Annotated in this window: 55 protein-coding genes (1 of these 55 cut by a window edge); 27 read left to right on the top strand and 28 right to left on the bottom strand. The window is 60.9% G+C overall.

What is annotated here, in order from left to right; translation table 11 throughout:
* The 5 genes from BM317_RS02175 to cysB all read left to right on the top strand — a co-directional run.
* The coding region (locus BM317_RS02175; RefSeq protein WP_139236002.1) for a transposase at window positions 1–303 on the top strand (303 nt) is incomplete at its 5' end.
* A gap of 30 nt (window positions 304–333) precedes the next feature.
* Window positions 334–1,287: a putative 2-dehydropantoate 2-reductase gene (locus BM317_RS02170; protein WP_092472928.1), complete on the top strand. Its 954-nt coding sequence runs from the start codon at window positions 334–336 to the stop codon at window positions 1,285–1,287.
* Window positions 1,288–1,308: 21 nt separating this feature from the next.
* A complete protein-coding gene (locus BM317_RS02165; RefSeq protein WP_092176952.1) occupies window positions 1,309–2,214 on the top strand; it encodes a 5'-nucleotidase in 906 nt (301 codons plus the stop codon).
* A 96-nt stretch (window positions 2,215–2,310) separates the two neighbouring features.
* A complete protein-coding gene (locus BM317_RS02160; RefSeq protein WP_060738547.1) occupies window positions 2,311–2,811 on the top strand; it encodes a universal stress protein in 501 nt (166 codons plus the stop codon).
* Between the two features lie 111 nt (window positions 2,812–2,922).
* Entirely contained in the window at window positions 2,923–3,897 is a 975-nt protein-coding gene (gene cysB / locus BM317_RS02155; protein ID WP_092176949.1) for an HTH-type transcriptional regulator CysB, read from the top strand.
* A gap of 12 nt (window positions 3,898–3,909) precedes the next feature.
* Here cysB and BM317_RS02150 read toward each other — a convergent pair whose 3' ends face one another.
* Window positions 3,910–4,392, bottom strand: a complete 483-nt coding sequence (locus BM317_RS02150; protein WP_092176946.1) for a GreA/GreB family elongation factor — start codon at window positions 4,390–4,392, stop codon at window positions 3,910–3,912.
* Between the two features lies 1 nt (window position 4,393).
* Window positions 4,394–4,780, bottom strand: coding sequence for a hypothetical protein (locus BM317_RS02145; RefSeq protein WP_092176943.1), 387 nt, complete (start codon window positions 4,778–4,780; stop codon window positions 4,394–4,396).
* A 121-nt stretch (window positions 4,781–4,901) separates the two neighbouring features.
* Here BM317_RS02145 and earP point away from each other — a divergent pair, with 121 nt between their 5' ends.
* Window positions 4,902–6,035 (top strand): elongation factor P maturation arginine rhamnosyltransferase EarP, encoded by a 1,134-nt coding sequence (gene earP, locus BM317_RS02140; RefSeq protein WP_092176940.1) that lies wholly within the window; start codon window positions 4,902–4,904, stop codon window positions 6,033–6,035.
* 48 nt (window positions 6,036–6,083) lie between these two features.
* Window positions 6,084–6,653: an elongation factor P gene (locus tag BM317_RS02135; RefSeq protein WP_003199385.1), complete on the top strand. Its 570-nt coding sequence runs from the start codon at window positions 6,084–6,086 to the stop codon at window positions 6,651–6,653.
* Between the two features lie 95 nt (window positions 6,654–6,748).
* On the opposite strand, the gene BM317_RS02130 is transcribed toward BM317_RS02135, so the two are convergent.
* The 3 genes from BM317_RS02130 to BM317_RS02120 all read right to left on the bottom strand — a co-directional run bounded on the left by BM317_RS02130 (window position 6,749) and on the right by BM317_RS02120 (window position 9,031).
* Window positions 6,749–7,762, bottom strand: a complete 1,014-nt coding sequence (locus tag BM317_RS02130; protein WP_092166855.1) for an alpha/beta hydrolase — start codon at window positions 7,760–7,762, stop codon at window positions 6,749–6,751.
* A gap of 35 nt (window positions 7,763–7,797) precedes the next feature.
* Window positions 7,798–8,217 carry an organic hydroperoxide resistance protein gene (locus BM317_RS02125; protein ID WP_092166853.1) on the bottom strand — a complete coding sequence of 140 codons (420 nt, stop codon included), beginning with the start codon at window positions 8,215–8,217 and terminating at the stop codon, window positions 7,798–7,800.
* 352 nt (window positions 8,218–8,569) lie between these two features.
* Window positions 8,570–9,031: a MarR family winged helix-turn-helix transcriptional regulator gene (locus BM317_RS02120; protein ID WP_092166850.1), complete on the bottom strand. Its 462-nt coding sequence runs from the start codon at window positions 9,029–9,031 to the stop codon at window positions 8,570–8,572.
* 146 nt (window positions 9,032–9,177) lie between these two features.
* On the opposite strand from BM317_RS02120, the gene BM317_RS02115 reads away from it, so the two are divergent.
* A complete protein-coding gene (locus BM317_RS02115) occupies window positions 9,178–9,927 on the top strand; it encodes a sulfite exporter TauE/SafE family protein (RefSeq protein WP_092472926.1) in 750 nt (249 codons plus the stop codon).
* Here the strand turns inward: BM317_RS02115 and BM317_RS02110 are convergent.
* Entirely contained in the window at window positions 9,917–10,771 is an 855-nt protein-coding gene (locus tag BM317_RS02110; protein ID WP_027912697.1) for a LysR substrate-binding domain-containing protein, read from the bottom strand. The genes BM317_RS02115 and BM317_RS02110 overlap by 11 nt on opposite strands.
* A gap of 97 nt (window positions 10,772–10,868) precedes the next feature.
* Here BM317_RS02110 and BM317_RS02105 point away from each other — a divergent pair, with 97 nt between their 5' ends.
* Complete coding sequence (locus BM317_RS02105) at window positions 10,869–11,087, top strand: DUF1127 domain-containing protein (protein ID WP_053120494.1); 219 nt, start codon at window positions 10,869–10,871, stop codon at window positions 11,085–11,087.
* A gap of 64 nt (window positions 11,088–11,151) precedes the next feature.
* Window positions 11,152–12,381 carry a winged helix-turn-helix domain-containing protein gene (locus tag BM317_RS02100; RefSeq protein ID WP_092472924.1) on the top strand — a complete coding sequence of 410 codons (1,230 nt, stop codon included), beginning with the start codon at window positions 11,152–11,154 and terminating at the stop codon, window positions 12,379–12,381.
* 127 nt (window positions 12,382–12,508) lie between these two features.
* On the opposite strand, the gene BM317_RS02095 is transcribed toward BM317_RS02100, so the two are convergent.
* Window positions 12,509–13,855, bottom strand: coding sequence for a class II 3-deoxy-7-phosphoheptulonate synthase (locus tag BM317_RS02095; RefSeq protein WP_092472922.1), 1,347 nt, complete (start codon window positions 13,853–13,855; stop codon window positions 12,509–12,511).
* Between the two features lie 142 nt (window positions 13,856–13,997).
* Here BM317_RS02095 and BM317_RS02090 point away from each other — a divergent pair, with 142 nt between their 5' ends.
* Window positions 13,998–14,753, top strand: a complete 756-nt coding sequence (locus BM317_RS02090; protein WP_092472920.1) for a spermidine synthase — start codon at window positions 13,998–14,000, stop codon at window positions 14,751–14,753.
* 498 nt (window positions 14,754–15,251) lie between these two features.
* A complete protein-coding gene (locus BM317_RS02080) occupies window positions 15,252–16,925 on the top strand; it encodes a DEAD/DEAH box helicase (protein WP_072408331.1) in 1,674 nt (557 codons plus the stop codon).
* A gap of 214 nt (window positions 16,926–17,139) precedes the next feature.
* Here the strand turns inward: BM317_RS02080 and BM317_RS02075 are convergent, their stop codons facing one another.
* The gene (locus BM317_RS02075) at window positions 17,140–17,907 is read right to left on the bottom strand and encodes a DODA-type extradiol aromatic ring-opening family dioxygenase (protein ID WP_092472918.1); all 768 of its coding nucleotides are present in this window, start codon (window positions 17,905–17,907) and stop codon (window positions 17,140–17,142) included.
* 103 nt (window positions 17,908–18,010) lie between these two features.
* Here BM317_RS02075 and BM317_RS02070 point away from each other — a divergent pair, with 103 nt between their 5' ends.
* Window positions 18,011–18,664: a thiopurine S-methyltransferase gene (locus tag BM317_RS02070; RefSeq protein WP_092472916.1), complete on the top strand. Its 654-nt coding sequence runs from the start codon at window positions 18,011–18,013 to the stop codon at window positions 18,662–18,664.
* Window positions 18,665–18,859: 195 nt separating this feature from the next.
* On the opposite strand, the gene htpX is transcribed toward BM317_RS02070, so the two are convergent.
* Together htpX and BM317_RS02060 are read right to left on the bottom strand one after the other, a co-directional pair.
* Complete coding sequence (gene htpX / locus BM317_RS02065) at window positions 18,860–19,747, bottom strand: protease HtpX (protein ID WP_003183732.1); 888 nt, start codon at window positions 19,745–19,747, stop codon at window positions 18,860–18,862.
* 302 nt (window positions 19,748–20,049) lie between these two features.
* On the bottom strand, window positions 20,050–21,261 hold the full coding sequence (locus BM317_RS02060) for a pyridoxal phosphate-dependent aminotransferase (RefSeq protein WP_018603142.1): 1,212 nt from the start codon (window positions 21,259–21,261) through the stop codon (window positions 20,050–20,052).
* A 221-nt stretch (window positions 21,262–21,482) separates the two neighbouring features.
* Between BM317_RS02060 and msrB the strand changes: the two genes are divergently transcribed.
* The 3 genes from msrB to BM317_RS02045 all read left to right on the top strand — a co-directional run bounded on the left by msrB (window position 21,483) and on the right by BM317_RS02045 (window position 23,082).
* Window positions 21,483–21,878 carry a peptide-methionine (R)-S-oxide reductase MsrB gene (msrB, locus tag BM317_RS02055; protein ID WP_060738535.1) on the top strand — a complete coding sequence of 132 codons (396 nt, stop codon included), beginning with the start codon at window positions 21,483–21,485 and terminating at the stop codon, window positions 21,876–21,878.
* Window positions 21,879–22,138: 260 nt separating this feature from the next.
* A complete protein-coding gene (locus BM317_RS02050; protein WP_092166831.1) occupies window positions 22,139–22,624 on the top strand; it encodes a glutathione peroxidase in 486 nt (161 codons plus the stop codon).
* Entirely contained in the window at window positions 22,621–23,082 is a 462-nt protein-coding gene (locus tag BM317_RS02045) for a MarR family winged helix-turn-helix transcriptional regulator (protein WP_092166828.1), read from the top strand. Before BM317_RS02050 ends, BM317_RS02045 begins: the two co-directional genes overlap by 4 nt.
* On the opposite strand, the gene BM317_RS02040 is transcribed toward BM317_RS02045, so the two are convergent.
* On the bottom strand, window positions 23,066–25,387 hold the full coding sequence (locus BM317_RS02040; protein ID WP_092472914.1) for a hybrid sensor histidine kinase/response regulator: 2,322 nt from the start codon (window positions 25,385–25,387) through the stop codon (window positions 23,066–23,068). The genes BM317_RS02045 and BM317_RS02040 overlap by 17 nt on opposite strands.
* A 163-nt stretch (window positions 25,388–25,550) precedes the next feature.
* Here BM317_RS02040 and BM317_RS02035 point away from each other — a divergent pair, with 163 nt between their 5' ends.
* A complete protein-coding gene (locus BM317_RS02035) occupies window positions 25,551–26,441 on the top strand; it encodes an ATP-binding protein (protein WP_058543216.1) in 891 nt (296 codons plus the stop codon).
* A complete protein-coding gene (locus BM317_RS02030; protein ID WP_092472912.1) occupies window positions 26,438–26,920 on the top strand; it encodes a GAF domain-containing protein in 483 nt (160 codons plus the stop codon). Before BM317_RS02035 ends, BM317_RS02030 begins: the two co-directional genes overlap by 4 nt.
* 125 nt (window positions 26,921–27,045) lie before the next feature.
* Here the strand turns inward: BM317_RS02030 and BM317_RS02025 are convergent, their stop codons facing one another.
* The 7 genes from BM317_RS02025 to BM317_RS01995 form a co-directional block, all read right to left on the bottom strand.
* Window positions 27,046–29,994, bottom strand: a complete 2,949-nt coding sequence (locus tag BM317_RS02025) for an HD domain-containing phosphohydrolase (RefSeq protein ID WP_092472910.1) — start codon at window positions 29,992–29,994, stop codon at window positions 27,046–27,048.
* A gap of 117 nt (window positions 29,995–30,111) precedes the next feature.
* Window positions 30,112–33,732, bottom strand: coding sequence for a transporter substrate-binding domain-containing protein (locus BM317_RS02020; protein ID WP_092472908.1), 3,621 nt, complete (start codon window positions 33,730–33,732; stop codon window positions 30,112–30,114).
* A 9-nt stretch (window positions 33,733–33,741) separates the two neighbouring features.
* Complete coding sequence (locus tag BM317_RS02015) at window positions 33,742–34,368, bottom strand: response regulator transcription factor (RefSeq protein WP_014337291.1); 627 nt, start codon at window positions 34,366–34,368, stop codon at window positions 33,742–33,744.
* A gap of 448 nt (window positions 34,369–34,816) precedes the next feature.
* A complete protein-coding gene (locus BM317_RS02010; protein WP_053183171.1) occupies window positions 34,817–36,145 on the bottom strand; it encodes a deoxyguanosinetriphosphate triphosphohydrolase in 1,329 nt (442 codons plus the stop codon).
* 126 nt (window positions 36,146–36,271) lie between these two features.
* Window positions 36,272–36,607, bottom strand: coding sequence for a hypothetical protein (locus tag BM317_RS02005; protein WP_060738528.1), 336 nt, complete (start codon window positions 36,605–36,607; stop codon window positions 36,272–36,274).
* Window positions 36,604–36,993, bottom strand: a complete 390-nt coding sequence (locus BM317_RS02000; RefSeq protein WP_060738527.1) for a phage holin family protein — start codon at window positions 36,991–36,993, stop codon at window positions 36,604–36,606. The genes BM317_RS02005 and BM317_RS02000 overlap by 4 nt, the downstream gene beginning before the upstream one ends.
* A gap of 2 nt (window positions 36,994–36,995) precedes the next feature.
* Window positions 36,996–37,310, bottom strand: coding sequence for an ElaB/YgaM/YqjD family protein (locus BM317_RS01995; RefSeq protein ID WP_092166820.1), 315 nt, complete (start codon window positions 37,308–37,310; stop codon window positions 36,996–36,998).
* Between the two features lie 338 nt (window positions 37,311–37,648).
* On the opposite strand from BM317_RS01995, the gene BM317_RS01990 reads away from it, so the two are divergent.
* Window positions 37,649–38,857, top strand: a complete 1,209-nt coding sequence (locus BM317_RS01990) for an ammonium transporter (protein ID WP_092166819.1) — start codon at window positions 37,649–37,651, stop codon at window positions 38,855–38,857.
* Between the two features lie 15 nt (window positions 38,858–38,872).
* Here BM317_RS01990 and BM317_RS01985 read toward each other — a convergent pair whose 3' ends face one another.
* A complete protein-coding gene (locus BM317_RS01985) occupies window positions 38,873–40,585 on the bottom strand; it encodes a cation:proton antiporter (protein WP_092166818.1) in 1,713 nt (570 codons plus the stop codon).
* Window positions 40,586–40,774: 189 nt separating this feature from the next.
* Between BM317_RS01985 and BM317_RS01980 the strand changes: the two genes are divergently transcribed.
* From BM317_RS01980 to BM317_RS01970, 3 genes are all read left to right on the top strand, one after another.
* Window positions 40,775–41,014, top strand: a complete 240-nt coding sequence (locus BM317_RS01980) for a glutaredoxin family protein (protein ID WP_092166817.1) — start codon at window positions 40,775–40,777, stop codon at window positions 41,012–41,014.
* 93 nt (window positions 41,015–41,107) lie between these two features.
* Complete coding sequence (locus tag BM317_RS01975) at window positions 41,108–41,428, top strand: hypothetical protein (protein WP_003199451.1); 321 nt, start codon at window positions 41,108–41,110, stop codon at window positions 41,426–41,428.
* A 72-nt stretch (window positions 41,429–41,500) separates the two neighbouring features.
* Window positions 41,501–42,391 (top strand): pseudouridine synthase, encoded by an 891-nt coding sequence (locus BM317_RS01970; RefSeq protein WP_092166816.1) that lies wholly within the window; start codon window positions 41,501–41,503, stop codon window positions 42,389–42,391.
* 76 nt (window positions 42,392–42,467) lie between these two features.
* Here BM317_RS01970 and BM317_RS01965 read toward each other — a convergent pair whose 3' ends face one another.
* Together BM317_RS01965 and mobA are read right to left on the bottom strand one after the other, a co-directional pair.
* The gene (locus tag BM317_RS01965) at window positions 42,468–42,689 is read right to left on the bottom strand and encodes a YgdI/YgdR family lipoprotein (protein ID WP_003199454.1); all 222 of its coding nucleotides are present in this window, start codon (window positions 42,687–42,689) and stop codon (window positions 42,468–42,470) included.
* A gap of 75 nt (window positions 42,690–42,764) precedes the next feature.
* Window positions 42,765–43,367, bottom strand: a complete 603-nt coding sequence (gene mobA, locus BM317_RS01960) for a molybdenum cofactor guanylyltransferase MobA (RefSeq protein ID WP_092166815.1) — start codon at window positions 43,365–43,367, stop codon at window positions 42,765–42,767.
* 78 nt (window positions 43,368–43,445) lie between these two features.
* On the opposite strand from mobA, the gene moaB reads away from it, so the two are divergent.
* Window positions 43,446–43,985, top strand: a complete 540-nt coding sequence (gene moaB, locus BM317_RS01955; RefSeq protein ID WP_092166813.1) for a molybdenum cofactor biosynthesis protein B — start codon at window positions 43,446–43,448, stop codon at window positions 43,983–43,985.
* Window positions 43,986–44,007: 22 nt separating this feature from the next.
* Complete coding sequence (gene glp / locus BM317_RS01950) at window positions 44,008–45,195, top strand: molybdopterin molybdotransferase MoeA (RefSeq protein WP_170866241.1); 1,188 nt, start codon at window positions 44,008–44,010, stop codon at window positions 45,193–45,195.
* 59 nt (window positions 45,196–45,254) lie between these two features.
* On the opposite strand, the gene BM317_RS30955 is transcribed toward glp, so the two are convergent.
* Window positions 45,255–45,563 (bottom strand): hypothetical protein, encoded by a 309-nt coding sequence (locus BM317_RS30955; protein WP_256326538.1) that lies wholly within the window; start codon window positions 45,561–45,563, stop codon window positions 45,255–45,257.
* A 316-nt stretch (window positions 45,564–45,879) separates the two neighbouring features.
* Here BM317_RS30955 and yegS point away from each other — a divergent pair, with 316 nt between their 5' ends.
* A complete protein-coding gene (gene yegS / locus BM317_RS01940) occupies window positions 45,880–46,797 on the top strand; it encodes a lipid kinase YegS (protein ID WP_092472904.1) in 918 nt (305 codons plus the stop codon).
* Here the strand turns inward: yegS and BM317_RS01935 are convergent.
* From BM317_RS01935 to BM317_RS01925, 3 genes are all read right to left on the bottom strand, one after another.
* On the bottom strand, window positions 46,781–47,440 hold the full coding sequence (locus BM317_RS01935; protein WP_092166804.1) for a response regulator: 660 nt from the start codon (window positions 47,438–47,440) through the stop codon (window positions 46,781–46,783). The two genes, yegS and BM317_RS01935, sit on opposite strands and share 17 nt — an antisense overlap.
* On the bottom strand, window positions 47,437–48,330 hold the full coding sequence (locus BM317_RS01930; protein WP_092166803.1) for a sensor histidine kinase: 894 nt from the start codon (window positions 48,328–48,330) through the stop codon (window positions 47,437–47,439). Before BM317_RS01930 ends, BM317_RS01935 begins: the two co-directional genes overlap by 4 nt.
* 220 nt (window positions 48,331–48,550) lie before the next feature.
* Window positions 48,551–49,021, bottom strand: a complete 471-nt coding sequence (locus BM317_RS01925) for a hypothetical protein (RefSeq protein WP_060738514.1) — start codon at window positions 49,019–49,021, stop codon at window positions 48,551–48,553.
* Window positions 49,022–49,501: 480 nt separating this feature from the next.
* On the opposite strand from BM317_RS01925, the gene BM317_RS01920 reads away from it, so the two are divergent.
* The gene (locus tag BM317_RS01920; RefSeq protein ID WP_053120553.1) at window positions 49,502–50,425 is read left to right on the top strand and encodes a chemotaxis protein CheV; all 924 of its coding nucleotides are present in this window, start codon (window positions 49,502–49,504) and stop codon (window positions 50,423–50,425) included.
* 70 nt (window positions 50,426–50,495) lie between these two features.
* On the top strand, window positions 50,496–51,305 hold the full coding sequence (locus tag BM317_RS01915; protein ID WP_092472902.1) for an MOSC domain-containing protein: 810 nt from the start codon (window positions 50,496–50,498) through the stop codon (window positions 51,303–51,305).
* A gap of 76 nt (window positions 51,306–51,381) precedes the next feature.
* Here the strand turns inward: BM317_RS01915 and BM317_RS01910 are convergent, their stop codons facing one another.
* From BM317_RS01910 to BM317_RS01900, 3 genes are all read right to left on the bottom strand, one after another.
* Window positions 51,382–51,666 (bottom strand): pyrimidine/purine nucleoside phosphorylase, encoded by a 285-nt coding sequence (locus tag BM317_RS01910; protein ID WP_003183665.1) that lies wholly within the window; start codon window positions 51,664–51,666, stop codon window positions 51,382–51,384.
* 93 nt (window positions 51,667–51,759) lie between these two features.
* The gene (locus tag BM317_RS01905; RefSeq protein WP_092166801.1) at window positions 51,760–52,302 is read right to left on the bottom strand and encodes a 3'-5' exonuclease; all 543 of its coding nucleotides are present in this window, start codon (window positions 52,300–52,302) and stop codon (window positions 51,760–51,762) included.
* Window positions 52,303–52,364: 62 nt separating this feature from the next.
* Window positions 52,365–52,547 carry the final stretch of an acetyl/propionyl/methylcrotonyl-CoA carboxylase subunit alpha gene (locus BM317_RS01900; protein WP_092472900.1) on the bottom strand. The gene runs 1,788 nt beyond the window's last position, so 183 of the gene's 1,971 nt are visible here — the last part of the coding sequence; its start codon lies off the right edge, out of view; it ends in the stop codon at window positions 52,365–52,367.

Raw genomic sequence — 52,547 nt, 5'->3', positions numbered from 1 at the left:
TACTTGATGAAGGCTGAACTCAAAACACTCTGGACCCCGAGTACTGCCTGGGGTTGGCGATCGACCTGGAAGCAATGGCTGCGCCATGCGCATGAAAGCGAAATACCAGCTCTGATCCAGTTCGCCAAACGGCTAAAGGGTTACTGGCGGGGCATCGTGAGCCGGGTTCGCTGGCCGATGCACACCGGTCAGTTGGAAGGAATAAACAATCGAATAAAGGTCATCAAGCGGATGGCGTACGGTTACCGGGATAGCGAATTCTTTTTCATGAAGATCAAGAGCGTCTTTCCCGGTAATCCGTGAAGAACCTTTTTTACCAGGGGAGTTGCAACGATGCAGGCAGGGGTTAAACCGCGGATCGGGATGATCGGCACCGGGGCGATTGGCGGGTTTTATGGCGTGATGCTGGCGCGCGCCGGTTTTGACGTGCACTTTCTACTGCGCAGCGAATTTGCTGCCGTGGCCGAAGCCGGTTTGCGAATCGACAGCGCGGTCCATGGCACGCTGGCCCTCGACCCCGTCCAGGCCTATCGCTCGGCAGCCGATATGCCGCCCTGTGACTGGCTGCTGGTCGGCGCCAAGACCACCAGCAATGCCGATCTGGCTCCGGCCATTGCCCAGGCTGCCGCTGACGGGGCAAAAGTCCTGTTGCTGCAGAACGGCCTGGACGTCGAGGACGATCTTCGACCGTTGTTGCCCGATTCGCTGCATCTGCTGGGTGGCCTGTGCCTGATCTGCGTGCATCGCCTCAGCCCTGGTGTCATCGCCCACCAGGCACTTGGCGCGGTCAACGTCGGTTATCACAGCGGTCCCTGTGCCGATCAGGCGCAACGCATGGCAATCGTCGAAGAGGCGGCGACGTTGTTCCGCAGCGCCGGTATCGAGGCCCAGGCCATGCCTGGCTTGCAACAGGCCCGCTGGCAGAAGCTGGTATGGAATGTGCCGTACAACGGTCTTTCGGTCTTGTTGGACGCCAGCACCACGCCGTTGATGGCCAACGATCATAGCCGCGAATTGATCCAGGCGCTGATGGCGGAGGTGGTCCGTGGTGCGCAAGCCTGCGGGCATCACATCGCGCCGGGTTATGCCGAGTATCTGTTCATGATGACCGAGAAGATGCCCGATTACTGGCCGAGCATGTACCACGATTATTCCCACAAGCGAGCGCTGGAACTGGACGCGATCTACGGCCGGCCATTGGCGGCGGCGAAAGCGGCAGGGTGTGAGCTGCCGAAAATCGAAGCCTTGTATCAGGCGTTGGTGTTCATGGATCGCTGTAACCGCTGAGCGGGGCGAAAGGGGAGTGGCATGGCAAACAACATCGACGACAAACTGGTGCTGGCGATTTCGTCGCGGGCGTTGTTCGACCTGAGGGAAAGCCACAAGGTGTACCTGTCCAGTGGCGTCGAGGCCTATCGGCAATACCAGATCGAGCATGAAGACGAAGTCCTGGCACCCGGCGACGCGTTCGCCCTCGTGCAGAAACTGCTGGACCTCAACGAACACCTGGGGCGTGCCCGGGTCGAGGTGATCCTGGTGTCGCGCAACAGTGCCGACACCGGCCTTCGGGTGTTCAACTCGATCCATCATTATGGGCTGGCGATTTCGCGCGCGGCCTTCGTTGGCGGCCGCAGTCCTTACCCGTACCTCAAGGCATTCGGTTGCGACCTGTTCTTGTCCACCCATGCTGAGGACGTGCGCAGCGCCCTGGACGCCGGATTTGCCGCGGCGACCATCCTGTCGGGTGGGGCCAGTCGCGCCGCCAGCGGAGAATTGCGCATTGCCTTCGACGGCGATGCCGTGCTGTTTTCCGATGAGTCGGAGCGTGTCTATCAGGCCGGTGGTCTGGAGGCTTTCCAGGCCAGCGAACGACAGGCTGCTCGCGAGCCGCTGCGAGGCGGGCCGTTCAAGGGCTTCCTGGCGGCGCTCAACGCGCTGCAACGCGAGTTCCCCGAGGACGCCTGCCCCATCCGCACGGCCCTGGTGACCGCCCGTTCGGCACCGGCCCATGAGCGGGTCATCCGGACTTTGCGTGAGTGGGATATCCGTTTGGACGAGTCGCTGTTTCTCGGCGGCCTGACCAAATCGGCCTTCCTGGAGGCCTTTGCCGCCGATGTGTTTTTCGATGACCAGACCGGTCACTGCGAATTGGCCCGGGAGGTGGTCGCCACTGGTCACGTGCCCCATGGCATCAGTAACGAAATAAAGCCCTGACTGCCTCTGAGTCGGGACGTCAGGCCGCACGTCGCAGTCCCCAAGGCGCTGCTAAGCTGAATCAATCTCCGCCATTCTGGCACGTGAGGAGGTCACATGATTCGTTCGATGCTGTACGCCACAGACCTGGGCCTTTATGCCCCTTATGTGATGCAGCATGCCTTGGCGCTGGCACGGACGTTTGAGGCCGAGTTGTATGTGGTGCATGCGGTGGAACCGATGGGGCTGTTCGCCGAATCGGTGTTGCAAAGCTATCTCGATGAGCAGGCGCTGAACGAATTCCATCGCCAAGGTCTGAATACGGTGATGGCCAACATCGAACAGCGGGTGCTCGACAGTTTCCGTGAGGAATTGGGGGAAGGGCAACAGGACTTGAAACTGATCAGGTCGGTCAGGGTGTACCAGGGCGATCCTTCCCAGGTCATTCTGGAGCAGGCTGCGAAACTCTCCGTTGATTTGCTGATCGTAGGCAGTCATTGCCAAGGGGCGAACGGTGAAACCCCCTTGGGCAGGACCGCTGCCCGGGTATTGCAGTTATCCCGGGTACCGGTCTACCTGGTACCGCTGGTCCAGCGTCGACGTCAGGGCGAGGCTTGAGGCTAAATGATGGCGTTTTTATAAAAAGTTCTAGATTTATTGTCGAAACCTTCCATATAGTTATATACCGTCGCTGATGCCCGTGGCGTCCAACTGCTTTGAGGGATACATATGAAGCTTCAACAACTGCGCTACATCTGGGAAGTGGCGCACCACGACCTCAACGTTTCCGCTACTGCCCAAAGCCTCTACACGTCGCAACCCGGCATCAGCAAGCAGATCCGCCTGTTGGAGGACGAACTGGGCGTCGAAGTCTTCGCCCGCAGCGGCAAGCACCTGACCCGCGTGACCCCGGCCGGTGAGCGCATCATCACCACGGCTGGCGAGATCCTGCGCAAGGTCGAAAGCATCAAGCAGATCGCCCAGGAATTCTCCAACGAGAAAAAAGGCACCTTGTCGATCGCCACCACCCACACCCAGGCCCGCTATGCGCTGCCGCCGGTGATCAGCAACTTCATCAAGCAATACCCCGACGTGGCGCTGCACATGCACCAGGGGTCGCCGATGCAGATCGCCGAGATGGCTGCCGACGGCACGGTGGATTTCGCCATTGCCACCGAGGCCCTGGAGCTGTTCGGGGACCTGGTGATGATGCCGTGCTACCGCTGGAATCGCTGCGTGGTCGTGCCCCACGGCCATCCGTTGACCAAGCTGCCGAAGCTGACTCTCGAAGCCCTGGCCGAATACCCGATCGTCACCTATGTATTCGGTTTCACCGGTCGTTCCAAGCTCGACGAAGCCTTCAGCCATCGTGGCCTGACGCCAAAAGTGGTGTTCACCGCCGCCGACGCCGACGTGATCAAGACTTACGTCCGCCTGGGCCTGGGCGTGGGCATCGTCGCGAAGATGGCCGTCGATACCAAGCTCGACAGTGACCTGGTGGTGCTGGATGCCAGCGAATTGTTCGAATCCAGCGTGACCAAGATCGGTTTCCGTCGTGGCACTTTCCTGCGGGGTTTCATGTGCGATTTCATCGAGAAATTCGCGCCGCACCTGACTCGGGAAGTGATGGCCAAGGCTATCCAGTGCCACAACAAGCAGGAACTCGAAGAGTTGTTCGACGGCGTAGAACTGCCGGTGCACTAAAAAAATACCTGCCTAGATCGCCTCGGTGACAGTGAACTGTTGCCGGGCGCCTGCGACCACGATCTCCACCTCATCCCCCTCGAACTTGCCCAGCAGGCCTCGGCCCAGCGGTGAGCGGGGGGTGATGACGGTGATCGGTTGGCCTACCAGCGAGACCTTCAAGCCTGCCGCATCCGGCCCGAGGAAGAGCCATTGCTGGCGGCCGTGCTCATCTTCCAGTCCGATCAATGTGCCGACCTGAATGCCGCGCTGCTCGTCATAAGGCCTCAATGTCAGGTTTTGACAAAGGGTGAGCGCCTGGCGGATTTCTTCCACGCGCCGGGCTTGTCCGGCGGCGAGGTAGGACGCCTCGAGGCCCAGGGTGTCGTATTTGTTCTCGGCGATGTTTTCTTCGTGGGTCGCGGTTTCGTAAGCGGTTTGCGCGGCGCGCTCGGCGATATCGAGATCAATCTCGAGCTTGTCGAGAATCAACTGGTGGACGGTCTGTTTGTTCATGTCATTCGCAGAATTGCAGCACGTTGGCGCGGCTTTTTTCACTGGGCGCATTCTGGTCCTGTTGCAGCCAGAACTGGCACTTGGGGTTGGACAGGTTGCGAGGATTGCTGCGGGCCTGATCAAGCGCCTGACGCTGCTCGTTCCTTTGCAGGTTCTGCTGATACTGCTCGAACATCGGTGTGGGCGGCTCGGGGGGCGGTTGCACCGTCGGTGGTTGCGCCAGTTGATGGACGGCGGCGGCCACCGGGGCCAGTTGTTCGTTGAACAGGAATCTGGACAGTAGCCAGCCTGTCAACACGATGGCCAGGAACCCCAGCCACAGGCCCAGGGCAATGCTGAAGGTCAATTGCAAAGCCGTAAGGCGCGAGGGTGTCGAGTGATCGGGCATGGCTGCTTCCTGGCAGGGTCATGGGCAGGCGCTGATTGTCGCATGAAGATTAATCGCCGTCGGCTCTTCTGCGCGATCGGTTTATTCGGGACAATCAGGCCTTTGTCACAGGGAGTCGGGAATGGCTGTGCGCTGGGATATTTTCTGCACCGTCGTCGATAATTATGGCGACATCGGTGTCACTTGGCGCCTGGCTCGGCAATTGGTGGCCGAGCACCAATGCGCGGTGCGGCTGTGGGTCGACGACCTGCGTGCCTTCGAACGGCTGTGCCCGCAAATCGATATCACCCTGCCCGAGCAATGGCAGCAGGGCGTGCAAGTGTGCCACTGGCCTGCTGAGTGGCAGTCCACCGAGGCCGCCGAGGTGGTGATCGCCGCGTTTGCCTGCCAGTTGCCGAGTGCCTACATGGAAGCGATGGCCGAACGCCAGACGACGCCCTTGTGGATGAACCTCGATTATTTGAGCGCCGAAGACTGGGTGATCGGTTGCCATGGCTTACCGTCAGTCAAATACAAACACGTGCAGAAATATTTCTTTTTCCCGGGCTTTCGGGAGGGAACGGGTGGCTTGCTGCGTGAGGCCGGTCTGCTGGAGCGCCGTCGGCAATTCCAGCAGGATGCCGAAGCGCAACGCAGCTTCCTGCAAGGATTGGGCGTCGAGCGGGCGCCGCAAGCCTGGCTGATCTCGCTGTTCGCCTACGAGAACGCCGGGCTGGCGAGCTGGTTTGACGCGATGGCAGCCGATACCCAGGCATTTCATGTGCTGGTTCCCGAAGGGCGAGTGTTGGGCGACGTCGAGCGTTGGCTCGGTGTCGAGGGCCTGAAGGTCGGTGCGCTGCATCGACGCGGGGCGCTGACGGTGCAGGTGCTGCCGTTCATTCGCCAGGACCAGTACGACCAGTTGCTGTGGTGCTGCGATTTCAACGCCGTGCGTGGCGAAGACTCCTTCGTCCGCGCGCAATGGGCCGGTCGGCCTTTGCTCTGGCACATCTACCAGCAGGAAGAAGACGTCCACCTGGAAAAGCTCGAGGCATTTCTCAGGCTCTACAATCAGGGGCTTTCACCGGCCGCGCAAAAAGCGACCAGTGGTCTCTGGCGGGCCTGGAATGCCGGCCAGGACATGGCTGAGCATTGGAAAAGCAGCCGCGAACACCAGCGGGAACTGGCCGAACATGCCCAGGCGTGGTGTCTGGAACAGGCTTCGCGACCCGATCTTGCCGCAGCGCTGGTGAAGTTTTATGTAAATTGGATATGATACGCGGCCTAGATTTTTGTAAATCCCATCCAAATTCGGATATTCGCAATGAAAACTGGTAAAGAACTGAAACCCGGGACCGTGATCCGTCTCGAAAACGATCCTTGGCTGGTTCAGAAAGCTGAGTTCACCAAGTCGGGTCGTAACAGCGCGATCATGAAGACCAAGCTGAAGAACCTGCTGACCGGTTACAAGACCGAGATCGTCTACAGCGCCGACGACAAACTGGACGACGTGATCCTCGACCGCAAAGAAGCGACCCTGTCCTTCATCAGCGGCGACACCTACACGTTCATGGACACCACTGACTACACCATGTACGAGCTGAACGCCGAAGACATCGAAAGCGTTCTGCCATTCATCGAAGAAGGCATGACCGACGTCTGCGAAGCCGTATTCTTCGAAGAGCGCCTGGTTTCCGTAGAACTGCCGACCACCATCGTGCGTCAGGTTGACTACACCGAAGGTTCCGCTCGCGGTGACACTTCCGGCAAGGTCATGAAGCCTGCCAAACTGAAGAACGGTACCGAACTGTCGGTCGCTGACTTCATCGAAATCGGCGACATGATCGAGATCGATACCCGCGAAGGCGGTTCCTACAAAGGTCGCGCCAAGTAAGCGAAGCCTTCTGTATGAAAAAGCCCGACCATTGAGTCGGGCTTTTTTATTTCAGGACTGAATACCAGATCCCGTGGCTTCTCCTGGTTCCATCATCACTTCAGGTGCTGCTTGAGCTCTTCGGACACCTGCAACATCGCTGAACGCACCGCTGGCACCTGGCTGACCACGTTGAGCAAGCCATAGTCGTGGATCATGCCGTTGTAGCGCACGGCCGTGACGGGCACACCGGCCGCGTCCAGTTTGCGGGCATAGGCTTCGCCTTCATCGCGCAAGACATCGGCCTCGGCGGTCTGCACCAGCGCTGGCGGCAGGCCCTTGAGTTGCGCGGTGCTGGCCCGTAGCGGCGAGGCATAGATCTCGCCGCGTTGCCCGGCATCGGTGGTGTAGTTGTCCCAGAACCACTTCATCATGTTTTTACTGAGGAAGTGCCCTTCGGCGAACTGGTTGTAGGACGCCGTCTCGAAGCTGGCATCGGTCACCGGCCACAGCAATGCCTGGAAACGGATCGCCGGCGTGCCTTTGTCCTTCGCCATCAAGGCCACGACCGCCGCCATGTTGCCGCCGACGCTGTTGCCCACCACGGCCAGGCGCTTGCCATCGACGTTGATTTGCTTGCCGTGCTCGGCCACCCATTTCGTCGCGGCGTAAGCCTGGTTGATCGCCACCGGGTAATGCGCCTCGGGTGAAGGCGTGTAGTTGACGAACACCGCGACGGCACCGGACCCCGCCACCAGATCCCGGACCAGTCGCTCGTGGGTCGGGAAGTCGCCCAGTACCCAGCCACCGCCATGGAAGAACATGAACACCGGCAACTCACCCTTGACCCCGGCGGGGCGAACGATGGTCAGGCTGATCGGCTGGCCATCGACCTGGATGGTTTTCTCGCTGACGTCGGCCTTGGGCAAGGTCAACTTTACCCCCGCCTGGGCACCCACCAGGACGGCGCGGGCGTCCTTGGGCGACAGCTGCTCCAGTGGCTTGCCGGTGCCGGCATTGAGCACGTCGAGAAACGCTTGGGTGTTGTGTTCGACGATGCCGTCGGCGAAGGCACTGCTGACGCTGAGGGCGAGAAGGGTGCCGGTCAGGGCTTTGCTGAATGTGTTCATGTGCATCTCCTTGAGTTCGGGTCCAGGGTTGGTGGTCAGACGGTCACGTGCAGGCGCACATCCACGTTGCCGCGGGTGGCGTTGGAGTACGGGCAGACGTGGTGAGCCGCGTCCACCAGGCTTTGCGCGTCGGCCTGGTCCAGCCCTGGCAGGCTGATGTGCAGGTCGATGTCGAGGCCAAAACCGCCGGGGATCTGGCCGATGCCGACGTGGGCGGTAATCGAGGCGTCGTCCGGGATCTTGCGTTTGTTCTGGCTGGCCACGAATTTCAGGGCGCCGATGAAGCAGGCCGAGTAGCCGGCGGCGAACAATTGCTCAGGGTTGGTCGCCGCACCGCCCGCACCGCCGAGTTCCTTGGGCGTAGCGAGTTTGACGTCGAGGACGTTGTCACTGGAAATCGCACGACCGTCACGGCCGCCAGTGGAAGTTGCGATTGCGGTGTAGAGCGTTTGCATGATGGGAGCCTCGTTTCTGGGTTGTCTTGTCTGCGCTAAATGTTTGCGCGCTAAGTAGGTGTGAAGAGAATGTATAGTGCTAATATTTTGTGCGCAAGATAAATTTTTGAGAAGGGTATGAAAATTCAAGCTGAAATGGCTTGTAACCCTTGAGTTAGAGGGGTTTGTTGGTGTTAAAAATTTTTTAGCTGGTAGGCAGGGAGCCCGCTATCGCGAGCAAGCTCGCTCCCACAGAGGGGAGCGCCGCAACTTCAATGTGGGAGCGAGCTTGCTCGCGAAAGCGGTGGTTCAGTTGGCGGGGGGATCGGATGTACCGGCGTCTTCGCGAGCAAGCCCGCTCCCACAGGGGGAGTCAGAGGCTGTCTTGCAAATGCCCGCGTAGCGCTTGCAGGTCATGTTGCAGCTTCTTCAACTGTTCCAGGGTCTGGCCGCTGGCGGCGAGGATGCATTGGGGGATGTCGAGGGCTTTTTCCCGCAGGGCACGGCCCTGTTCGGTGAGTTCGACAATGACCACCCGTTCGTCCTCCCGGCTGCGGGTGCGGCTCAATAGGCCTTCGGCCTCCAGGCGCTTGAGCAAGGGGGTCAGCGAGCCGGGGTCGGTAAGCAGGCGTGTGCTGATTTCACCGACGGTCAGTCCGTCCTGTTCCCACAGCACCATCATCGCCAGGTATTGCGGATAGGTCAGGCCCAGGGCCTGTAGCAGCGGCTTATAGACCTTGGTCATCAGCAGCGATGTGGAGTGCAGGGCGAAACAGACCTGGTTGTCGAGCAACAGGGCTTCGCAGGCTTCGGGGGTGTCGCGCAGGGTGTTCATGGCAAAACCTTCAATCAATGATGCTTACGAATCTAGCGGGCGAATCTTTAATGCGCCAGATAATTCTGACATTTCGGATGGATGTTACGTTTCCCCGCTGGCGCCGACTGCGTAGGATATGCGCCTGAGGAAAAGGGGAGTCTTCTGTGTTCGAATTTGCACTGTTCTTGGTGTTTGGTGCCGTGTTGGGCACCTTGGGGGGATTGTTCGGGATCGGTGGCGGCCTGATTGCCATTCCGGTGCTGGGCGTCTGGTTCGGCCTCGACCAGCAACTGGCCCAAGGGACGGCGCTGGTCATGGTGGTGCCCAATGTCATGCTTGCGCTGTGGCGTTACCACCAGCGCAATCGCATCGAATTGCGTCATGTCCTGCCGTTGGCTTCCATGGGGTTCTGCTTTGCCTGGCTTGGCTCGATCTGGGCCGTGGGGATCGATGCCGATAGCATGCGGATCGGCTTCGTGGCGTTCCTGATCGCGCTGACGCTCTACAACCTGGTTCGCATGTTCGCCGCCACCGCACCTGCTTCGGCGCAAATGCGTTATGGCTGGCCATGGCTCGGCGTGCTGGGCGCTGCATCCGGCACCATGGGCGGTCTGTTCGGTGTCGGCGGGGCCGTTGTCGCCACCCCGATCCTGACCAGCATTTTTGGCACCAGCCAGGTGGTTGCCCAAGGCTTGTCCCTGGCGCTGGCCTTGCCCAGTACCGGCGTGACCCTCGCCACGTATGCGTTTCACCACGAAGTGGACTGGAGCATCGGCCTGCCGCTGGCTATCGGTGGCCTGCTGAGTATCAGTTGGGGGGTGAAAGTCGCCCACGCCTTGCCGGAGCGGCTGTTGCGCGGGCTGTTCTGCGGTTTCCTGGTGCTGTGCGCGGTGTTGCTCGCCTTTAAAGTTTGAAACCTTCGACGATGTGTTCGGCCAGGCACTCGGTGATCGGCGACGGGTTATGCAGGTTGCGGATCAGCATGATGCTGGCCTCGGGCAGTTCCGGCAGGTCTTCGGCCTCGCCCAGTACGCGCATGTCCGGGGTCAGCAGGCTTTCCAGTTGCGCCGTGATTGCCAGGCCGGCGCCCACCACCGCCATGAGCGCCGACAGGCTCGAGCTGTTGTACGCCACGCGATAATCACGGCCCATGGCATCCAGCGCATTGCAGGCCCATTGCCGGCAGAAACAATCGCTGTTGAACATTGCCAGCGGCAGCGGTGTTTGTTCATGGACGTTGAAGCAGGCGGCTTCGGCCCAGACAAAACGCTCCTTGCGCAGCAACTGGCCGATTTCGTCCCCCGGTTTACGGGTGACGATGGACAGGTCCAGGTCCTGGCGCAGCAGCAACTGCTTGGACGACTCGCAGTGCACTTCGATTTCGATCAGGGGATAGAACTGGGCGAAGCGTTGCAGGATGCCCGGCAGGAAGCGCATCACGTAATCGTCCGGCGTGCCGATGCGCACCGTGCCGACCATGTGCGGTTCGCGCAGGGTGTTGAACACCTCGCTGTGCAGCTTGAGGATCCGCCGGGCGTAACCCAGCAGCACCTGGCCTTCGGCGGTGAGCTTGACCTGACGCCCGTCGCGCTCGAACAGCCGTCGCTGCAAGACGTCTTCTTCCAGCCGTTTCATCTGCATGCTGACGGCAGACTGGGTGCGATTGACCAATTCCCCGGCGCGAGTGAAACCGCCCTGGTCGGCGATGGCGACAAAGGTACGCAGCACTTCCGTATCGATGCTCGGGTAACTCGACAATTGATCAATCTCCGAGATGTATTGCATAAGAAACATTCGTTGGATTGATCTTAGCGTTAGCGCGAGACTTGAGCCATCCCCAACGGAGGACATCACGATGAAAGGTCAAAAAGGTTATCTACTGATAGACAAACTCTCCCACGGCTTTTCCATCAGCGCCTTGCTGCACAAGTTTAGCCGCTGGTACGAATTGCACCACGAACGCGAACTGCTGGCCGGAATGAGCGACGAGGCGCTCAAGGACATCGGCGTGAGTCGTGCCGATGTGGAGCAGGAAGTGGTTCGGCCATTCTGGGATGACCCAATGCACAAATGAGCCATCCTTTCCTACACAAACCCCTTATTGGTGAGGTAGGTTGCGAGCAGACAAGGAGATCTCCATGCCCGCGACTGTGTCCTTTACCCTCAAACAGGCCCGGCGTCTGGCGTTGGCCGCCCAAGGATTCGATGGGCGGTCGTCGCCAGCTCCGGTGCAACCCTCGCGCCTCAACCGTCTGATCGAACGCCTCGGCGTCCTGCAGATCGACTCCGTCAATGCGCTGGTGCGCTCGCATTATCTCCCGTTGTTCTCCCGCCTCGGTCACTACCCTCGCGATTTGCTCGATCAAGCCGCCTGGAGCCAGGGCCGACGTCGTACGCTGTTCGAATATTGGGGCCATGAAGCGTCGCTGCTACCGATGTCCATGTATCCACTGATGCGCTGGCGCATGGATCGGGCGTCCCGTGGCGAGGGCATCTACCAGCAATTGGCGCGTTTCGGTCATGAACGCCAGGATGTCATCCGTCGCGTCCTGGCGTCGGTCCAGGAGCAGGGCGCCCTGGGCGCCGGCAGCTTATCCACGCGCCAGGAGAAGGCCGGGCCGTGGTGGGACTGGAGCGCAGAGAAACATGCACTGGAATGGCTATTCGCGGCGGGCGAAGTCACCGTGGCGGGGCGGCGTGGGTTCGAGCGGCTCTACGACTTGCCGGAGCGGGTGTTCCCGGCCTCGGTCCTGCAACAGCCCCAGCCGGACGAGGCCCAGGCCCAGCGCGCCTTGTTGCTGCATGCCGCCGAGGCCTTGGGCGTCGCTACCGAGAAGGACCTGCGCGACTACTTTCGTCTGGGGCCGGCCGACAGCCGCGGGCGACTGGCCGAGTTGGAAGAGGCCGGCGAACTGTTGCGCTGTGAGGTGCAAGGCTGGAAGCAACCAGCCTGGTGCCCACCCGCGGCGAAAATCCCTCGCAAAGTCGCGGCCAGTGCCTTGTTGTCGCCGTTCGATTCGCTGGTCTGGGAGCGTGGCCGTACCGAGCGACTGTTCGATTTCCGCTATCGGCTGGAGATCTACACCCCTGTCCACAAGCGGATGTACGGCTATTACGTGTTGCCGTTCTTGCACAATGAACGTATCGCGGCTCGGGTGGACCTGCGGGCGGAGCGAGCCCTGGGCCGGTTGGCGGTGCATGCGGTGCACGAGGAAGAGCCGGGGCTGGACGAGGAGGGCGTGCAGGCCTTGGCGGTTAACCTGCGGCGCATGGCCGATTGGCTGGGGTTGGAGCAGGTCCAGCTTAACTGCCAGCGGGTGGGTGGGGTGCGGTTGGCGGTGGCGTTGGCTCAGTTCGGTGGTGACTGAGCAGGCCCTATCGCGAGCAAGCTCGCTCCCACATTGGATCTGTTGTGAACACCAAACCTGTGGTCACCCGGGACCCCTTGTGGGAGCGAGCTTGCTCGCGATAGCCGTCTAACCGGCGAAGAAGAACCTACCGCCGAACCTGCTTCAACGTCTCCGCAATCAGGAACGCCAGCTCCAGCGACTGATCGGCGTTCATACGCGGGTCGCAATGGGTGTGGTAGCGGTCTGACAGCCCGTCCTCGGTAATCGGTCGCGCGCCGCCGATGCATTCGGTGACGTTTTGCCCGGTCATTTCGATGTGAATCCCGCCGGCATAGGTGCCTTCGGCTTCGTGGGCCTGGAAGAACTGCTTCACTTCGCCGAGGATCTGCGCGAAGTCCCGGGTCTTGTAGCCGCTGCTGGCCTTGATGGTGTTGCCGTGCATCGGGTCGGAGCTCCACAGCACCTGTTTGCCTTCACGTTGCACGGCGCGCAACAGCGGCGGCAAGTGTTCGCCGACCTTGTTGGCGCCCATCCGGGCGATCAGGTTCAGCCGGCCAGGGTCGTTGTCCGGGTTGAGCACGTCGATCAGGCGGATCAGGTCGTCCGGGTCCATGCTCGGGCCGACCTTGACCCCGATCGGGTTGTTCACACCGCGCAGGAATTCGACATGGGCACCGTCCAGTTGACGAGTGCGGTCGCCGATCCAGAGCATGTGGGCCGAGCAGTCGTAATAGTCGTTGGTCAGGCTGTCACGGCGCACGAAGGCTTCTTCGTAATTGAGCAGCAGCGCTTCGTGGGCGGTGAAGAAACTGGTTTCGCGCAGTTGCGGCGAGCTGTCCATGCCGCAGGCGCGCATGAATGCCAGGGTTTCGTCGATGCGGTCGGCCAGGTGGCTGTATTTTTCCGCCAGGGCCGAGTTGGCGATGAAGTCCAGGTTCCACTTGTGCACCTGGTGCAGGTCGGCGAATCCGCCCTGGGCGAAGGCCCGCAGCAGGTTCAAGGTGGCGGTGGACTGGTGGTAGGACTGCAACAGCCGCTCCGGGTCCGGGACGCGGCTTTTTTCGTCGAAGCCGATGCCGTTGACGATGTCGCCCCGGTAGGCCGGCAGGGTCACGCCATCGATGGTTTCATCATTGGCCGAACGCGGCTTGGCGAACTGCCCGGCCATGCGCCCGACCTTGACCACCGGACAGCCGGCGGCAAAAGTCATGACGATCGCCATTTGCAGCAACACCTTGAAGGTATCGCGAATCTTTGCCGCGGAGAACTCGGCAAAACTCTCGGCGCAGTCGCCGCCCTGGAGCAGGAAGGCCCGGCCCTGGGTCACCTCGGCGAACTGACGGCGCAACTCCCGGGCTTCACCGGCAAACACCAAGGGCGGATAACTGGCCAGGGTCTGCTCCACCTGCGACAGGTGCGCGGCGTCGGGGTAACGGGGTTGTTGCTGGATCGGCAGGGCGCGCCAGCTGTCAGGGCTCCAGGGTTGGCTCATCATGATCTCTAGGTGATTTACGCTCGGACGGCCATGTTATCAGCAAATTAGTACGTGACCTGTTCCGCTTGCTTCGCGGACAATCGCGCCCTTGTCCCGTATCCGCAGGCTCATGCCGGCACGGCAACCATCAGGAGATGAAATGACAGAGGAGCGCGTCGAGCATTTGCTCGCCGAGGTGCACGACGAGTTCGGCATGATTCGCGTACTCGAAGTGGCCGATTACCGGTTTCTGGAGTTTGGCGATGCCATCGAGCAAAGCTGCGTGTTCACAGCCGATCCGAGCTGGCTCGAATATGACTACACCCGCGCCATGCTCATCGGTGCGTTGTGTCACGAGCAGCCGGAAAGCGCGCTGTTCCTGGGGCTGGGTGCCGGTACGCTGACCCAGGCCTGCCTCAAGTTCCTGCCACTGGAAGACGTCGAGGCCATCGAGCTGCGTCCCGACGTGCCGCGCCTGGCCATCGAATACCTGGGGCTGGACGACGATCCGCGACTGTACATCCGCGTTGGCGATGCCTTGCAACTGCTTGAAACGGCGGAGCCGGCAGACCTGATTTTCGTCGACCTCTATACCGATGTCGGCCCAGGCGTCGGGCACCTGGCCTGGGGGTTCCTGGAAAACTGCCAGAAACGCCTCAACCCGGGCGGTTGGCTGGTGATCAACCAATGGGCCACCGACGACGGCAAGCCATTGGGCGCGGCGCTCTTGCGCGGTTTGTACCATCGGCATTATTGGGAGCTGCCGGTGAAGGAGGGCAATGTGATCCTGATTGTGCCGGCGGACCTCGATCAGGAGCTGGACATGCAAGGACTGGTCGCCAGGGCCGAAGGGCTGGCGCCGCGGCTGGGCTATTCGTTGCAGTCGTTGATCAAGGCCATTCGCCCGGCGACATGACACAAACCCAGGGCACGACGAAGATCCTGTGGCGAGGGGATTTATCCCCGTCGGGCTGCGAAGCGGCCCCCCGACTTATCTGAGGCATTTGCGAATGACTGAACCTCGATAGGGCCGCTGCGCAGCCCAGCGGGGATAAATCCCCTCGCCACAATGAAGTTTGTGTCGTCGGGAGGTGAACCGTTTTAGCTGGCGGCCCCAAGGCCTTCTGGCGGCGAGCCCCATAACGGGGTTTGGCAATAAAAAAAGCTCCCTTTTCGGGCAAATTCCGGTATAGTGCGCGCCGGCCTTTAGCCGGGCCGCGTCAAGGTAGCGCAATTCTCCGAAGTCAGCTTCGGTTGCATGTCCGCACAACGGATGCTTCCACGACGTTCTTTTTCCATTCATTCGTTTTCGCAAATCCCCGCCGACAAAGCAGCCAGGGCGACTCTTGAGTCTCAACACGGCATGCGCAGCTTTGGAGCATGGGTCTTTGCGGATGCACTTAGAGGCAGACCCATGACCCAGGAAACCGGCGGCTTCGCCGCTTTTAATCTCAACCCGAACATTCTTGCTGCCGTCACCGCGACCGGCTACGAAGAACCTTCGGCGATTCAGCAGCAATCGATCCCGATCATCATGGCCGGCCACGACATGATTGGCCAGGCGCAAACCGGTACGGGTAAAACCGCTGCGTTCGCCCTGCCGATCCTGCATCGCATCGATCCTGCCAAGCGCGAACCGCAAGCCCTGATCCTGGCGCCAACTCGTGAGTTGGCGCTGCAAGTAGCCACCGCTTTCGAAACCTACTCCAAGCAAATGCCTGGCGTTACCGTTGTGGCCGTTTACGGCGGCGCCCCGATGGGCCCACAACTGAAAGCTATCCGTAATGGCGCGCAGATCGTTGTCGCCACTCCGGGTCGTCTGTGCGACCACCTGCGTCGTGACGAAAAAGTCCTGGCTACCGTGAACCACCTGGTTCTCGACGAAGCCGACGAGATGCTCAAGCTGGGCTTCATGGATGACCTGGAAGTCATCTTCAAGGCTCTGCCGGCGACCCGCCAGACTGTATTGTTCTCGGCCACCCTGCCGCAATCGATCCGTGCCATTGCCGAGCGCCACCTGCGCGATCCGCAACACGTGAAGATCCAGACCAAGACTCAGACCGTCACCGCGATCGAACAAGCTCACCTGCTGGTTCACGCCGACCAGAAGACTTCCGCCGTTCTCAGCTTGCTGGAAGTGGAAGACTTCGACGCCCTGATCATGTTCGTGCGCACCAAGCAAGCGACCCTGGACCTGGCCAGCGCCCTGGAAGCCAAAGGCTACAAAGCCGCCGCGCTGAACGGTGACATCGCCCAGAACCAGCGTGAGCGCGTGATCGACTCCCTCAAGGATGGTCGCCTGGACATCGTTGTGGCGACCGACGTCGCTGCCCGTGGCCTGGATGTTCCGCGCATCACCCACGTGTTCAACGTGGACATGCCGTACGATCCGGAATCCTACGTTCACCGTATCGGCCGTACCGGCCGTGCCGGTCGCGAAGGCCGCGCGCTGCTGCTGGTCACTCCCCGTGAGCGCCGCATGCTGCAAGTGATCGAGCGTGTGACTGGCCAGAAGGTGGCTGAAGTTCGCCTGCCGGACGCCCAGGCCGTTCTCGATGCCCGCATCAAGAAACTGACCAACAGCCTGTCGCCCCTCGTGGCTGACGCCGAATCGACCCACGGTGATCTGCTTGATCGCCTGACCGCCGACATCGGTTGCACCCCGCGTGCCCTGGCCGCTGCTCTGCTGCGCAAGGCCACCAATGGCCAGGCGCTGACCCTGGCTGCAATCGAGAAGGAACGTCCTCTGGTGCCGAACAGCGCACCGCGTGGCGATCGTCCCGAGCGTACCGGTGATCGTCCGGACCGTGGTGATCGCGAGCGTCGTGCACCGATTCCGCTGGCCGAAGGTCGTGCGCGCTGCCGTACTGCGCTGGGTGCCCGTGACGGCATCGCCGCCAAGAACCTGCTGGGTGCCATCCTCAACGAAGGCGGTCTGGCCCGCGAAGCGATCGGCCGCATCCAGGTGCGTGACAGCTTCAGCCTGGTCGAGCTGCCGGAAGATGGTTTGGAGAAGTTGCTGACCAAGCTGAAAGATACCCGCGTCGCTGGCAAGCAGCTCAAGCTGCGTCGCTACCGCGAGGATTGATCGGCTCTTGGGCTGATTGATCGAACATGAAAAATCCCCGACTGGTTCGGGGATTTTTTTTGCCTGTTGGTGGGGGGCATCAGGTTGACCGGGGTTGTCCCATTCGCGAGCAAGCCCGCTCCCACAGGGGGTTGCGGTGAACACAGTACTTGTGGGCGCCGTGGCCCAATGTGGGAGCGGGCTTGCTCGCGATCGAAGCGACGCGGTCCATCGGTCAATCGAACCGATAAATGTCCATCCCCAGCGCCCCCATCGTGAACCCCGCATGGGCAACGCTGAATGTCCCACCGGCACCCCGGGCAAAATACAGCGGCAGCAAGTGTTCATCGCTGGGGTGGCTGCGCACCGCGTTGGGTGCTTGGCGGCGGTAATCGTGCAGCGCGGGCTCGTCGTCGGCCGCCAGTTGCTCGACCATCCAATCGCGAAAGGCCTTGGCCCAGGGTTCGATGCTGTCAGGGCCGGCGTTCCAGTCCAGATCGCGCAGGTTATGGGTGATGCTGCCGGAGCCGATCAGCAAGACGCCCTCTTGGCGCAGGCTCGCCAGGGCCTGGCCGACCTGTGTCTGCAACATCGGTCCCTGATAGCTGGGCAGGGAAACCTGCACCACCGGAATGTCGGCCTCAGGGTACATCAACGACAATGGCACCCAGACGCCATGGTCGGACGGCCGTTGAGGGTCGAGGCGAGCTGGCAAGTGTGCGGCGTTGAGCATGTTCGCGACCTGCGTCGCCAGTCGCGGATCGCCAGGCGCGGGGTACTGTACTTCATACAGTGCCGGTGGAAAGCCGCCGAAGTCGTGCCAGGTGCGCGGCTGCGGATTGGCGCTGACCAGCAGTTCATTGCTTTCCCAATGGGCGGACACGATGACAATGGCCTTGGGCTTGGGCAACTGACCGGCCAGGCGAGCCAGTGCCGGGCCGCTGGCGCCGGGTTCCAGGGCGAGCATCGGTGAGCCATGGGAGATAAACAGGCTGGGCAGCATGAACGGACTCCTGAGCGTTAAGATGGGCTCATCTTCCGTCAGGTCTATGATCTAAATCTAATATAAGTTTTAGCGCGTTTTGATCGAATTTTTGGAGCGAATCATGGAGCCCGAGTTTTGGCACAAGCGCTGGTCATCGAACCAGATCGGTTTTCATTTGCCGGAGGTGAACCCCTACCTGCAACATTTCTGGCCGCAGCTGGGGTTGGCGCGGGGCAGTCGAGTGCTGGTGCCGTTGTGTGGCAAAAGCCTGGATCTGCTGTGGCTTGCCCATCAGGGGTATTCGGTGTTGGGCGTGGAATTGTCGGAAAAAGCCGCAACCGATTTTTTCCTTGAGCATCAGCTTGAGCCTCGCGTGAGCGAGGAGGGCGTATTCAAGGTCTTTCGTGCGGCTGATATCGAGATTCGCTGCGGTGACTTCTTTGCCCTGGACCGGGAGGATGTGGCCGATTGCACGGCGTTGTACGACCGCGCGGCGTTGATCGCCTTGCCGGCGCCGATGCGGGAACGGTACGCGGCTCATCTGCAAAGGATCTTGCCCAACGGCGTCGGGTTGTTGATTACCCTGGATTACAACCAGGATGAAATGCCTGGCCCGCCTTTCTCCGTGGGAAATGATGAGGTGCAGCGGCTGCTGGGGGATGTCTGGCGGCTGGAGGTCTTGCAGGAGCAGGACGTGTTGGGTGAAAGCTGGAAGTTCTTGCAGGCTGGGGTGACGCGGCTGGATGAGCGGGTGTATCGGATTTCCAGTCGTTGATGCTGTGCGTCTATGCCGGCGCCATCGCGAGCAAGCTCGCTCCCACAGTTGATCGGCAGTGAATAAAGAGTCTGCGTCCACCGAAGATTCCTGTGGGAGCGAGCTTGCTCGCGATGACGCCAGACCTGACAGCGCATAAACCTGCAGATAAAAAAAGCCCGCATCTCTGCGGGCTTTTCTTGACGCTCGAACCTGTCAGCCGCGACGACGCAGTGCGTCGATACGCTCTTCCAGCGGCGGGTGGCTCATGAACATGCGTGCCAGGCCCTGCTTGATGCCACCGTTGATACCAAAGGCATTCAGGGTATCGGGCATGTGCACCGGCAGGCCTTGCTCGGCGCGCAGGCGTTGCAGGGCGCCGATCATGGCGCTGGTGCCGGCCAGGCGTGCACCGGCGTCGTCGGCGCGGAACTCGCGTTTGCGCGAGAACCACATGACGATGGCGCTGGCGAGGATGCCCAGTACCAGCTCGGCGAAGATCGTCGCCACGTAGTAGGCGATACCCTGGCCTTCTTCGTTCTTGAAGATCACCTTGTCGACGAAATTACCGATGATCCGGGCGAAGAACATCACGAAGGTGTTCACCACGCCCTGGATCAACGCCAGGGTCACCATGTCGCCGTTGGCGACGTGGCCGATCTCGTGGGCCAGTACGGCCTTGACCTCATCGGGCGAGAACCGCTCGAGCAGACCCTGGCTGACGGCGACCAGGGCGTCGTTCTTGTTCCAGCCGGTGGCGAAGGCGTTGGCCTCGTAGGCCGGAAAGATACCGACTTCAGGCATCTTGATACCGGCTTCGCGGGACAACTGCTCGACGGTCTGCAGCAGCCATTGTTCGTGACGCGTGCGCGGCTGGCTGATGATCTGGGTGCCGGTGCTCATCTTCGCCATCCACTTGGAGATGAACAGCGAGAACAGGGAACCGGCGAAACCGAACACCGCACAGAAGATCAGCAGCTGATTGAGGTTGAGGTCAACCCCATTGGCCGCCATGAACCCGTTGAAGCCAAAGAGGCTCAGGGTGATGCTGGCAATCAGCACGACCGCCAGGTTAGTGGCCAAGAACAGCAGGATGCGCATCATGGTTGTGAAAATCTCCTCATGCTAAAGATGTAGCGTTATGCGGGGTATATAAGGTGCTGCCGCAGGCTATTCAACTCGCCGACTATTTCAAACTGTGTCCTACAGGCGTCCTAAATGTTTGAAAGACTTTTCTGAAAGTGACCAGGGAAAAGAAATACGCTGCCTGCCCCCCGTGAACGTTGAGCCCAGATGCACGTTGACCGTCCAATCTCCAGTGTAGAAGGCCCGACGGAGCCGGCTGAACGGATATGTTGCTGAATCAAACAGCGTGCGAGGTGAGGAGGCCTCGCACGCTGCCCGGCTTATTGACGGTAGGACTTGAGGAAGTTGCCGATCCGGCCAATGGCCTGGTCGAGGTCATCGACCCGCGGCAGGGTCACGACGCGGAAGTGGTCCGGCCATGGCCAGTTGAACGCCGTCCCCTGGACCACCAGCAGCTTCTCGGACAGCAGCAGGTCGAGGACGAACTTTTCATCGTTGTGGATCGGGCAGACCTTCGGGTCGATCCGTGGGAAGGCATACAGCGCGCCCATCGGCTTGACACAACTGACGCCGGGAATGTCGTTGAGCAATTCCCAAGTGCGATTGCGCTGTTCCAGCAGCCGGCCCTGGGGTAGGACCAGGTCGTTGATGCTTTGGTAGCCGCCCAGCGCCGTCTGGATCGCATGCTGGCTCGGCACGTTGGCACACAGGCGCATGTTGGCCAGCATATCGATGCCTTCGATGTAGCTCTGGGCATGGTGCTTGGGCCCGGAGATGGCGATCCAGCCGGAGCGGAAACCGGCGACCCGATAGGACTTGGACAGGCCGTTGAAGGTCAGGCACAGCAGGTCCGGCGCCAGGGAAGCGGTGCACACGTGCACGGCGTCGTCGTAGAGGATCTTGTCGTAGATCTCGTCGGAGAACACCACCAGGTTGTGCTGGCGGGCCAGCTCCAGCATGCCCAGCAGTACTTCCCGGGAATACACGGCGCCGGTCGGGTTGTTCGGGTTGATGATCACCAGTGCCTTGGTATTGGGCGTGATCTTGGCCTTGATGTCCGCCAGGTCGGGAAACCAGTTGGCCTGTTCGTCGCACAGGTAATGCACCGGGTTGCCGCCGGACAGGCTCACCGCGGCGGTCCACAGCGGATAGTCCGGTGCCGGCACCAGCACTTCGTCACCGTTGTTGAGCAGGGCCTGCATCGACATCACGATCAACTCGGACACGCCATTGCCCAGGTAGATGTCCTCGATGCCGATCCCTTCGACCTGCTTCTGCTGGTAATACTGCATCACGGCCTTGCGCGCACTGAACAGGCCCTTGGAGTCACTGTAGCCCTGGGCGGTCGGCAGGTTGCGGATGACGTCCTGGAGGATTTCATCGGGCGCTTCGAAACCAAAGGGGGCCGGGTTGCCGATGTTCAGCTTGAGGATGCGATGACCTTCCTCTTCCAGGCGCTTGGCGTGCTTGAGCACCGGGCCGCGAATGTCGTAGCAGACGTTGGCGAGCTTGTTCGATTTGCTGACCTGCATGGCGATGTGTTCCCGAAAATGAACGATCCAGGCGGCGTATGAACTACCGTAACTGGGAATCCTGCGTCTGTGCCCAGGCCTGACGCGGTATAGGCGCCACAATCCGTTTGAATGCGCATGACGTGACTGCCAGACTGGCGTCTGACGAGGCGCAATCATACGTGCCGCCCGATCTGCGGAAAAGCGTCGGATCGGGCTTTTTCAATTGCCGAGGTAGGACGATGGAAAAGTTGGAAAAAACCCTTGAGGAATGGCGCGCCATGCTCGATCCGGAGCAGTACAACGTCTGTCGGTTGAAGGGCACCGAGCGGCCCTTCTCCGGCAAATACAACGCCACCAAGACCGACGGTGTGTATCACTGCATCTGCTGCAACGAGCCGTTGTTCGATTCGCAGACCAAATTCGATTCGGGCTGTGGCTGGCCGAGTTTCTACGCGCCGATCGAAGGCAGCGCGGTGGTGGAGGTGCGGGACGTCAGCCACGGCATGATTCGTACCGAGGTGGTCTGCGCCAAATGCGATGCCCACCTGGGCCACGTCTTCCCCGACGGCCCGCCGCCCACGGGGTTGCGGTATTGCATCAACTCGGTGTGTCTGGATCTCGTGCCCCGCGATTAAATTGGCCGCCGCCCTTGTGGCGAGGGGATTTATCCCCGCTGGGCTGCGCAGCAGCCCCAAGAACGGTAACTTCGGTGTCCCAGGTTGATCGCATTCAGCCTTTTGGGGTCGCTGCGCAACCCAGCGGGGATAAATCCCCTCGCCACAGGTCTGTTCGGCTGCAGCATTAGCGATGCCCATACCGATCTCTATAATTAAATTGCACACAATTGAATCGCTCGCTATCTTCACCGCCTGTCCAACACATTCGGAGCCTTGCCATGAGCGACAACCTGCTGAGCATCCCGTGCACCACCATCAAGGGGGAGCAAAAGACCCTCGCCGACTTCGCCGGCAAGGCTGTGCTGGTGGTCAACACGGCCAGCCAGTGCGGGTTCACCCCGCAATACAAGGGACTTGAAACGTTGTGGCAGACCTACAAGGACCAGGGCTTGGTGGTTCTGGGCTTTCCCTGCAATCAGTTCGGCAAGCAGGAGCCGGGCAATGAAGGGGCGATCACCGAGTTCTGCGAACTGAACTTCGGCGTGAGCTTTCCGCTGTTCAAGAAAGTCGAAGTCAACGGCGCCAACGCCCATCCGCTGTTCGTCCAGCTCAAACAGCGTGCACCCGGCGTGCTGGGGTCCAAAGGCATCAAGTGGAATTTCACCAAGTTCCTGATCGGCAAGGACGGTCAGGTGGTCAAGCGGTTTGCCCCGACCACCAAGCCCCAGGACCTGACCGGCGAGATCGAAGCACTGCTCAAATGAATGACTTGTCAGCCGATTCGCTGAAGCTCGACAGCCAGTTGTGCTTCAAGCTGTACGCTGCTTCACGTGCGGTGATCCGTGGCTACAAGCCAATGCTCGATCAGCTTGGCCTGACCTATCCGCAATACTTGGCGATGCTGGTGTTGTGGGAATGGCAGGACACGGCACCGCCACAGCCGACGGTCAAGGCCCTGGGTGAACGTTTGCTGTTGGATTCCGGCACACTGACGCCGCTGCTCAAGCGCCTGGAGCAATTGGACCTGGTTCAACGCCAGCGTTCGGCCCGGGACGAGCGGGAGGTACACTTGAGCCTGTCGGCTGCGGGACGGGCTTTGCGCGAACAGGTCGGCCCGCTCAAGGCGCGCCTGTTATGCGACAGCGGGGTCGATCTGGACCGCCTGGGCGCGTTGCGAGAAGGTCTCGATCATCTGCTGGGCCAGATCAAAGCGCTGATGTAGTGCGCACCCACTGGTCCAGTACGGCTGCCAGCTCTTCGCGGCGGAACGGCTTGGACAGGTAATCATTCATGCCAGAGGCCCGGCAGCGCTCGCGTTCTTCGGGCATCGCGTTGGCTGTCAGCGCAACGATCGGCAGGTCCGACCAACGCCCGCTGCGGCGAATCTGCCGGCTGGCTTCGTAACCGTCCATCACTGGCATGTTGCAGTCCATCAACACCAGGTCGAACACCTGCTGTTCCAGTTGATCCAGGGCTTCGACGCCGTGGGCCGCGACGGTGACCTCGCAGCCCAGTTTCACCAGCATGCCCTTGGCCACCAGTTGGTTGACCGGATTGTCCTCCACCAGCAGCACCCGTCCACGCTTGGATGGCGTCGGGGTTTCGATCTGTGCGTCGTTGATGGTGGTCGCCTCGCTTTGCATGGAGCGTCGCACAATCTGGTACAGCGCATGGCGCGCCAGCGGTCGGGCCTGTTGTATCAGCGGGGCGAGGGCGGCGGCCTCTTCGCCGGGCATGAAACTGCCATAGGCGGTCACCAGCAGTATAGGTGCGTCAAAGGTCGGCCGCAGGTTGAACAGGCATTCCGGGCAGTCGGTGATCAGCATGTCAGGCTTGAGTCCCAGCAGCCCGTCATCGATGGAGCGCTGCACATAATCCAGGCCCCACCCCGGCAACAACATGCCCAGCAACTCGGCCAGGCCGCTGCTGCTGGCGGTGATGGCGACGACGTTGCCGCGCAACGGTTCGACCGGAGTTGCAGGCAGATGGCAGGGCAGGGGCAGGTCTGCGCAGAACTGGCTGCCGAAGCCGGCTTCGGAACTGATCGTCAGTCGGCCCTGCATGGCTTCGCAGAGGTTGTAGGTCAGTGCCAGGCCCAACCCGGTGCCGCCAAACTGGCGGGTAATCCCGGCGCCGGCCTGGGTGAACGGCTGCAGGATTCTCGCCTGGGCTTCCTGGGGAATGCCGATACCGGTGTCGCAGACTTCGATTCGCACGCCGCCTTCGTAATGGCTCAACTTCACGTCGACCCGGCCGAAGCGTGTGAACTTCAGCGCGTTGGACAGCAGGTTGCTGACGATCTGGCGTACCCGGGTCGGGTCGCCGAGCACCTGCGCCGGGAACCGGGAATCGATCAGGCAGGCCAGCTCGACACTGGGGGCCGCGTTCTGGGAGAGCAGGTTGGCGGTATCCTCCACCAGGGCGCCGAGGTCGAACGGGATGCGTTCGAGCTCCAGTTGCCCAGCGTCGAATTTCGACAGGTCGAGGATGTCGTTGAGCAACTCGACCAAGACCTTGCCCGAGTCATGGGCGATCGAGAGCTGTTGCTGTTGCTCGGCCGTCAGGGGACCGTCCAGGGACAGGGCGATCATTCCCAGCAGGCCGTTGAGCGGCGTGCGGATCTCGTGGCTCATGTTGGCGAGGAACACGGAGCGGGCTTCGGCCATATCCAGGGCCGTGCGCCGGGCCTCCTCCAGCTCTTCGTTGGATTGGCTGAGGCGGGCGTTGATGGCCTTGAGTTCGGCGGTGCGTGCCGAGACGATGTTTTCCAGTTGCGCCAGGTACTCGGTGAGGCGATTTTCGGCGGTGCGCCGCTGTTGGATTTCCATGGAGATATTTTCGAACTGCTGGTTGGCGACGGACACCAGCACGCCGATTTCATCGGACTGGTGGCCGGAAGGGCATTCCAGGCGGTTCTGTTCGTTGCTGCTCGGGTCTCGGCTGCTCAATTCACGGATGACCCGCACCAGGGGCTTGGTCATCATCACGTAGAACAGTGCCAGCAGCAGGCCGGTCAGGATCAGGCTGCGGGCGAAGCCGTTGAGCAAAGTGACCTCGGCGCGGCGCAGGAAACGACTGCCGAAGGCATAGGTGTCGACGTCCAGTCGCAGCATGCCCAGGGATTCGCTGGGCAAGTGGTCCAGATAGAGCCGGTCCTCGAACTGGCGCTGGGCACCGAACAGGAAGTCGCTGATGAACCGGTAGCTGCTTTGCAGCTCGGGCCGCTTGACGCTGGCCAGCACGGTATTGTTGTTGTCGATCAGCTCGGCGCCGATGATGGCCGGTGAGCGCAACAGGCCCATGGCCAGTTCCTGGGCGAGTTCGGCGTCGATGTTGTAGGCGATGCGTGAGGCCGGGTTGTGGCTGATTTCCAGCAGCGACAGGATTTCACGGTTGATCGACGCGTCTTCGCTGGCATAATCGATGCCGATCTGCATCAGGCTGAGCAAGGTGCCCAACACGAAGCCTACCAGGACGGTCAGGCGGGCCTGCTTATAGGAAAGCCGTTGGGTGAATCTGATGTCCATTGAGTGATGAACCACTTACGTTTCCCTTCGCCGGTCAAGCATAGCTGATCATCTCTGAACTCCGGTGCGGCCGGTGTGTATTGTGTGAAGTAGACCCGCCATTGGATAAGGCGTTTCGTTGTTGGAGCGCCATCATTACTGTGAACCTGTCCGAGGAAAAGACGTGGACTCGCGATTGAATGCTTTTCTTGAGCGTGCCGATGCCGTGCTGGCCCGGATCGAGCCTTTGTTGCCCGCGCCCCGGCCCGCCATCGATTGGACCCAGACCCTGGCCGCCCGCTGGCAGCGTGACGGGCGCAGTGGCTACCTGTTGCCGCTGCAAGTCAGCCTCGACATGCGCCTGTCGGACCTGATCGGCGTGGATCGCCAAGTCGAACAGCTGGGCCGCAACACCCGGCAGTTCATCGATGGCATGCCCGCCAACCATGCTTTGCTCTGGGGCTCGCGTGGTACCGGCAAGTCGTCCCTGGTGCGTGCCCTGCTGGCCGAGCATGCCCCCCATGGCCTGCGGTTGATCGAGATCGAACGCGATCACCTGGCCGATCTGCCTCGGGTGGTCGAGCAGGTAGCGAAACTGCCGCAGCGCTTCGTGTTGTTCTGCGATGACTTGTCGTTCGAGTCCGGCGAAGGCGATTACCGCGTGCTCAAGAGTGTGTTGGATGGCTCCTTGGAGCAGGCGCCGGACAACGTGCTGCTGTATGCCACCTCCAACCGTCGCCACCTGGTGCCGGAAAAGGAGAGCGACAACGAGAATTGGAAACGGGTCGACGGCGAACTTCACCCCAGCGAAGCGGTGGAGGACAAGATCGCCTTGTCCGACCGCTTTGGCTTGTGGCTGTCGTTCTATCCGTTTACCCAGGAGCATTTCCTCAACGTCGTGGAGCACTGGATCGGCGAACTGGCGGCCAAGGCCGGGCTGGCCTGGCAGCGCGACGAAGCGCTGGATGTGCTGGCGGTGCGCTGGGCCACCGGTCGCGGCAACCGCAACGGACGTTGCGCTTATCAGTTTGCCCGTTATTGGGTAGGCCTGAAATTGTTGGAGCACAAGGCATGATCGATTTGAAGGGCACCGGTGCTGGCCTCGAGGGCTACGACTTGTTATCGGCACAGTTGGAATCCTTGCTGGCCGATGAGCGTGACTTCATCGCCAACGCCGCGCAGTTCTCGGCCTTCCTGTCCAGTCAGCTGGACGACCTGAACTGGGCCGGCTTCTACCTCAATCGCAACGAAGAACTGGTCCTGGGACCGTTCCAGGGCCAGATCGCCTGTGTGCGGATTCCCTTTGGCCGTGGCGTGTGTGGCACGGCCGCAGCGACCCGGCAGACCCAGCGCGTCGAAGATGTCCATGCCTTCGCCGGGCACATCGCTTGCGACAGCGCGTCGAACAGTGAACTGGTGGTACCGCTGGTCAAGGGCGGGCGCCTGATCGGCGTGCTTGACCTGGACAGTCCGAAACTGGCGCGTTTTACCGAGCATGATCAAGCTGGCATTGAAGCATTGGCTGCGATATTCCTGCGTCTGACGGATTGCTGACTCGCTTTGCGCAGGAGCTGTCGAGCGAAGCGAGGCTGCGATCTTTCCCCAGACAATTGAGCCTCGAGTGAATAACCAACAGATCAAAAGATCGCAGGCTTCGCCAGCTCCTACAGGGATAACATTCATGCCTTCAGCCCGGCCTTGACCAGCAGGCTGTCGGGGGCGACCTCATCGATCTGGTGCGGGTCGAGGAACTGCTCGGCGTAGCTCAGGTAGATCTTTTCTTCGATGAACAGCCAGAACAGCTCGGGATCGATATGGGCGTCACGGCACATGGTGGCCATGATGCCCAAGGCCTCGCTCAGCGTCTTGGCTTTCTTGTAGGGGCGGTCGGCCGCCGTCAGTGCTTCGAAAATGTCGGCGATGGCCATCATCCGTGCCGGTAGGCTCATCTCCTCGCGCTTGAGGCGCTTGGGGTAACCGCTGCCATCCATTTTCTCGTGATGCCCGCCGGCGATCTCCGCCACGTTGTTCAGGTGGCTAGGGAAGGGCAACTGACTGAGCATCAGGATCGTCTGCACCATGTGATGATTGATGACATAGCGTTCCTCGCGCGTCAGCGTGCCTCGCGTGATGCTCAGGTTGTAGAGCTCGCCGCGGTTGTATTTCCAGGCCGGCACATCGAGCTGGAAGCCCCACGGGTTGTCCGCCGGGATCAGCTCGGCCGCGTTGCGCTCGAACAGGTGTTCGGGCTTGTCCGCCAACAGCGGCTCGGTGACCGGCAGTGTCGACTTGGGCGTGCGGGCCTGGCGCCGGTTTTCTTCCCAGGAAACCCCCAGGCGATCATCGAGGGTCCGGGTCCACGGGCGTTGCGCGATATGTCGCAGGCGTTGCAGATCGGCCTCGGCCATGGCTTCGGAGCCCAGGTTGCAGCGGGCGACGAAAGCAAAGTCGTCATCCAGTGCCGTCAATGTCGCATCACGCTGTCGTGCCAGGGATGACGCCTCGCCGCCGTTTGCCACGGCCTGCCAGTAATCGACCCAGGCGTCGCGCTTGAGTACTTCGAAACGGGTGCGTATCTCGTGGATCCGGTCGTTCAGGGTTTCCAGTTTGGTGGCTTTGTCGACGACGTATTCGGGGGTGGTGACCTTGCCGCAATCGTGCAGCCAGGAGGCGATGTGCAGGGCTTCCCATTCATCCTCCGTGGGCCGGTAGGCGATGAACGCCGGGGCCTGGCTGGCGGCAGCGGCCTGGGCGAGCATCAGGGTCAGGACCGGCACCCGCTGGCAATGGCCGCCGGTATAGGGACTCTTGGCATCGATCGCGCCGGCCAGCAGTTGGATGAAGGCGTCCAGCAGTTGCTTTTGCTTGGCTTGCAGGCGCTGGCCCTCGATGCTCACGGTGGCGGCGCCGGACACGGCTTGCAGGAAGGCGATGCGGTCCGGCTGGAGTTTTTCCAGGTCGGCTTCGGTGCCGCTGTCGTTGATCAGCAACACCAATACGCCGACGGTTTCCTGGTGGCGATTGCTCAGGCGGATGCCGATCAGGTGGACCCGAGGCGAGTCCAGTGCCTGCAGGACGCCTTGCAGGTCCGCCGCCTGCTCGAAGCCCAGGGAGGTCACGAGATTGTCCGAGACGGCCAGTTGCTGGAGCCATTGCGGGCTGTCGCCCGCCTGTAGCCCATGACTGCCCAGCTTGAAGGCGTCGAGGTTCCTGGGGGTTCCATCGATCACCAGCCCATAGGGCTTGAGCCGGTTTTCGTCGTTCTCGCGCAGGTAGATCAGGCCGGCCTGGGCCTGGCCGATTTTCACGGTTTCGAACAACACCCGCTCCAGCAACGGGGCGAAGCGGGTTTCGGCCCTCAGGCTGGCGGTGATTTCAAAGAAACTTGCCAGGGTCTCTTTCATGCGTGCCATCGAGACGCTCAATTGATCGACCTCCAGCACCGGGGAGCGGCGGGACACCGGGTAGTTGAAGTCAAAGCTGCGAATGGCGTCGGCTTCTCGCACCAGTTCGCGCAAGGGCTTGACCAGGATCCTGGATGTCAGCCAGCCCAGGGGCAGGCACAGCAACAGGGTGGCGAGGGTGATGAGCGCGCCTTGCCAGCGCATGCGATAAGCGTTGTCCAGCAGTTCGTCCTCAGGCACCAGCAACGCCAGTTCCAGGCCTTGGGGCCCGCCTTCCTGCATGTGGCTGCGCGAAACGATCCACTGGCGTCCGACCGCTTCCAGACGGGTCGTGTCCGTGTTGTCATCGAGGACGGCGGCGATGGCCGGGTTGAGGTCGCGGGCCTTGATCAGGCGCGCCGACTGGGCGTCGGCGAGCAGCCGGTCGCTGTCGGGATAACCCACGGCGTTGCCCTTGGGATCGAGCAACACGATCTCGGTGCCGGTGGTCACCTTGTGCTTGGCCAGGGTCTGGGACAGGGCCGCCAGGGTCAGGTCGGCGCCGATGACCGCCTGCTCGCCACTGCGCCGGGCGAGGGTGGTGCCGACGTTATGCGTGGAGAAGAAAACGTAGGGCTCGGTGGTGATCTGCTCGGTGCTGCCGGCGGCGCTGCGAAACCAGCCGCGGCTGCGCGGATCGTAGGTTTCGTCGGCGATGTCGCGGTGATCGATGAGCGTCAGGGTTTCGTCGTAGAACAGCGATCGGGAATGGACCGGGCCTTGCTCGTTGGCCCGTTCCACGGTCCAGACTTGATAGGCCGCCTCGGCGGGGGCCTGCAAGGCGGTTTTCAGGGCCGGGGTGCGCAATGGCCGGACCATCAGGAAATTGCCGCGCTGATCGCCCAGGTACAACGACGCCAGGTTCGGGTTGTCCCGCAATGCCTGGCTGAAGGGCACGAGTAGGGCCAGGCGTTGCGCCATCTGCGGCGTGCGTGTCGCCGGGTAGTCGGCCAGCAGGCTCAGCAGGTGGCGGATGGGTTCGTAGGTGTCATACAAGTCCAGGCGCACCTCCTGTTCAATGCGGTTGAACAGTTTTTCACTGCTGGACAGGATGATTTGCGTGGTTTGCCGGTAGTTGAAAATACCCAGCACCACCCCGGTCAACAACAAAAGCAGGGTAAACATCACGCTGATGTGGACATGCAGGGGGAACCGGCGTTTGTCCGGACGCGGTGCGCTGGGCATTGCAGTCACTCCAAGTGTCAGGGGGGTGTTCTCGATGGGTGTTCCCGCGTGCAAGGGAAACCGATCGAGACCCCCCCAGGTACGCACAGCTGAGCGAATAGCATAGTAAACGCTGGATTATTTTGCCTTGGCGATCTCCGTTTGCAGAGCCTGCTCCAGTTCGGTCATGGCGCGGTCGAGGGCGTCGATGCAGGCGCTGATTCGTTCAGGTGCCTGTACCAGATGACACGCCTGCTCCAGCGCCTCGCACCGCTGGATCAGGGTGGTCGCCTGGACGATGCGGGCGACGCCTTTTATCTTGTGCGCCGTTTCGGTCAGCGCTTGGCGGTTTGCGCCCTGGGCAACGTCGAGCAACTCCTGGCGGTCCGTGCGGCTGCTGCTGAGTAACTCCGCCAGCAGGCGCCGGTTGGACGAAGGGTCGCCGCCGGTCAACGCCTGGAGACTGTGCACGCTGAAAACCGCTGGGTGAGCGACCGGTTTGACCGTCTTGATCCACTGGCTCAACGCGCTCAGGCTGATCGGTTTGAACAGGCAGTCATCCATGCCTGCGTCCTGGCAGCGTTGTTTTTCCTCCGGTTGAGCATTGGCGGTGAACCCCAGGAGGGTGCAGGGCGACCGTCGCTGTTCGGACTCATCGCGACGAATCGAGCGGGCCAGTTCGTAACCGCTCATGATGGGCATGTTGCAATCGGCAATGACCAGGTCGAAATGGCCTTTGCGCCAGACCTCGAGCCCGTGGGCGCCATCGTGGGCGACCCGGTAGTGATGGCCGAGGTATTCCAATTGCTGGGACATCAGCAGGCGGTTGGCGGGATGATCGTCCACGATCAGGATGTTCAAGGCGACCTGGGCCGTTTCGATGACCGGTTCGAGTGGGATGCTCACCGGCGCCGTCGCCAGGACGGTCAGTTGCAGGTGGACCTGGACCTGGGTGCCGACGCCGGGTTGGCTACTCATATGCAGGTCGCCGCCCATCATCCGGCACAGGTTGCGACTGATCACCAGCCCCAATCCCGCGCCTTTGCGGGCCATTCGGCTGGTGTTATCGACCTGGGCAAACGGCGCGAACAAGCGTTGCAAGTCTGCCGGGCCGATGCCGATACCGCTGTCGTTGACCTCCAGATGCATGTGCAGGACGTCGTCCCGCTCGGTGGGCGATAGCCGGACCTTGACCACGACCTGGCCCTGCTCGGTAAATTTGAGGGCATTGCTGATCAGGTTCGACAGTACCTGCTTGAATCGCAAGGGGTCTATCAACACGTCAGGGTTGCCCTCGGTGGCATCGAACTGCAGCGACAACGCCAGGTTCTTCTGCCGGGCCACACCCTCGAAGACCCGTATGACCGATTGCAGCAGGGTCCTGAGATTGACGCGTTCGGGAGCCAGGGTCAGATGGCCGGACTCGATACGGGCGATGTCCAGGATATCGCCGATCAGTTCGAGCATGCCGGAGGCCGATTCGTAGGCGACTTCGATGGTCGAGCGGTCCACGTGGCCTTTGTCGGCGTGTTTCAGGGCCAGCTCGAGCATGCCGATCACCGCATTCATCGGGGTGCGTATTTCATGGCTCATGGTGGCCAGGAACGTGCTTTTGGCGCGGTTCGCATCATCGGCTCGTTGTTTGGAGGCGCGCAGTTCCTCGAACAGCTGCCGTCGTTCACTGATGTCGATCCAGCCGCCGATGATGCCTTGCACTTGCGCGGCGGAGTTTCGGTAGGGAAGGATCCAGTGATAGATCGTCAGCTTCCGGTCGCCGATGTGCAGGGGACGGTCCACGATCAGGGCATTACCTTCGGCCATGACGCGCTGGTAGTCCGCCTGGTACTCCTGCGCTTCGAAGGCGTTGCTCATGGAACCTGGCATCAAGTCCTTGCCGATGACGTCTTCGCGCCTGGCGTTGAACGCTTCCAGGTAACTGTCGTTGCAGCTCTGCAGGATACCGTTGCGATCCCTCACGTAGATGGGGTGGGGGGTGCCATTGAGCAGCGAATGCATGAATTCGAGTTGATCGTTGAGGGCCAGTTCCGCCCGTTGACGTTGCCTGATCTGGCGCTGCATGTAGGCGTTCCACGCCAGGGAAAGCAGCAGCAACAGGCCAACGCCCGCGACGACCTGGAAGAACAGGCGGTTATACGTGCGCCAGGTGTGTTCCGAGGGCGAGACGTAGCCGCGCCAGCGGTTGTTGATGATGCCCAGTTCGTCGGGGTCGATGCTGGTCAGGGCCTTGTCGAGGATGGCGTTCAACTCGCTGGCGTGTTTGGCCGTGGCCAGCGCGAACAGCGCCTGTTGGGTACCCACCGTGCTGCTGATCTGCAACCGGTCCCGCCACGCATGGGAGGAGATGAAGTAGTTGGCCATCACCTGCGAGTTCACGCTGCCGTCGACCTGGCCATGGGCGAGCATTTCCACGGCGCGCAAGGGGCCGTCCGTTTCGATGATCCGGATGCTCGGGTACTGGCTGCGTAGCCATTCAGTGAGCGGATTGCCCGTGGCGATCGCCAGGCTGGCGTGGCCGAACTGATCGAGGGTGGTGGGCGTGTCGGACGACTTGCGGGTCAGCAGGACGAACGAGCTGTCGACGTAGGGGCGGCTGAATTTCAACTGGCGTTGCCGTTCACTGCTGGGCAACAGCGCGGCGATCATGTCGGCTTGATCGTTGAGGACCGCGGCAATCATTTCACTGTCGTTCTGGCGGCGCTGGATGTCCAGGCGCAGGCCGGTGCGCAGCCGGATCAGCTCCAGCAGGTCGGCGCTGATGCCGCGAAAATCGCCGTCCGGATCGAAGAAGGTGAAGGGGGCGGAGGTTTCGTTCACCACCACCCTTACCACCGGGTGCCTGGCCAGCCAGCGTCGCTCGCGGTCGGTCAGTTGTACCCGGTGGTCCGTGAGGTACAGGTCGCTGCCCGCACTCCAGCGCTTGGCAATGGCCGTCTGTTCGGCGACGGGGACCTGGTTCAGCGTCGCGTTGATGATCTCCAGCAAGCGGGTATCGCCACGGCGTACGGCGAAACCGAATCCATAGGATTCATGTTTGCCGAAGCTGGCCATGCGGATATTGCTCAAGTAACCCTTGCTGATCATGTAGTGGGTGGACAGGGTATCGCCGAGAAATACATCGGCCTGGCCAAAGGCGACGGCATTGATGGCGTTCTGGTAGGACGGGTAGGTGGTGATGATTGCCTTGGGGTAGAGTTTTTCGATTTCCCGCAGCGGCAGGTAGTGATAGACCATGCTCAGCCGCAAACCCTTGAGGTCTTCATTCAGGGATCGGCTTTCATTCGTTCGGGTGACGAGAACGGGTTGGTCCACTGCATATGGCGTCGACAGCGCAATGTCGGGGTCGCGGGCCTCGAAACCGTTGGCGGTGCCAAGCATGTCGATTTGCCCGTCCTTGAGCGCCGCCACGGCTGCCTCACGGGAGGCGAAACGCAGCACTTTCATGGGCAAGCCAGTGGACTTGGCGAGGATGTCGGCATAGTCGGCGGTCAGGCCTTCGTAGTCGCGTCCGCTGGCGGAGAGATCGAAGGGCGGGTAATCCGGTGCGGAAGTGCCCAGGACCAGCTCCTGTCGGCTTTTTAGCCAGGCGCGGTGAACATCATCGAGCTTGATCTCGGCCTGGGCCATGGATGAGCGCCCCAGCAGCGTGTATTGCCCGGGCGCATCCGGTGTCGCCGCGAGCACTCCTGTATATAACACTGCGCTGATCAGCAGGAGACATTCGGTTATGCGTCTGAGCATCCTGTTTTCTCACACCAGCGCGTTGCGCTTCGCCATTTCAATCAGCTCGACCAAGGACTTGACCTTGAGTTTCTGCATCAGGCGTTTTTTATAAGTACTGACGGTTTTGTTACTGAGAAACATCCCCTTGGCTATTTCCTTGTTGGTTCGGCCTTGGGCAAAAAGTTGCAGTACCATCAGTTCCCGATCATTGACGCTTTTGAAAAGATCCAGCTCTATACTGCGTGGATCATCCGGGCGTACCGGGTTCAGCGCCTGGCTGGGGAAATAGTTATAGCCGGACAGTACCGCTTTGATCGCGCTGACAAGTTCGCTGAGGTCTTCCTGTTTGCAAACGTAACCGGAGGCACCGGATTGCATGCATCGGATACCGAAAAGCGTCGGCGACTGTGCCGTGAGCACCAGTGTCTTGAGCGGCGTGGTCATGGCGTTGAAGCGTGACAGAATTTCCAGCCCGTCAAGTTTGGGGATACTGATGTCCAGGATAACCAGGTCCGGCATGCATTCGCGCACCATTTGCATCGCGTCGACGCCGTTGTCAGTTTCTCCTACGACCTTATAGCCCTCATGTTCCAGGAGCATGCGAACGGCGAGGCGGATGACCGGATGATCGTCGACAATGAAAACGGAGTTCATGAATAAATTACCCTGCGAACTTGAATAAAGCGCGCACCTTAGCCCACTTACAGCCAGGGTCGTACGAAGAGACGGGCATGCAACTTCAATTTCAGAAGTTTCCTACAAAAAAAGAGGCAAGATATTACGATGTAATCGGTTTTTTAGTAGGTGGATGACAATAAGAGGGGAAGATGTTGGCAGTGTGTGAAGGGATATTTCTCTGATTGTGTTGTTTATGCAAACAAAGGGAACGTTTTAATCAAGGTTTGTGTAAAGCCATACATTATTTATCTACTTCAAACGCCTTGTGGATGGCGCTAAAAAACCACATGCACCGCCAATCCCCCTGCGGGAGCGAGCTTGCTCGCGATGGCGATGGATCTGTGCACATCGATGCTGGATGTGCCTCCGTCATCGCGAGCAAGCTCGCTCCCACATTTTTTCGAGGTGCTGCAAAGGGGGCCTTTTATTGGCGCGTGCGGCCTGTCATTTCCTGGGCCATTTCGCTGGCGTAGCTGTCGGTCATGCCGGCGATGAAGTCGATCATCCGCAGGAACGCGCCATGCAAAGGGCCATTGGGATCCGGCGCATTGTTCCCCAGCAGGTCGAGAATGCGGCGATTCTTGAACGAAGGCGTACGGCCGCCGTGCTGTTCGAGGGCTGCGCCGCAAAAGCCGTTTAGCAGGATTTCCAACGTGGTGTAGGCGCCGATTTCATGCAGGGTCTTGCGCTTGTCCTGGAAAATTTTCCGGCGTGCCATGTCCTTGGCATTCAACACGCAGCGTTTGGCCGGGCCGTGCATGTGTTCCACCAGGTCCCCTGGCAGCGTGCCGGCAAGCAACGCTTCCTGCTGCTCGACAAACGCCCGGGCGGCGGCGTTGGTCAGGTGTTCGATGGCCTTGCCTCGCAGGATCGCCAGTTTGCGTCGCCGCGAGTCCAGCGGCCCCAGTTGCCGATAGGTGTCCGGAAGATCGTCGCCCACCAGGTCCAGGAGCAGCGACTCCACCTGTGGGTATTCCAGCAGATCCATCTCCACGCCGTCTTCCAGGTCGATCAGCGCGTAGCAGATGTCATCGGCGGCCTCCATCAGGTACACCAGTGGATGCCGTGCCCAACGTTGATCCTCGATCTGGGGCAGACCGAGCTTGTGGGCAATCTGCTCCAGCAGTGGCAGTTCGCTCTGGTAGCAACCGAACTTGTGCTTCTTGTAGCCCAGGGAGTCGGCGTGGCGGGCGGTCCAGGGGTATTTCAGATACGTACCGAGGGTGGCATAGGTCAGCCGGGTTCCGCCGTCGAACTGATGGTATTCAAGCTGGGTGAGGACGCGGAAGCCCTGGGCGTTGCCTTCGAAATTGAGGAAGTCGTTGCGCTCGGCTTCGCTCATCGCATCAAGCCAACCCCGCCCGGCGGCCTGCTGGAACCAATAGCGAATGGCGTCCTCGCCGGAATGGCCGAACGGCGGGTTGCCTATGTCGTGGGCCAGGCAAGCCGATTGCACCACCATGCCCAGGTCGCTGGGCTCGCACCAGTCGGGCAGGGCATTGCGGATGGTTTCTCCCACGCGCATGCCCAGGGAGCGCCCGACGCAACTGACTTCCAGGGAATGGGTCAGGCGCGTGTGGATGTGGTCGTTGCTGGAAACCGGATGCACTTGCGTCTTGCGCCCCAGGCGGCGGAAGGCCCCGGAAAAGATGATGCGGTCGTGGTCCTTGTGGAAGGGACTACGACCCAGCTCTTGCGGGCTGTGCAGCGGTTTTCCGAGACGTTCGCGAGTCAGCAGGGTATGCCAATCCAAGGCCGGTTGCTCCGTTCGATGATGTCGATGCCCTAGCTTCCCGGTTCGTGGGTCGCCCTGCAAGGCCTATGGGCCTGCACAAACCGGATACCTAACCCTGTGGCCCTCGCCACAGGGTATCGGTCGTCAGGGTTTGCGCAGGTCCTTGGCCAGCTTGACCAACGGCAGCAATGTCGTTGCCAGGCGGATCAGGCCTGTCAAGCCACCGCCACCGCCATGGCGGGTCCGTTTGCCGGTGAGGAAGCCGAGCAGGGACACTGCCGCCACGCCCCACAGTGGCGCGTGCTTGATGCCGAAACCTTCGTGCCAGCTTTGCGTCAAGCCGCGCACCCGATGCAGGGGTTGCAGCAATTGGCGTGTCTCCTGACGGATTTCCTGGCGATGCATTTCCATGCGCAGGCGCACCAGTGCCTTGCGCATTTCCTGTCGTGTCCGGGCTTGGGGAATATCAGGCAGGCTCATGGCAGCAGGCGCTCCCGGTCATTGGCCAGTTCTTCGAGGGTGGCGTTGAAAGGAGAGGACTCATCGTAGATCGCGGCCTTGAGCCGAAGACCGCAGAACAGGGCCGCCAGCAGGTAGAACAGGCACAGGCCGATAATGCCCGACAGGCGATAGGTGTCCCATACCAGGATCAGCACCAGCGCCGAAAGCCCGACCAACAGCAGCAAGCCGAACACCAGCGCAAGGCCGGCGAACAGCAGGAGGCTGACGGTGCGTGCCTTCTGTTCCTGCAACTCCATGCCGAACAATTCGACGTGGCTGTGCAGCAAGCCAAGAAATGCCGCGCCCAGGCGGCGCGCTGTGGGTTGTGTGCCCGCTTCGGACGAGCCGGATTCGTCGATACCCATGATCAGCGCCGTGTCGCCAGCAGACCGATCAGAAAACCAACGCCCGCGGCAATGCCTACCGATTGCCAAGGGTTGGCCTGTACGTATTCCTCGGTGGCGACTACAGCAGCCTGGCCGCGTTCGCGCATGGAGTCTTCGGTCAGCTTGAGCGTTTCCCGGGCGCGCAGGAGGGTTTCGTGGATCTGGCTGCGCAGCGCATCGGCCTGATCGCCTGCCAGCGTCGCGGTGTGATCGAGCAAGCGCTCCGTGTCGCTGACCAGCGTCTGAAAATCTTCCATCAGGATTTCTTGAGCAGTCTTTGCCTGGGTTCTGGCCATGGGTGAATCTCCGTAAGTGACGTCTGAAGCGTTCGAGTATGAGCCTTGCCGGAAGGTTCAGTGCAAGTGACTGGTACAACTTTTGCTCAGGCTTCTGCCATGTACTGGTGCGTCAGTCTGCGCCAGTGCGCTGAAGCTGGGCGAAAGCCCGTAAAACCTTAACCCAATAATCAAAACCCGCGAAGCACGTCGAAGCGGCACTTCGTTTTGCCTGATCTGACGCACCAAAGTAGTTCATCGGCCTGTTTGTGGCCAATGAGTCGTTTCAACTTGGTGCGCTCATGGGGTGAGTGAACCGGTTTGGTGCTTTTTTCAACTTTTTCAGGTCTGCCAACACCATGGAAAATATGCAAAGTGCCGTGGACAGTCTGGTCCACAGCTCCAACACGCTGTTCATCCTGCTCGGCGCGGTCATGGTCCTGGCCATGCATGCCGGCTTCGCGTTCCTTGAAGTGGGAACGGTCCGGCAGAAGAACCAGGTCAATGCGCTGTCGAAAATCCTCAGCGATTTTGCGGTCTCGACCCTGGCCTATTTCTTTGTCGGTTATTGGATTTCCTATGGTGTGACCTTCCTGCAGCCGGCGACGGTACTCAGCACCGATCATGGCTACAGCCTGGTGAAGTTCTTCTTCCTGCTGACCTTTGCCGCTGCGATCCCGGCCATCATTTCCGGCGGTATTGCCGAGCGTGCGCGGTTCGCGCCGCAATTGTGCGCCACGGTGTTGATCGTGGCGTTTGTCTACCCGTTTTTCGAAGGCTTGGTCTGGAACGGCAATTTTGGCGTGCAGGCTTGGTTGCAAGCTCGGTTCGGCGCCAGCTTCCATGACTTCGCCGGTTCCGTGGTGGTGCATGCCATGGGCGGCTGGCTGGCGTTGGCCGCGGTGCTTTTGCTCGGCCCGCGTAATGGCCGCTACCGGGACGGTCGCCTGGTGGCGTTCGCGCCTTCGAGCATTCCATTCCTGGCATTGGGCTCGTGGATCCTGATTGTCGGCTGGTTCGGTTTCAACGTGATGAGTGCCCAGACCCTGCCTGGGGTGAGCGGGCTGGTGGCGGTCAATTCGTTGATGGCCATGGTGGGCGGTACCGTGGCGGCATTGATTGTCGGGCGCAATGACCCAGGCTTCCTGCACAACGGCCCGCTGGCCGGGTTGGTGGCGGTCTGTGCCGGTTCCGACCTGATGCACCCGGTGGGTGCGTTGGCCACCGGTGCCATTGCCGGTGCCTTGTTTGTCTGGTGCTTCACGGCGGCCCAAGGCAAGTGGAAGATCGACGACGTGCTCGGCGTCTGGCCGCTGCACGGGTTGTGCGGAGTCTGGGGTGGCATTGCCTGTGGCGTCTTTGGCCAGGTTGCCCTGGGCGGCCTGGGTGGGGTCAGCCTGATCAGCCAGTTGATCGGCACGGCGCTGGGTGTCGTCGTCGCCCTGGCCGGTGGGTTCGCGGTCTATGGCGCAATCAAGGCCGTGCTGGGGCTGCGCTTGACCCAGGAAGAAGAGTATTACGGCGCAGACCTGTCGATTCACAAGATCGGCGCGGTCAGCCAGGACTGATCGTTGCACAGGACACTAGGGCTCCTTGTCCTGGTTGCCAGGGTAAAAACCGTGGAGCAGGCGATAACGGTCATGACGGACCTGATCCACATGATGCCGGACTTGTTGTTCCGGCAGGCCAAGCATGATCAGGGCGTGGGACGCCAGCATCAGGCTCGATTCCAACAGTTCCGGGACCACTTCGCTGGCCCCGGCTGCCTGCAACTCGGCCAATTGGCTGTCGTCGCGGGTGCGCACCAGGATCGGCACCTGTTGGTTGACCCGCCGGGCCGCCTTGAGCACGGTGATGGCGATGTCGGTCTTGTCCACCGCGATCACCAATAGCCTGGCGCGGCTCAAGCCAACGGCGGCGAGCAGGTCACCCCGTCGCGAATCGCCGTAATGCACGCAGTTTTCCCCGACGGTGGCTTCCTGGATGATCACCGGGTCGTCATCCAGGGCGACGAACGCCTGGCCTTCGCGGCGCAGGAAGCGCCCGATGGACTGGCCGACGCGCCCGTAGCCGCAAATCACCACGTGATCCGACAAGCCGGCATTGAGTGCGCTGATCTGGTCCAGTTGCGCCTCTTCGTTGGGTTTGCGATGCAGGCGCGCGGCGATGCGCGGCGCCGCACGCAGCAACAGCGGCGTCAGCAGCATCGAGCAGAATGTCGCGGCCAGCAGCAGGCCGCTGATGTCGGCGGGCATGAGACTGTTCTGTTGCATCAGCGCCATCAAGGCAAAACAGAATTCGCCGCCCTGGGCCAGGGCCAGACCACTGCGCCAGGCGGTTTCCCCATCACTGCCGCGCCATTTCACCAGGGCGGCGACCACGCAGCCCTTGAGGAGCATCAGGCCGAGGGTCAATCCCAGAATCAAAAGGCCGTCATCGAGGAACAGTTGCAGATCGATCAGCATGCCGATGCTAACGAAAAACAGCCCCAGCAGGATGTCGCGGAACGGACGTATGTCGGCTTCGATCTGATGCCGGTAGTGGCTTTCCCCCAGCAACATACCCGCCAGGAAAGCCCCCAGGGCCGGCGACAAGCCGAGCAAGTGGGTCAGCCATGCCGTCAGCAGCACGATCACCAGGGCCAGCAGCACGAACAGTTCTGCGGACCGGGACGCCGCCACCTCATGAAACAGCCGGGGCAACAGCAGCCGGCTGGTCAGCAGCAGGCCACCAAACAACACCAGAGTCTTGCCCAGGGTCAGCGGTAGCGCCCAGTACCACGGGTGCTCGCTGCTGCCGGCGAAGACCGGCACCAGGGTCAACAGCAGCACCGCGACGACGTCCTGGAACAACAGGACGCCAATGGCGTTCTGCCCGTGGCTGCTGAAGATCTCGCCCAGGCTGGTCAACTCCTTGCTGACAATGGCGGTGGAGGACAAGGCCAGCCCCGCGCCGAGCAGCAGCGCGGCGATCACCGGCGCGCCGCACACGGCCAGCAATCCCGCCAGCAGCGCCCCCGAACACAGCACCTGCAGGCTGCCGAGGCCGAACACGACCCGACGCAGTTCGAGCATTTTCGACAGGGAAAACTCCAGCCCCAACGAGAACAACAGGAACACCACCCCGAGCTCGGCCAGATCCGGCAGTTCCTCGCTGTCGTTGACCCAGTCCAGCGCGGTAGGCCCGACCGCCAGCCCGACACAGAGATAACCCAGCACGGGCGGCAGGCGCAGCCGCCTGAAGAGGGCGATGACCACCAGGGACGAGGCAAGGATGATCAGCAGGTTGGCAAACAAGGGGAACTCCGTTTCAAGGCTACAAGGCAAAGCGTAGAGGGGAAAATGCGACCAGCGTCGCTGGAAAAGCATTCATGTTCAGTGATTTGCATCAGCGTTTTACCGAAACACCCGGAAGCGAGCCAGCGACTCGACGGTTTTCCGAGGCGGGCCTAGAATGATCGTCTATCTTTTTTGGGTCTACCCGCCATGCTTCCTGAATGCCAGTTGTTCGGCACCCTGGGGTGTCATCTTTGTGAAGTTGCCGAAGGGGTGCTGATGCCTTTCGTCGAACATGGATTGTTGGTGGAACTGGTGGATATCGCCGAGGACGAGACTTTTTTCGAAGCCTATGAGCTACGTATCCCGGTCCTGCGCAGAATCGATACTGGTGCGGAGCTGGACTGGCCTTTCGATGACTCCGACCGGGTTGCCGCCTTTCTGCGTTGACCCATTTCCCGGCGTGCCTTCATACGAGGCCATTGGCGAAAATCGCGTTCTTCGGTTACTGTATGTTCATACAGTTTTCTGGAGTGCATACCCTTGGTCAATGTCGAACAACTGAAAAGCAGCGTAAACAGGATGTCCGCGGACGTTGTGCGTGAGGCGGTCCTGGAGCTACGCCTGGATGGCTTGGTGACCGAAGGCAAGACGCCCTTCAATAAACTGCATTTCAACACCTGTTTCGCCGAGATCGAAGCGTTGTTCCAGCGTGCCGGCTATCACAAACAGTTGGATGTGGTGGGTTACCAGGGTTTGCTGTACGCGCTGTACGATCCAGGTCGCTGGGAGGCGGTGGAAGTGCTGCGCTGGTTGAAGGAGTTCACCGAAGCGGCGGCCAAATCGACGTCAGTCACGGCGTAAAGCAATCATCGCTGGGCTGCGCGGTGCGACTGTCGGATAATGCCGCCCTGCAAAAACGCCTGAGAGTTTTCAATGCCCGGTTCATCGTTTTCCGCCGCTCATCATCAGGCCAGTACGCTGTATCTGCCGCCCGGTTCCTGGCCGACGGTGCTGGAGTGCCTGTGCGAGCATTTCAGTGCCATCAGTCGCGAGCAGTGGCTGGACCGGATCGCCCGGGGCCGGGTATTGGACGGGGAGGGCAAGGCCATCCATGTCGACTTGCCCTACCGCGAAGGCCTGCGCATCCACTACTTCCGTGAAGTACCCGACGAGAAGCCGATCCCGGTGGTGGAGTCGATCCTGTATGCCGACGAGCATCTGGTGGTGGCAGACAAACCGCATTTTCTGCCTGTCACTCCGGCGGGCGAATACGTTGAGCAAACCTTGTTACGACGGCTGATCCGGCGGCTGGACAACCCGCATCTGGTGCCCTTGCACCGCATTGACCGGCACACGGCCGGGCTGGTGTTGTTTTCAGCCAACCCGCACACCCGTTCGGCCTATCAGTCGTTGTTCCCGACGCGGCAGATCGAGAAACGCTACCAGGCCATTGCCCGCGCGTTGCCTGGGTTGACCTTTCCCCGGGTGCATAGAAGCCGGATGATCGACGGTGAGCCATTCTTTCGGATGCAGGAAGGGCCGGGCGAGCCCAATACCGAAACGGCCATCGAAGTGCTGGAAAGACACGGTGACCTGTGGCGCTACGGGTTGTCTCCGGTCACGGGCAAGAAACACCAGTTGCGGGTGCATATGAATGCCCTGGGAGCGGGTATCTGCAACGATCCGTTTTACCCTGACGTGCTTCGGGACGCCGAGGATGACTACGCCAACCCGCTCAAGCTACTGGCACAAGGGCTGCGTTTCATCGATCCGGTCACCGGCCAGGAGCGTGTATTCCAGAGTGAGATTACATTGCAGTGGTAGTGCCCATGGTTTTCGACCAGGCATAAAAAGCCCGCAAATGTTGCGGGCTTTTCGTATCTGGCGGTAGCGCTGAAGATTACAGGTCTTTAACGGTACGAACCTGATCCTTGTTCACGCGAGTCTGCTTGCCATCCAGCTGCTCGAATTCGTAGAAGCCGCTTTCTTCATCGTAATGAGGGGTATCGACGGCCTGGATTTCGCGACCGTCATTCAAGGTGATCACTGTTGGCGAAGCGCACCCGGCAAGGGTGGCGAGGCCCAGAGCGAGCATGAACGTGGCGAGGGTCCGTTGTGTCATGGTGTTTCTCCGAAATGGATTCTTCAAGTTACTGACCTTCAGACGTATACATTGCGCGCAAGTTCCTGGCTAGTGTCAATCTGACACGCCTTTATGTCGGACCAGTAACTCCGGGGTGTTCAGATTGGCCAGCCGCGGATCGTCTGCAGGGCATTGCAAGGCAACGGCGTGCAACGCGCGCATAACCCGACCGGGGCTTCGTTCGCCTTCGCTCCAGGCTTTTTCGAAGCTCGCTGCCAGGGCCAGCGGGATGACACACAGCAGCGGTTCCCAATGCTCGCCGTGCCGCACCATCAATGGCTGATCGGGGTGCTGGCTGGCCGTCCTGCGCATGTTGTCGAGCAGGCTGGCGTCGACCTGCGGCACGTCGCACGGCAGCACCAGCAAATACGGGTGCCTCGCAGCCTTGAGACCTGCCCGGATGCCCGCCAGTGGCCCGGGAAAGTCACCTTCCTCGTCATGCACCAACTGATCGGCATACGGTGCGTAACGTTGTGCATTACGGTTGCAGGAAATGATCAGGTCATCGCTCAGGGCGCGGGTCTGGCGATGGATATGGGCAATCAGCGGTTCGCCTTGCCACTGCACCAGGCCTTTGTCCTGACCGCCCATGCGTTGCCCGCGACCACCCGCCAAGAGCAGAATGGAGCAGGGTGGCAGCGGCGTAATCGAGGTCATGGCGTGTCTCCGCACGGGCGAAAAAATGAAGCGCTGTGATATAACACCGGGCTGTTTCCTCCACAACTGGACGAGCCTATGAAAGCCAAGGCTGATGTACCTTTCGTGCCGCTCAATATCGCGGTGCTGACAGTCAGTGACACCCGTACCCTGGAAACCGATACGTCCGGGCAGGTCTTCGTCGATCGGCTCAAGGCGGCCGGCCACAACCTGGCGGCGCGGGTCCTGCTCAAAGATGATTTGTACAAGATCCGGGCGCAAGTCGCGACCTGGATTGCCGAAGACGTGGTGCAAGTGGTGCTGATCACCGGCGGCACCGGCTTCACGGGGCGTGACAGCACGCCGGAAGCCGTCACGTGTCTGCTGGACAAGCAGGTCGACGGGTTTGGCGAGTTGTTCCGGCAAATATCAGTGGCCGACATTGGCACTTCCACTGTGCAGTCCCGCGCGCTGGCGGGCCTGGCCAATGGCACGCTGGTATGTTGCCTGCCGGGGTCGACCAACGCGGTACGTACCGGATGGGATGGGATCCTGGCCGAACAATTGGATGTGCGGCATCGTCCGTGCAACTTCGTTGCCCATTTGAAACAGGCCGCGCCTTGTGAATCCCGTGGGTAAACCGGGCAAGGCCGGCGCCTTGATGGCCGTCGAAGTGGCGTTGGAGCGGCTGCTCGAGATGGCGGCGGCCACGCCGATCGTTCAGCGCGAACATTTGCCTTTGGCCGCGGCGTCAGGGCGAGTGCTCGCCGAGGATCTGGTCTCGACCCTTGATTTGCCGCCATGGCCCAACAGTGCCATGGATGGCTATGCCCTGCGGTTGGCGGACTGGAACGGCGAGCCGTTGGTGGTCAGCCAGCGGATTTTCGCCGGCCAGGCTCCGGAGCCGTTGGCCGTTGGTACCTGCGCGCGGATCTTCACGGGGGCGCCAGTCCCTGCCGGCGCCGATTGCGTCGAGATGCAGGAAAACGCCGTGGTCGAAAGCGACCAGCGGGTGCGGTTTACCGAGCCGATGGTCAGCGGGCAGAACATTCGTCCCCAGGGACAGGAGACCACTGTTGGCGAGCAAGTCCTTTCTGCCGGGACTCGCCTGGGGCCGATCGAGCTGGGCTTGGCGGCATCCTTGGGCTGTGCGTCGCTGGACGTGGTGCGCAAGGCCCGCGTCGCCGTCCTGTCCACGGGCGATGAACTGGTCGAGCCCGGTCAGGTGTTGGGTCCTGGCCAGATCTATAACAGCAACCGCGTGCTGCTGTGTGGCTGGCTGCAACGCATGGGCTGCGAGGTGGTTGACGCGGGTATCCTGCCCGACGATTTGTCGGCCACCCGTGAGCGCCTGGCACAGTTGTCGGATGTCGATCTGATCCTGTCCACCGGCGGGGTATCGGTGGGGGAGGCGGACTTCCTGGGTATCGCCTTGCGCGAGGATGGCGAGCTGGCGCTGTGGAAACTCGCCATCAAACCGGGTAAGCCGTTGACGTGCGGGAATTACCGTGGCGTGCCGGTCATAGGCCTGCCTGGAAACCCCGCTTCGACCCTCGTGACGTTCGCCTTGCTGGCAAGGCCTTACCTATTGAGACGCCAAGGCGTTCAGTCGGTGGCGCCGCTCAAGTTCAAGGTGCCGGCCGGTTTCGCCTGGCCAAAGGCGGGCAGTCGCCGAGAATACCTGCGAGGCCGTATGGAGAATGGTCGAGCGATCATCTACCGAAACCAGAGCTCGGGTGTCCTGCGCAGCGCGGCCTGGGCCGACGGGTTGGTCGAGGTGCTCGAAGGGCAGACGCTGGTGGAGGGCAACGAAGTGGGCTTCATTCCCTTGAGCGAAATCCTGGGCTAGCACATGGCAGGTGTTCTCCGGCCCGAGTTGGACGCTCGGGCCTTTTGTGCGCCTCACCTTTATCGCGTGAGCAGCATCACCAACTGATCGAATCGATTGTTGGCAATCCAGCCCAGCAGACCGAGTACCACCGCCGCGGCGCCAGCCGAATAGGCCAGCCTGTGGCGGATCACCTTGACGTCGGTGCGTATTTCATCCATGTCTTTGCGGATGTATTTGAGGTGGGTTTCCAGTTCAACGACGCGCGGTTCCAAATCAATTCCTCCAACGGGATTACTGCAACTTTTGCATTCGTTTCGAGTATCGGCGCGCCCGCTTCCAAAGGACGCGAGCTGCCGGGGCGACAGCTTGTATTCACGGTTATGCATGGGACGGTCCATCCCCTTGGCCATAACTGTTCGAGCGACTGATCCGGCCCCTGCGGGCCGTGACGTATCCATCCATGGGAGAATGCTTCCTTGTGTGATGAGGGTTTAAGCGATCCAGCAAAACATGAAGCCAAGGTGTCTCAATACCGCTAGAGGGTCAATTGAGCTGATTCGCCAGATCTTGTAAGAAAACTCTTCGAATCAGTGCGTGTCGATCGGACCAGTCGTCCTGTTCGTTGAATAAATTGAGACGCGCCGGGCTTTTTCGCGCCAATGAGCGGTCCCATGCCTGAACCTTCCAATGACGGAGACCACGATGAGCAAAGGCAAGGCGCTGTTGATTCTGCATGGCAAGCAAGCGCTCAACGAAGAGGTTCGCTCGGCAGTGATGCTCAAGCGCGAACAGGGCTGGGAGCTGGCGGTACGGTTGACCTGGGAAGCCGGTGATGCCCAGCGATGCGTCGATGAAGCCCTGGATGCCGGTTATACGCGACTGATCGCTGGCGGCGGTGATGGAACCTTGCGTGATATCGCCGAGGCGATCGTCCACAAGTCCAGCGATGCCAGCCTGGTATTGCTGCCGCTGGGCACGGCCAATGATTTCGCCCGGGCGGCGGGTGTTCCGTTGGAACCCGCGCAGGCCCTAGATCTATTGGACGTTGCGCCCCAGGCCGTTGATGTGGGGGAAGTCGGTGGGCGGATTTTCCTGAACATGGCCACCGGCGGTTTTGGCAGCCAGGTGACGGCGAACACCTCCGAGGATCTCAAGAAGGTCTTGGGCGGCGCCGCCTACCTGTTCACGGGCCTGTCTCGATTCAGTGAACTGAGTACCGCCTATGGTGAGTTGCAGGGTCCCGATTTTTACTGGCAGGGCGATTTGCTCGCGCTGGGCATCGGTAATGGCCGGCAGGCGGGGGGAGGCCATGTGCTGTGCCCGCAAGCGTTGGCTGATGATGGGTTGCTGGACATCAGCATCCTGCCGGCGCCCCAGGAAGTGGTCAGTACGTTGAAGGATTTGCTCGCAGGCGGCCTGGGCATCGACAACATGTTTGTCCGTGCGCGCTTGCCATGGGTGGAAATCAAGGTCGCGCAAGGCCTGGACATCAATCTCGATGGCGAACCGTTGCAGGTCGACACCCTGCGCTTCACTGTCCGTCCGAAGGCGCTGCGGCTGCACCTGCCGTCCGATTCGTCGCTGTTGGGCGGCGCGACGGCGCTCAGTCATCCAGGCTGATGATTTGCTCACGCACCGCGAACAGCACAAGACCGGCCACGTCATGGATCTGCAAGCGCTTCATGACTTGCGCCCGGTGGGTTTCCACGGTCTTGACGCTCAGGTTCAGCCCATTGGCAATTTCCCGAGTGGATTTGCCGCGCACGATCAGTCGCAGAATTTCCAGCTGGCGTGCCGTCAGGTTATGGGCCTGGGCAGGGTCCGGCTGATGTTTCTGGACACGGGTCAGCGCCTGGTTGATCACCGTGTGGGCGATGGCCGGGCTCAGGTAGCGTTCGTCATTGCGCAGCGCTTCCAGGGCGTGTCTCAGCTCGGTGGCGGTGGTGTCCTTGAGCAGGTAGCCATGGGCGCCTGATTCCAGCGCCTGCATGATCAACGCAGGATCCGTATGCATCGACAGGATCAGCACCTTGCTGTGGGGGCGCACCCGCTTGAGTTGTTGCAAGGCATCCAGGCCGCTGGTGTCCTTCATGGAAATGTCCAGTAGCACGATGTCGGGGTTCAGTCGTTCTACCAGCTCCACCAATTGTGTGCCGTCATTGGCTTCGCCGATCACGGCATAGTCCGGGATATCCATGACCAGAGCTCGTACGCCGGCCCTGATCAGGGAATGGTCGTCTACCAGGAGCAAATTACAAATCAAAGGAAAACCTTATTCTTACTGGCTCGTTCCAGGGCACGCGGTGCCCAGGGAAAGCGTGCTTCGATGTGCGTGCCTTTGCCGGCCTCGCTCACGACCTTGAGGGTGCCGCCCAATTGTTCGACCCGCTCCGACATGCCGGCCATGCCCCGTTGGCCTTCGCGAGCGGGGTGGCTGGCCGGGACAAATCCCAGGCCGTCGTCGCTGATCAGCAGGGTCAGGCCGTCGGGCAGGCGTTGCAGGCGTACCAGCAGATTCGTCGCCCGGGCATGGCGCAAGATATTGGTGACTGCTTCCTGGGTGATCCGGAACACCGCGACCGACATCTCCTCCGGGATACCCGTCATGCGCTGCTGGCAATCGAGGCTCCACTTCACCGGGGCGTTGGCCAGCGTCTTGAGCAGGTGCGCCCGCAGGCTGGCCTCAAGCCCGAGGCTGGTCAGCTCCCTGGGGTTGAGGATCGCCGATACGTCGCGGACCTTGTTGAGGGTTTCGTCCAGGGTTTCGCACAGGAGCGCGCACTGACCTTGCAATTCTTCCGGCATCCGACGCTTGAGCCATTCGCCTTGCAGTTTCGCCGCGGTCAGCAATTGGCCAATGTCGTCATGCAATTCGCGGCTGAGCCGATGGCGCTCATTCTCCTGGACCTCGAGCAACCGGTCGGCCAGCTCCTGGGGCTGGAACTTGATGGACTTGCGCGACAATCGATGGTGGATCCAGACACAGCTCAAGGCCGCGACATTCAGGGCCAGCAGGCCCAGCGGCACCGTGTGGGCGTACAGGTAGGTCAGCAGGCAGCCGAGGGTCGAGCACACGCACAATAATAATGTGAAGCGACGGGCGTTTTCTCGGGAGGGAGGCCAGGTGATGAATGACTTGAGGCTGGCGTGCATAGCGGATGGAGCCAATGAATGTTCGCTGCGGGCAGGCCGGTCAGCTCATCTGACAGGCCGGGTCGGGTAAACGTTTCAGGTCGAAGGCTGCTTCGGTTGGCGGCTATTACGGCGCTGCCTGGAAGTGGCTGACGCGGGAGATAGTACCACTTCGCCTATCGTTGGTCGCGCTCGGCATGGTGCCGTGAAAGCACTGGGGAGCAGGCGCATTGCCATCGTGTCAGGCTTGTTTCTGGGGATAAGACACCAACGCCAGCGGACGTGATGCGGCCAATGCCTGGTCGGGACTCTGGCCGACCTGGAAAGCGAATGCCTCGATCAAGGACGTTTGTTCGCTGTTGTCCAGGCTCAACTGGCCGGTGGTGTGATCGACCAGTTCCAATTGCCAAGCCATCAGGGTGAAGCAATCCTTCAAGGCATCCAGGGCCTGGTCATGCAATTCCATGTGGTTTTGCGCATGGCTGAGCAAGCCATGGATATGCAGGGAAAACTCCGAAACGGCTTCCAGCGCCAGGGCATTGGTCTTGTTTGCCAGTTTCAGCAAGGTGCTGAGCATGCAATCGATGGCGTCCTTGTCATTGTTGATCAATTGCAGATGGCTCAGGCATTCCTCCGACTTGGCCAGCAGTGTCTCGGCCTCGATCAGAAGTTCGGGAAGACGTTGACTCCAGTTCCTACGATCGTTCGGCATGCTTATCTCCACAACATCATGTCAGGCGAAAGGAAACCGCGTATGGCGAACGGCTGGATCTCAAGGTCGACCGTGGACGGACGCGCGAATACACGCCCGTGCCGTTCAGCGAAGGTGAATTCGTAAACGATTACACGGGTGGGATCGGCCGAAAGGCTGCAGGTCCGATGTCCTGTGGTCGCGCACAAAAGCCTGACTCCGTTCAGCAATGAGAATGGCGTCACATTAATGGCTATTGGATAACGGGAATATCAGGTTGGACCTGATTGTGCCTAGGGGAATCCCTTAGACAGGGGAACTTAGTGCGCAAACCGGAGTCGCGCAGCGGGATTAAATGGCAGATGAAATCGTGAAGCCAGTAAAGCATGATGTTAATGTGATATCAATTCCCCGCGTGTATTTTAATCCGGGGTCAAGAATCGGTTCGTGCGGCCGATATCGGTTTTATTGGATTCATCCGAACAAGCCCAGGAGTCATCGATGGCCGGCATTCTCGACACAGTAGATCAACGAACCCAACTGGTGGGTGAGAATCGCCTGGAAATTCTCATGTTTCGCCTGGCGGGTCGGCAGTTGTTTGCCATTAACGTGTTCAAGGTCCAGGAAGTCCTGCAACTGCCGAAGTTGACCCTGATGCCGCAACGCCACCCGTTCGTGTGTGGCGTGGTCAATCTGCGAGGCCAGACGCTGCCGGTGATCGACCTGTCCCAGGCCATTGGCATGCGTCCGCTGGTGCCAGGCGCCAACAGCACCATTATCGTGACCGAATACAACCGTTCGGTTCAGGCGTTCCTGGTGGGCGGCGTCGACCGCATCGTCAACATGAACTGGGAAGCCATCCTGCCACCGCCGACCAGCGCCGGCCGCGAGCACTACCTGACCGCCATCAGCAAGGTGGACGATCAGTTGGTGGAAATCATCGACGTGGAAAAAGTCCTGGCCGAAATCGTGCCGTACAACGCCAAGGTCTCCCGGGACAAACTCGAAGACCCGGTGCTGGAGCGCGCCCGTGGCCGCGAAGTGCTGCTGGTGGACGACTCCAACGTCGCGCTCTCGCAATTGCGCGACACTCTGGGTCAACTGGGCGTGAAAATGCACATCGCCAGCGACGGCCTGAAGGCCCTGAACATGCTCAAGGCCTGGGCCGATACCGGCGAGGTCATGACCGACAAATTGCTGATGATCTTCACCGACGCGGAAATGCCGGAAATGGACGGCTACCGCTTGACCACCGAAATCCGTAACGACCCGCGTTTGCGTGGGCTCTATGTCGTACTGCACACCTCGCTGTCCGGCAGCTTCAACGATTCGATGGTCAAGAAGGTCGGTTGCGACAACTTCCTCTCCAAATTCCAGCCGGACAAGCTGGTCGACGTGGTGCGCCAGCGGCTGATGCTCGACTGAAACCGATGGTGGTTTGCTTCAATGGCCGGCTCGTATAAGGTGGCATTTTTTGCCACCAGGGAAGTTGACCATGTTGCGGCTGAGCGCGCTGTATCGGTATCCGTTGAAGTCCGGCAAGGGTCAGCCCCTGCAGCAAATCGGCCTGGACAAGCTAGGGCTGGACGGTGATCGGCGCTGGATGCTGGTGGATGAGGGCACGGGGCGGTTCCTGACCCAGCGCGCCGTGGCGAAGATGAGCCAGCTTTCTGCCTTGTGGAACGAGGCGGGTGGCCTGACGCTCAGCGCGCCGGGCCATGGCGCCATCGACGTGCCGCTGCCACCCACCCAGCAAGAACGACGGCGCGGCGTGATCATCTGGCGTGACACCTTGCGTGTGCCGGATGCCGGTGATGAGGCTGCGGCCTGGGTCAGCGAATTCATCGGCAACCCCACGCGGCTGGTGCACGTGCCGGTGGAACTGGCGCGCACCACCGCCGCCGGTTATGGCAAGGATGACGACAAGGTCGCCTTTGCCGATGGTTTCCCCCTGCTGCTGATTGGCCAGGCCTCATTGCAGGACCTGTCGAGCCGTGTCGGCCGCTCGCTGGAGATGTTGCGCTTTCGTCCCAACCTGGTGGTGGAGGGCAGCGAGGCGTTTGCCGAGGACGGTTGGAAGCGTATTCGTATCGGCGAGGTGGAGTTCCGGCTGGTCAAGCCCTGCTCGCGTTGCATCATGACCACGGTCGATCCGCACACCGGCGAACGCGATCCTGATCGCGAACCCTTTGCCACGTTGCAGCAATACCGTTCGACGCCGGACGGTGCGATGTTCGGCCAGAACCTGGTCAACGACAGCAACGGTCGGCTTGAAGCCGGCATGCCGGTTGAAGTGCTCGAATAAACAGAACCGTGAACAAAAATCTGTGGCGAGGGGATTTATCCTCGCCACAGATGAGCGGCGTATCTATGCCACAGAATCAGCCGCGGTATTCACACAGGTAAGCGGTGTCGACGGCCACTTTGAGCTGGAACTTGCTATTGGCCGGTACATTGAACTGGCTGCCGGCCGCGAAGGTTTCCCAATCGGTGCTGTCGGGCAGCTTCACGGTCAGGGCGCCGGAGACGACGTGCATGATTTCCCGTTGGGCCGTGCCGAACTCATATTCGCCCGGTGCCATGACGCCGATGGTCGCGGGGCCTTCGGCAGTGCCAAAAGCGATCGACTTGACGGTGCCGTCGAAGTACTCGTTGACTTTAAACATGGGCGATTCCTCGAAAAAGGGGCTGAAAAAGGCCGGCCAGTATGCACAAGGCTGCAACATCCGTCATCTGCCGCGCCGGGAGGTAGATGCCGCTCAACCCGGAAGCACCAGAGGCAACAACCGCGCGGTATTGCGGGCATCTTCCAGGGCGCGGTGCTGCTGCCCGCAAAATTGCAGGCCGGCCAGTTGCAGCGCGCCATTGAGCCCCAGCGGTCGTTCCAGCCGACGGGCCTTGGCGAAGCGTTGCTTGAGGTTCATGTGCGGCACCTGGGCGAGGACGCTGTGCAACTGCTGGCGCTGCCATTCCTGAAGCAGTTGCTTGCGGTCGTAGTCGCCCCAGCTGACCCAGCTTTCCAGCTTCGGATGATACGGCGCCAGCCAGCGCTCGAACGCCGGCCAGACCTCGGTCAAGGGCGCGGCGCCGTCGATACTGGCCTGGGTGATGTGGGTCAGTTCGCGACAGAAAGGCGTGAGCAGCGGTCGTCTCAGGGGCCGCACGAAGCGCTGGAAATGATCCACTTCGCGGCCGTCACGACTCACCAGCGTGGCGCCGATTTCGATAATTTCCATTTCGGTTACCGGCCAGCCACCTTCATCGGTGGTGGCCTCCAGATCAATCACCAGCCAGTGAGGCATTGCAGTGTTCCCGGTATCGGCGTGCTGATGGGTTTGAGCGTAGTCAAACCCCAGGCATCCGACTAGTGGGCTGTTTCAACGCGCAACAAAACCTGGCGTTTTCTCACCTGATCACCCGGCGTGACCTGCAAATGCCTGACCACCCCGTCGATGCCTGCCTTGAGTGGGTGTTCCATTTTCATCGCTTCGAGCACCATCAGCAGTTGGCCTTGGCGCACCGGACTGCCTTCGCTGACCAGTACCTC

The organism is Pseudomonas sp. NFACC24-1 (assembly GCF_900115235.1).
Classification (GTDB): domain Bacteria; phylum Pseudomonadota; class Gammaproteobacteria; order Pseudomonadales; family Pseudomonadaceae; genus Aquipseudomonas; species Aquipseudomonas fluorescens_AA.
This window is presented reverse-complemented; position numbering and strand designations above follow the sequence as displayed.

Excerpts from the sequence above, each read along its gene's own strand:
- BM317_RS01905 (WP_092166801.1), bottom strand. The coding sequence starts at position 52,302 with ATGCCTCACTGGCTGGTGATTGATCTGGAGGCCACCACCGATGAAGGT.
- cysB (WP_092176949.1), top strand. The coding sequence starts at position 2,923 with ATGAAGCTTCAACAACTGCGCTACATCTGGGAAGTGGCGCACCACGAC.
- BM317_RS02130 (WP_092166855.1), bottom strand. The coding sequence starts at position 7,762 with ATGAACACATTCAGCAAAGCCCTGACCGGCACCCTTCTCGCCCTCAGC.
- BM317_RS02120 (WP_092166850.1), bottom strand. The coding sequence starts at position 9,031 with ATGAACACCCTGCGCGACACCCCCGAAGCCTGCGAAGCCCTGTTGCTC.
- BM317_RS30955 (WP_256326538.1), bottom strand. The coding sequence starts at position 45,563 with ATGCATAACCGTGAATACAAGCTGTCGCCCCGGCAGCTCGCGTCCTTT.
- BM317_RS02080 (WP_072408331.1), top strand. The coding sequence starts at position 15,252 with ATGACCCAGGAAACCGGCGGCTTCGCCGCTTTTAATCTCAACCCGAAC.
- BM317_RS02090 (WP_092472920.1), top strand. The coding sequence starts at position 13,998 with ATGACAGAGGAGCGCGTCGAGCATTTGCTCGCCGAGGTGCACGACGAG.
- BM317_RS01965 (WP_003199454.1), bottom strand. The coding sequence starts at position 42,689 with ATGACACAACGGACCCTCGCCACGTTCATGCTCGCTCTGGGCCTCGCC.
- msrB (WP_060738535.1), top strand. The coding sequence starts at position 21,483 with ATGGAAAAGTTGGAAAAAACCCTTGAGGAATGGCGCGCCATGCTCGAT.
- BM317_RS01930 (WP_092166803.1), bottom strand. The coding sequence starts at position 48,330 with ATGCACGCCAGCCTCAAGTCATTCATCACCTGGCCTCCCTCCCGAGAA.
- BM317_RS02075 (WP_092472918.1), bottom strand. The coding sequence starts at position 17,907 with ATGCTGCCCAGCCTGTTTATCTCCCATGGCTCACCGATGCTCGCCCTG.
- BM317_RS02005 (WP_060738528.1), bottom strand. The coding sequence starts at position 36,607 with ATGAGCCTGCCTGATATTCCCCAAGCCCGGACACGACAGGAAATGCGC.
- BM317_RS02125 (WP_092166853.1), bottom strand. The coding sequence starts at position 8,217 with ATGCAAACGCTCTACACCGCAATCGCAACTTCCACTGGCGGCCGTGAC.
- mobA (WP_092166815.1), bottom strand. The coding sequence starts at position 43,367 with ATGACCTCGATTACGCCGCTGCCACCCTGCTCCATTCTGCTCTTGGCG.
- BM317_RS02105 (WP_053120494.1), top strand. The coding sequence starts at position 10,869 with ATGAAAGGTCAAAAAGGTTATCTACTGATAGACAAACTCTCCCACGGC.
- BM317_RS02070 (WP_092472916.1), top strand. The coding sequence starts at position 18,011 with ATGGAGCCCGAGTTTTGGCACAAGCGCTGGTCATCGAACCAGATCGGT.
- BM317_RS01990 (WP_092166819.1), top strand. The coding sequence starts at position 37,649 with ATGGAAAATATGCAAAGTGCCGTGGACAGTCTGGTCCACAGCTCCAAC.
- BM317_RS02060 (WP_018603142.1), bottom strand. The coding sequence starts at position 21,261 with ATGCAGGTCAGCAAATCGAACAAGCTCGCCAACGTCTGCTACGACATT.
- BM317_RS02015 (WP_014337291.1), bottom strand. The coding sequence starts at position 34,368 with ATGAACTCCGTTTTCATTGTCGACGATCATCCGGTCATCCGCCTCGCC.
- BM317_RS02030 (WP_092472912.1), top strand. The coding sequence starts at position 26,438 with ATGATCGATTTGAAGGGCACCGGTGCTGGCCTCGAGGGCTACGACTTG.
- BM317_RS02165 (WP_092176952.1), top strand. The coding sequence starts at position 1,309 with ATGGCAAACAACATCGACGACAAACTGGTGCTGGCGATTTCGTCGCGG.
- BM317_RS02020 (WP_092472908.1), bottom strand. The coding sequence starts at position 33,732 with ATGCTCAGACGCATAACCGAATGTCTCCTGCTGATCAGCGCAGTGTTA.
- BM317_RS02095 (WP_092472922.1), bottom strand. The coding sequence starts at position 13,855 with ATGAGCCAACCCTGGAGCCCTGACAGCTGGCGCGCCCTGCCGATCCAG.
- BM317_RS02045 (WP_092166828.1), top strand. The coding sequence starts at position 22,621 with ATGAATGACTTGTCAGCCGATTCGCTGAAGCTCGACAGCCAGTTGTGC.
- yegS (WP_092472904.1), top strand. The coding sequence starts at position 45,880 with ATGAGCAAAGGCAAGGCGCTGTTGATTCTGCATGGCAAGCAAGCGCTC.
- BM317_RS02050 (WP_092166831.1), top strand. The coding sequence starts at position 22,139 with ATGAGCGACAACCTGCTGAGCATCCCGTGCACCACCATCAAGGGGGAG.
- BM317_RS01980 (WP_092166817.1), top strand. The coding sequence starts at position 40,775 with ATGCTTCCTGAATGCCAGTTGTTCGGCACCCTGGGGTGTCATCTTTGT.
- BM317_RS02000 (WP_060738527.1), bottom strand. The coding sequence starts at position 36,993 with ATGGGTATCGACGAATCCGGCTCGTCCGAAGCGGGCACACAACCCACA.
- htpX (WP_003183732.1), bottom strand. The coding sequence starts at position 19,747 with ATGATGCGCATCCTGCTGTTCTTGGCCACTAACCTGGCGGTCGTGCTG.
- BM317_RS02170 (WP_092472928.1), top strand. The coding sequence starts at position 334 with ATGCAGGCAGGGGTTAAACCGCGGATCGGGATGATCGGCACCGGGGCG.
- BM317_RS01920 (WP_053120553.1), top strand. The coding sequence starts at position 49,502 with ATGGCCGGCATTCTCGACACAGTAGATCAACGAACCCAACTGGTGGGT.
- BM317_RS02025 (WP_092472910.1), bottom strand. The coding sequence starts at position 29,994 with ATGCCCAGCGCACCGCGTCCGGACAAACGCCGGTTCCCCCTGCATGTC.
- BM317_RS01995 (WP_092166820.1), bottom strand. The coding sequence starts at position 37,310 with ATGGCCAGAACCCAGGCAAAGACTGCTCAAGAAATCCTGATGGAAGAT.
- BM317_RS02160 (WP_060738547.1), top strand. The coding sequence starts at position 2,311 with ATGATTCGTTCGATGCTGTACGCCACAGACCTGGGCCTTTATGCCCCT.
- moaB (WP_092166813.1), top strand. The coding sequence starts at position 43,446 with ATGAAAGCCAAGGCTGATGTACCTTTCGTGCCGCTCAATATCGCGGTG.
- BM317_RS02145 (WP_092176943.1), bottom strand. The coding sequence starts at position 4,780 with ATGCCCGATCACTCGACACCCTCGCGCCTTACGGCTTTGCAATTGACC.
- BM317_RS01915 (WP_092472902.1), top strand. The coding sequence starts at position 50,496 with ATGTTGCGGCTGAGCGCGCTGTATCGGTATCCGTTGAAGTCCGGCAAG.
- BM317_RS01970 (WP_092166816.1), top strand. The coding sequence starts at position 41,501 with ATGCCCGGTTCATCGTTTTCCGCCGCTCATCATCAGGCCAGTACGCTG.
- BM317_RS01925 (WP_060738514.1), bottom strand. The coding sequence starts at position 49,021 with ATGCCGAACGATCGTAGGAACTGGAGTCAACGTCTTCCCGAACTTCTG.
- BM317_RS02040 (WP_092472914.1), bottom strand. The coding sequence starts at position 25,387 with ATGGACATCAGATTCACCCAACGGCTTTCCTATAAGCAGGCCCGCCTG.
- earP (WP_092176940.1), top strand. The coding sequence starts at position 4,902 with ATGGCTGTGCGCTGGGATATTTTCTGCACCGTCGTCGATAATTATGGC.
- BM317_RS02150 (WP_092176946.1), bottom strand. The coding sequence starts at position 4,392 with ATGAACAAACAGACCGTCCACCAGTTGATTCTCGACAAGCTCGAGATT.
- BM317_RS02135 (WP_003199385.1), top strand. The coding sequence starts at position 6,084 with ATGAAAACTGGTAAAGAACTGAAACCCGGGACCGTGATCCGTCTCGAA.
- BM317_RS01910 (WP_003183665.1), bottom strand. The coding sequence starts at position 51,666 with ATGTTTAAAGTCAACGAGTACTTCGACGGCACCGTCAAGTCGATCGCT.
- glp (WP_170866241.1), top strand. The coding sequence starts at position 44,008 with ATGGCCGTCGAAGTGGCGTTGGAGCGGCTGCTCGAGATGGCGGCGGCC.
- BM317_RS02100 (WP_092472924.1), top strand. The coding sequence starts at position 11,152 with ATGCCCGCGACTGTGTCCTTTACCCTCAAACAGGCCCGGCGTCTGGCG.